At 69.5% G+C, this 55910-nt stretch carries 60 protein-coding genes (1 of these 60 running past the window's edge); 10 read left to right on the forward strand and 50 right to left on the reverse strand.

Going from position 1 to position 55910, the window contains the following annotated elements:
• Nucleotides 1-461: 461 nt before the first annotated feature.
• From MHY30_RS09185 to infC, 21 genes are all read right to left on the reverse strand, one after another.
• Nucleotides 462-1235: a DUF4184 family protein gene (locus MHY30_RS09185; protein WP_239276586.1), complete on the reverse strand. Its 774-nt coding sequence runs from the start codon at nucleotides 1233-1235 to the stop codon at nucleotides 462-464.
• Nucleotides 1235-2548, reverse strand: a complete 1314-nt coding sequence (gene tyrS, locus MHY30_RS09190; protein WP_239276587.1) for a tyrosine--tRNA ligase — start codon at nucleotides 2546-2548, stop codon at nucleotides 1235-1237. Before tyrS ends, MHY30_RS09185 begins: the two co-directional genes overlap by 1 nt.
• A 49-nt stretch (nucleotides 2549-2597) precedes the next feature.
• The gene (locus MHY30_RS09195; protein ID WP_239276588.1) at nucleotides 2598-3311 is read right to left on the reverse strand and encodes a hypothetical protein; all 714 of its coding nucleotides are present in this window, start codon (nucleotides 3309-3311) and stop codon (nucleotides 2598-2600) included.
• On the reverse strand, nucleotides 3308-3955 hold the full coding sequence (locus MHY30_RS09200; protein WP_239276589.1) for a SatD family protein: 648 nt from the start codon (nucleotides 3953-3955) through the stop codon (nucleotides 3308-3310). The genes MHY30_RS09195 and MHY30_RS09200 overlap by 4 nt, the downstream gene beginning before the upstream one ends.
• A 45-nt stretch (nucleotides 3956-4000) precedes the next feature.
• Nucleotides 4001-5434: an argininosuccinate lyase gene (argH, locus tag MHY30_RS09205; protein WP_239276590.1), complete on the reverse strand. Its 1434-nt coding sequence runs from the start codon at nucleotides 5432-5434 to the stop codon at nucleotides 4001-4003.
• 9 nt (nucleotides 5435-5443) lie between these two features.
• Complete coding sequence (locus tag MHY30_RS09210; RefSeq protein ID WP_239276591.1) at nucleotides 5444-6610, reverse strand: heparan-alpha-glucosaminide N-acetyltransferase domain-containing protein; 1167 nt, start codon at nucleotides 6608-6610, stop codon at nucleotides 5444-5446.
• A complete protein-coding gene (gene argF / locus MHY30_RS09215; RefSeq protein WP_239276592.1) occupies nucleotides 6589-7512 on the reverse strand; it encodes an ornithine carbamoyltransferase in 924 nt (307 codons plus the stop codon). Before argF ends, MHY30_RS09210 begins: the two co-directional genes overlap by 22 nt.
• A complete protein-coding gene (locus MHY30_RS09220; protein ID WP_308192655.1) occupies nucleotides 7509-8780 on the reverse strand; it encodes an acetylornithine transaminase in 1272 nt (423 codons plus the stop codon). Before MHY30_RS09220 ends, argF begins: the two co-directional genes overlap by 4 nt.
• Nucleotides 8777-9679 carry an acetylglutamate kinase gene (gene argB / locus MHY30_RS09225; RefSeq protein ID WP_239276593.1) on the reverse strand — a complete coding sequence of 301 codons (903 nt, stop codon included), beginning with the start codon at nucleotides 9677-9679 and terminating at the stop codon, nucleotides 8777-8779. The genes MHY30_RS09220 and argB overlap by 4 nt, the downstream gene beginning before the upstream one ends.
• Nucleotides 9676-10833, reverse strand: a complete 1158-nt coding sequence (gene argJ, locus MHY30_RS09230; RefSeq protein ID WP_239276594.1) for a bifunctional glutamate N-acetyltransferase/amino-acid acetyltransferase ArgJ — start codon at nucleotides 10831-10833, stop codon at nucleotides 9676-9678. The genes argB and argJ overlap by 4 nt, the downstream gene beginning before the upstream one ends.
• Nucleotides 10830-11879, reverse strand: coding sequence for an N-acetyl-gamma-glutamyl-phosphate reductase (gene argC, locus MHY30_RS09235; RefSeq protein ID WP_239276595.1), 1050 nt, complete (start codon nucleotides 11877-11879; stop codon nucleotides 10830-10832). The genes argJ and argC overlap by 4 nt, the downstream gene beginning before the upstream one ends.
• A 411-nt stretch (nucleotides 11880-12290) precedes the next feature.
• The gene (gene pheT, locus MHY30_RS09240; RefSeq protein ID WP_239276596.1) at nucleotides 12291-14822 is read right to left on the reverse strand and encodes a phenylalanine--tRNA ligase subunit beta; all 2532 of its coding nucleotides are present in this window, start codon (nucleotides 14820-14822) and stop codon (nucleotides 12291-12293) included.
• Nucleotides 14822-15862: a phenylalanine--tRNA ligase subunit alpha gene (pheS, locus tag MHY30_RS09245; RefSeq protein WP_239276597.1), complete on the reverse strand. Its 1041-nt coding sequence runs from the start codon at nucleotides 15860-15862 to the stop codon at nucleotides 14822-14824. The genes pheT and pheS overlap by 1 nt, the downstream gene beginning before the upstream one ends.
• Nucleotides 15863-15913: 51 nt before the next feature.
• Nucleotides 15914-16816, reverse strand: a complete 903-nt coding sequence (locus MHY30_RS09250) for an amino acid ABC transporter permease (RefSeq protein ID WP_239276598.1) — start codon at nucleotides 16814-16816, stop codon at nucleotides 15914-15916.
• Entirely contained in the window at nucleotides 16813-17469 is a 657-nt protein-coding gene (locus MHY30_RS09255) for an amino acid ABC transporter permease (RefSeq protein ID WP_239276599.1), read from the reverse strand. The genes MHY30_RS09250 and MHY30_RS09255 overlap by 4 nt, the downstream gene beginning before the upstream one ends.
• Nucleotides 17470-17524: 55 nt before the next feature.
• Nucleotides 17525-18433, reverse strand: coding sequence for a glutamate ABC transporter substrate-binding protein (locus tag MHY30_RS09260; RefSeq protein ID WP_239276600.1), 909 nt, complete (start codon nucleotides 18431-18433; stop codon nucleotides 17525-17527).
• A 99-nt stretch (nucleotides 18434-18532) separates the two neighbouring features.
• On the reverse strand, nucleotides 18533-19294 hold the full coding sequence (locus MHY30_RS09265) for an amino acid ABC transporter ATP-binding protein (RefSeq protein ID WP_239276601.1): 762 nt from the start codon (nucleotides 19292-19294) through the stop codon (nucleotides 18533-18535).
• 77 nt (nucleotides 19295-19371) lie between these two features.
• Entirely contained in the window at nucleotides 19372-20169 is a 798-nt protein-coding gene (locus tag MHY30_RS09270; RefSeq protein WP_239276602.1) for an RNA methyltransferase, read from the reverse strand.
• A 98-nt stretch (nucleotides 20170-20267) separates the two neighbouring features.
• Nucleotides 20268-20651 carry a 50S ribosomal protein L20 gene (gene rplT, locus MHY30_RS09275; RefSeq protein WP_228163023.1) on the reverse strand — a complete coding sequence of 128 codons (384 nt, stop codon included), beginning with the start codon at nucleotides 20649-20651 and terminating at the stop codon, nucleotides 20268-20270.
• 29 nt (nucleotides 20652-20680) lie between these two features.
• Nucleotides 20681-20875, reverse strand: a complete 195-nt coding sequence (gene rpmI / locus MHY30_RS09280; protein ID WP_005048908.1) for a 50S ribosomal protein L35 — start codon at nucleotides 20873-20875, stop codon at nucleotides 20681-20683.
• A 46-nt stretch (nucleotides 20876-20921) separates the two neighbouring features.
• The gene (infC, locus tag MHY30_RS09285; RefSeq protein WP_239276603.1) at nucleotides 20922-21638 is read right to left on the reverse strand and encodes a translation initiation factor IF-3; all 717 of its coding nucleotides are present in this window, start codon (nucleotides 21636-21638) and stop codon (nucleotides 20922-20924) included.
• A gap of 154 nt (nucleotides 21639-21792) precedes the next feature.
• Here infC and MHY30_RS09290 point away from each other — a divergent pair, with 154 nt between their 5' ends.
• Nucleotides 21793-22197: a DUF1844 domain-containing protein gene (locus tag MHY30_RS09290; protein ID WP_239276604.1), complete on the forward strand. Its 405-nt coding sequence runs from the start codon at nucleotides 21793-21795 to the stop codon at nucleotides 22195-22197.
• Nucleotides 22198-22252: 55 nt separating this feature from the next.
• Here the strand turns inward: MHY30_RS09290 and MHY30_RS09295 are convergent, their stop codons facing one another.
• The 6 genes from MHY30_RS09295 to MHY30_RS09320 are packed head-to-tail and all read right to left on the reverse strand — an operon-like array spanning nucleotide 22253 to nucleotide 26527.
• The gene (locus MHY30_RS09295; RefSeq protein WP_239276605.1) at nucleotides 22253-23029 is read right to left on the reverse strand and encodes an SseB family protein; all 777 of its coding nucleotides are present in this window, start codon (nucleotides 23027-23029) and stop codon (nucleotides 22253-22255) included.
• Nucleotides 23013-23759 (reverse strand): bifunctional 1-(5-phosphoribosyl)-5-((5-phosphoribosylamino)methylideneamino)imidazole-4-carboxamide isomerase/phosphoribosylanthranilate isomerase PriA, encoded by a 747-nt coding sequence (gene priA, locus MHY30_RS09300; protein WP_138174392.1) that lies wholly within the window; start codon nucleotides 23757-23759, stop codon nucleotides 23013-23015. Before priA ends, MHY30_RS09295 begins: the two co-directional genes overlap by 17 nt.
• Nucleotides 23760-23805: 46 nt before the next feature.
• On the reverse strand, nucleotides 23806-24453 hold the full coding sequence (gene hisH, locus MHY30_RS09305; RefSeq protein WP_239276606.1) for an imidazole glycerol phosphate synthase subunit HisH: 648 nt from the start codon (nucleotides 24451-24453) through the stop codon (nucleotides 23806-23808).
• Nucleotides 24450-25064: an imidazoleglycerol-phosphate dehydratase HisB gene (hisB, locus tag MHY30_RS09310; protein WP_239276607.1), complete on the reverse strand. Its 615-nt coding sequence runs from the start codon at nucleotides 25062-25064 to the stop codon at nucleotides 24450-24452. Before hisB ends, hisH begins: the two co-directional genes overlap by 4 nt.
• Nucleotides 25061-26155: a histidinol-phosphate transaminase gene (locus MHY30_RS09315; protein ID WP_239276608.1), complete on the reverse strand. Its 1095-nt coding sequence runs from the start codon at nucleotides 26153-26155 to the stop codon at nucleotides 25061-25063. The genes hisB and MHY30_RS09315 overlap by 4 nt, the downstream gene beginning before the upstream one ends.
• 24 nt (nucleotides 26156-26179) lie before the next feature.
• Nucleotides 26180-26527 (reverse strand): LysM peptidoglycan-binding domain-containing protein, encoded by a 348-nt coding sequence (locus MHY30_RS09320; RefSeq protein WP_239276610.1) that lies wholly within the window; start codon nucleotides 26525-26527, stop codon nucleotides 26180-26182.
• Between the two features lie 260 nt (nucleotides 26528-26787).
• Between MHY30_RS09320 and lexA the strand changes: the two genes are divergently transcribed.
• Complete coding sequence (gene lexA / locus MHY30_RS09325; protein WP_239276611.1) at nucleotides 26788-27477, forward strand: transcriptional repressor LexA; 690 nt, start codon at nucleotides 26788-26790, stop codon at nucleotides 27475-27477.
• 94 nt (nucleotides 27478-27571) lie between these two features.
• Complete coding sequence (locus tag MHY30_RS09330; protein ID WP_239276612.1) at nucleotides 27572-29458, forward strand: prolyl oligopeptidase family serine peptidase; 1887 nt, start codon at nucleotides 27572-27574, stop codon at nucleotides 29456-29458.
• 52 nt (nucleotides 29459-29510) lie between these two features.
• Here MHY30_RS09330 and hflX read toward each other — a convergent pair whose 3' ends face one another.
• On the reverse strand, nucleotides 29511-30839 hold the full coding sequence (gene hflX / locus MHY30_RS09335) for a GTPase HflX (RefSeq protein ID WP_374204600.1): 1329 nt from the start codon (nucleotides 30837-30839) through the stop codon (nucleotides 29511-29513).
• Between the two features lie 277 nt (nucleotides 30840-31116).
• Between hflX and MHY30_RS09340 the strand changes: the two genes are divergently transcribed.
• Complete coding sequence (locus MHY30_RS09340; RefSeq protein WP_239276615.1) at nucleotides 31117-31761, forward strand: class I SAM-dependent methyltransferase; 645 nt, start codon at nucleotides 31117-31119, stop codon at nucleotides 31759-31761.
• A gap of 111 nt (nucleotides 31762-31872) precedes the next feature.
• Here MHY30_RS09340 and dapF read toward each other — a convergent pair whose 3' ends face one another.
• The 14 genes from dapF to dapA all read right to left on the reverse strand — a co-directional run bounded on the left by dapF (nucleotide 31873) and on the right by dapA (nucleotide 45873).
• The gene (gene dapF / locus MHY30_RS09345; RefSeq protein WP_239276616.1) at nucleotides 31873-32727 is read right to left on the reverse strand and encodes a diaminopimelate epimerase; all 855 of its coding nucleotides are present in this window, start codon (nucleotides 32725-32727) and stop codon (nucleotides 31873-31875) included.
• A 73-nt stretch (nucleotides 32728-32800) separates the two neighbouring features.
• On the reverse strand, nucleotides 32801-33259 hold the full coding sequence (locus MHY30_RS09350) for a GNAT family acetyltransferase (protein WP_239276618.1): 459 nt from the start codon (nucleotides 33257-33259) through the stop codon (nucleotides 32801-32803).
• Nucleotides 33256-34194 carry a tRNA (adenosine(37)-N6)-dimethylallyltransferase MiaA gene (gene miaA / locus MHY30_RS09355; RefSeq protein ID WP_239276619.1) on the reverse strand — a complete coding sequence of 313 codons (939 nt, stop codon included), beginning with the start codon at nucleotides 34192-34194 and terminating at the stop codon, nucleotides 33256-33258. The genes MHY30_RS09350 and miaA overlap by 4 nt, the downstream gene beginning before the upstream one ends.
• A complete protein-coding gene (miaB, locus tag MHY30_RS09360) occupies nucleotides 34191-35741 on the reverse strand; it encodes a tRNA (N6-isopentenyl adenosine(37)-C2)-methylthiotransferase MiaB (RefSeq protein ID WP_239276620.1) in 1551 nt (516 codons plus the stop codon). The genes miaA and miaB overlap by 4 nt, the downstream gene beginning before the upstream one ends.
• 84 nt (nucleotides 35742-35825) lie before the next feature.
• Nucleotides 35826-36635 carry a regulatory protein RecX gene (locus MHY30_RS09365; protein ID WP_239276622.1) on the reverse strand — a complete coding sequence of 270 codons (810 nt, stop codon included), beginning with the start codon at nucleotides 36633-36635 and terminating at the stop codon, nucleotides 35826-35828.
• The gene (gene recA, locus MHY30_RS09370; RefSeq protein ID WP_239276623.1) at nucleotides 36635-37684 is read right to left on the reverse strand and encodes a recombinase RecA; all 1050 of its coding nucleotides are present in this window, start codon (nucleotides 37682-37684) and stop codon (nucleotides 36635-36637) included. The genes MHY30_RS09365 and recA overlap by 1 nt, the downstream gene beginning before the upstream one ends.
• A gap of 307 nt (nucleotides 37685-37991) precedes the next feature.
• A complete protein-coding gene (locus tag MHY30_RS09375) occupies nucleotides 37992-38216 on the reverse strand; it encodes a DUF3046 domain-containing protein (protein WP_239276624.1) in 225 nt (74 codons plus the stop codon).
• A 9-nt stretch (nucleotides 38217-38225) separates the two neighbouring features.
• A complete protein-coding gene (locus MHY30_RS09380; RefSeq protein WP_138174360.1) occupies nucleotides 38226-38534 on the reverse strand; it encodes a helix-turn-helix domain-containing protein in 309 nt (102 codons plus the stop codon).
• A 164-nt stretch (nucleotides 38535-38698) separates the two neighbouring features.
• Nucleotides 38699-39226 (reverse strand): CinA family protein, encoded by a 528-nt coding sequence (locus MHY30_RS09385; protein ID WP_239276626.1) that lies wholly within the window; start codon nucleotides 39224-39226, stop codon nucleotides 38699-38701.
• Nucleotides 39223-39810, reverse strand: a complete 588-nt coding sequence (pgsA, locus tag MHY30_RS09390; protein ID WP_239276628.1) for a CDP-diacylglycerol--glycerol-3-phosphate 3-phosphatidyltransferase — start codon at nucleotides 39808-39810, stop codon at nucleotides 39223-39225. Before pgsA ends, MHY30_RS09385 begins: the two co-directional genes overlap by 4 nt.
• Nucleotides 39810-42494, reverse strand: a complete 2685-nt coding sequence (locus MHY30_RS09395) for a DNA translocase FtsK (RefSeq protein WP_239276629.1) — start codon at nucleotides 42492-42494, stop codon at nucleotides 39810-39812. The genes pgsA and MHY30_RS09395 overlap by 1 nt, the downstream gene beginning before the upstream one ends.
• A 79-nt stretch (nucleotides 42495-42573) precedes the next feature.
• The gene (locus tag MHY30_RS09400) at nucleotides 42574-43065 is read right to left on the reverse strand and encodes a GNAT family N-acetyltransferase (RefSeq protein WP_239276631.1); all 492 of its coding nucleotides are present in this window, start codon (nucleotides 43063-43065) and stop codon (nucleotides 42574-42576) included.
• A gap of 76 nt (nucleotides 43066-43141) precedes the next feature.
• Entirely contained in the window at nucleotides 43142-44818 is a 1677-nt protein-coding gene (locus tag MHY30_RS09405; RefSeq protein ID WP_239276632.1) for a ribonuclease J, read from the reverse strand.
• Nucleotides 44819-44895: 77 nt separating this feature from the next.
• A complete protein-coding gene (dapA, locus tag MHY30_RS09410) occupies nucleotides 44896-45873 on the reverse strand; it encodes a 4-hydroxy-tetrahydrodipicolinate synthase (RefSeq protein WP_239276633.1) in 978 nt (325 codons plus the stop codon).
• Nucleotides 45874-45981: 108 nt separating this feature from the next.
• On the opposite strand from dapA, the gene MHY30_RS09415 reads away from it, so the two are divergent.
• The gene (locus MHY30_RS09415; protein WP_239276635.1) at nucleotides 45982-46518 is read left to right on the forward strand and encodes an NUDIX hydrolase; all 537 of its coding nucleotides are present in this window, start codon (nucleotides 45982-45984) and stop codon (nucleotides 46516-46518) included.
• A 28-nt stretch (nucleotides 46519-46546) separates the two neighbouring features.
• Here the strand turns inward: MHY30_RS09415 and MHY30_RS09420 are convergent, their stop codons facing one another.
• Genes MHY30_RS09420 through MHY30_RS09430 form a run of 3 tightly spaced genes read right to left on the reverse strand, consistent with a single transcriptional unit; the run spans nucleotide 46547 to nucleotide 48608 of the window.
• Nucleotides 46547-47302, reverse strand: a complete 756-nt coding sequence (locus MHY30_RS09420) for an SDR family oxidoreductase (RefSeq protein ID WP_239276636.1) — start codon at nucleotides 47300-47302, stop codon at nucleotides 46547-46549.
• The gene (locus MHY30_RS09425; protein WP_239276637.1) at nucleotides 47299-47802 is read right to left on the reverse strand and encodes a dihydrofolate reductase; all 504 of its coding nucleotides are present in this window, start codon (nucleotides 47800-47802) and stop codon (nucleotides 47299-47301) included. The genes MHY30_RS09420 and MHY30_RS09425 overlap by 4 nt, the downstream gene beginning before the upstream one ends.
• Nucleotides 47799-48608: a thymidylate synthase gene (locus MHY30_RS09430; protein WP_239276639.1), complete on the reverse strand. Its 810-nt coding sequence runs from the start codon at nucleotides 48606-48608 to the stop codon at nucleotides 47799-47801. Before MHY30_RS09430 ends, MHY30_RS09425 begins: the two co-directional genes overlap by 4 nt.
• A gap of 179 nt (nucleotides 48609-48787) precedes the next feature.
• Here MHY30_RS09430 and MHY30_RS09435 point away from each other — a divergent pair, with 179 nt between their 5' ends.
• From MHY30_RS09435 to MHY30_RS09450, 4 genes are all read left to right on the forward strand, one after another.
• On the forward strand, nucleotides 48788-49225 hold the full coding sequence (locus MHY30_RS09435; RefSeq protein ID WP_239276640.1) for a thioredoxin family protein: 438 nt from the start codon (nucleotides 48788-48790) through the stop codon (nucleotides 49223-49225).
• A complete protein-coding gene (locus MHY30_RS09440) occupies nucleotides 49218-49790 on the forward strand; it encodes a DUF4395 domain-containing protein (protein ID WP_239276641.1) in 573 nt (190 codons plus the stop codon). Before MHY30_RS09435 ends, MHY30_RS09440 begins: the two co-directional genes overlap by 8 nt.
• A 106-nt stretch (nucleotides 49791-49896) precedes the next feature.
• A complete protein-coding gene (locus tag MHY30_RS09445) occupies nucleotides 49897-50322 on the forward strand; it encodes an OsmC family peroxiredoxin (RefSeq protein WP_239276642.1) in 426 nt (141 codons plus the stop codon).
• Entirely contained in the window at nucleotides 50315-51229 is a 915-nt protein-coding gene (locus tag MHY30_RS09450; RefSeq protein WP_239276643.1) for a TIGR01777 family oxidoreductase, read from the forward strand. The genes MHY30_RS09445 and MHY30_RS09450 overlap by 8 nt, the downstream gene beginning before the upstream one ends.
• Nucleotides 51230-51262: 33 nt before the next feature.
• On the opposite strand, the gene MHY30_RS09455 is transcribed toward MHY30_RS09450, so the two are convergent.
• A complete protein-coding gene (locus MHY30_RS09455) occupies nucleotides 51263-51712 on the reverse strand; it encodes a tetratricopeptide repeat protein (RefSeq protein ID WP_239276645.1) in 450 nt (149 codons plus the stop codon).
• A complete protein-coding gene (gene dapB / locus MHY30_RS09460; protein ID WP_239276646.1) occupies nucleotides 51709-52521 on the reverse strand; it encodes a 4-hydroxy-tetrahydrodipicolinate reductase in 813 nt (270 codons plus the stop codon). Before dapB ends, MHY30_RS09455 begins: the two co-directional genes overlap by 4 nt.
• Before the next feature lie 83 nt (nucleotides 52522-52604).
• Between dapB and MHY30_RS09465 the strand changes: the two genes are divergently transcribed.
• On the forward strand, nucleotides 52605-53078 hold the full coding sequence (locus tag MHY30_RS09465) for a GNAT family N-acetyltransferase (protein ID WP_239276648.1): 474 nt from the start codon (nucleotides 52605-52607) through the stop codon (nucleotides 53076-53078).
• 31 nt (nucleotides 53079-53109) lie between these two features.
• Here the strand turns inward: MHY30_RS09465 and MHY30_RS09470 are convergent, their stop codons facing one another.
• The 3 genes from MHY30_RS09470 to MHY30_RS09480 all read right to left on the reverse strand — a co-directional run.
• Complete coding sequence (locus tag MHY30_RS09470; protein WP_239276649.1) at nucleotides 53110-53712, reverse strand: histidine phosphatase family protein; 603 nt, start codon at nucleotides 53710-53712, stop codon at nucleotides 53110-53112.
• 79 nt (nucleotides 53713-53791) lie between these two features.
• Nucleotides 53792-54817, reverse strand: coding sequence for an aldo/keto reductase (locus MHY30_RS09475; RefSeq protein ID WP_239276650.1), 1026 nt, complete (start codon nucleotides 54815-54817; stop codon nucleotides 53792-53794).
• Between the two features lie 225 nt (nucleotides 54818-55042).
• A protein-coding gene (locus tag MHY30_RS09480) for a polyribonucleotide nucleotidyltransferase (protein ID WP_239276652.1) crosses the window boundary here: on the reverse strand, nucleotides 55043-55910 show its final stretch. 1430 nt of this gene lie beyond the right edge of the window; 868 of the gene's 2298 nt are visible here — the last part of the coding sequence; its start codon lies beyond the right edge, outside the window — the gene reads right to left on this strand; the stop codon is at nucleotides 55043-55045.

Raw genomic sequence — 55910 nt, forward strand, 5'->3', positions numbered from 1 at the left:
AACTGACTATCCAGATGCCAACCCCAAAAGGGTTGGACTTTGATCCAAAGGAATTCTCACCAGACCCGAAGGCCCGACGAGGAAAAAATTGGCATTTGACAAGTGCACGCTGTTGAGTTCTCAAGGAACGGACGCACCCACAGAACCAGCCCAAAAGACCGTACCCATGAGGCAACTTCACTACCTTATGGCCACACGAACACGTCCCAAACACAGCGAACCAGAGGTTCAGTCATGGAGGACAAGTGCCGAGTGGCGAATCCCTATCGTAGACCAGGAAGCCGAAGCTCACAAGTTCTGATCGGGGTGGTTCACCGCTTGAGAGGACGCGGGGCCTTCCGGCCGCTCCGCTCTCCCCTGTGGGGCGAACAAGTAATAAGTTACGCGGATCCCACCCATCCGTCCAATCCACCCCACACCCCGGGCGTGTCGCACACCCCCACCCGCGGAAACACGCGGAACTAGCGTCGACGGCGCACCTGAATGACGAGGGCGAGCGCGACGGTGGCGACGGCCCAGGCGGTCGCGACCTTGGTCAGGACTCCGTAGATCACGTGGGTGGGGGTGAAGTCCGCGTCGAACCCGCCACTCACCGCGAGAGCGAGGCCGCTGGCCAGCAGAAGCGCACAGGGCAGCGAGATCCACCACACCACCCGCACGACACCCGGCACGGACCGCACGATCGGCGTCGGCGATCGTCGGACCAGCCACACCACCGCGAACACGAAGATCACCAGCAGCCCGAAGGCGCTCGACGCGTGCTGCAGCCACTTCACCGCCGGGAGCGGTCCCCACGATTGTTCGAGGACAGGAAAGAGTCGGACGCCCGCTCGCCCCTCGTGCGTGAGGAGATCCCAGGCGATGTGCGTGGCCACACCGAGAACGAGGGACACCACAAGCCACACACGGGCGGAGGCTCCCGCCCCAATCGTTTCCCGCAACGCAGCCGAGGCGCCGGCATCCCACTGCTCCGGCAGACGCGCCGCGACGGGGAGCGGGGCGAGCTCGCGCGCCGCGGGGCGGAGGGCACACCGCCACACCAGCAGCAACCCGAAGGCCACGATCGTCGTCACCGGAAGCCACATCGGGTTGTGCGTCATCGTGTAATCGGGAACCATGCCGCGAACGAAGAGAGGCAGGTCGGGGGTCATCGCCCCCACGGCGACGGCCGCCGGCACCAGCCGCGTGCGCACGAAGGGAAGTGCGACGACGGCATGGCTTGGCGTGAAGGGCATCAGCCGAGGAACACTCCGGCGAGCGTCTTCTTGCCCCGCCGGAGGACGGAGACGCCTCCGGGCAGCGACCCTCGCACGACCGTGTCGTCGGCGGTCACCTTGGCGCCGTCGAGGGACACTCCCCCCTGGGCAATCGCTCGCCGGGCTTCGCTCGAACTGCTGACGAGGCCCGTCGCCGTCAGCGCCTCCACCACCGTCGCGCCGGGAGCCACAGCGGCGTGCGGCAGTTCGTCGAGCGCGCTGCGCAGGACCGCGGCATCAAGGGCCGTCAGATCACCCTGCCCGAACAGCGCCTCCGTGGCGGCGATGACGGCCTCGGTGGCCTCAGAGCCGTGGACGGTGGTCACCACCTCGCGCGCCAGCCTCTTCTGCGCGGCCCGCCGGAAGGGTTCCTCGGCAACCCGTCGGGAGTACTCGTCGATCTCTGCCCGCGTGAGGAACGTGAACACCTTCAGCCGGTCGATGACATCGCGGTCGTCGGTGTTGAGCCAGAACTGGTACATCGTCCACGGGCTGCACATCTCGGCATCCAGCCAGATCGCGTTGCCCTCGCTCTTGCCGAACTTCGTCCCGTCGCTGTTCGTGATCAACGGCGTGCCGATGGCATGCACCGAGACGCCCTCGACGCGGCGCACCAGATCGGTGCCGCTGGTGAGGTTGCCCCACTGGTCGCTCCCCCCGGTCTGCAGCACGCACCCGTAGGCGCGGTACAGCTCGAGGTAGTCCATGCCCTGGAGGATCTGGTAGCTGAACTCGGTGTAACTGATGCCCGCCTCGGAGTTCAGGCGCGCGCTGACGGCATCCTTCTTCAGCATCGTGCCGACGCGGAAATGCTTGCCGATCTCGCGGAGGAAGTCGATGGCGCTCAGCGGCGCGGTCCAGTCGAGATTGTTGACCATCCGCGCGGCATTGTCGCCCTCGAAGGTCAGGAACCGCTCCACCTGCGCGCGGAGGCGGTCGACCCACGCCGCCACGGTCTCGGGAGTGTTGAGCGTGCGCTCGGCGGTCGGACGCGGGTCACCGATCAGGCCCGTGGAACCTCCGACGAGGCCGAGCGGCCGATGACCGGCCAGCTGGAGCCGACGCATCGTCAGCAACTGGACCAGGTTCCCGAGGTGCAAGCTCGGCGCCGTCGGGTCGAAGCCGCAGTAGAAGACGATCGGCGGCCCTGACAACAGGTCGCGCAGCTCGTCCTGATCGGTCGAGACGTGAATCAGTCCGCGCCAGACCAGCTCGTCCCACACCGACGCGAACGTCGGATCGTTCACGGGATCGAGGGCACGAACGGAGGCATCGTCGATGGGCGTGGACACCTTCTCAGGCTATCAGCGGCGGCGGGTGAGCCCGGATGCCGAGGGCTGTTCACCCGCCCTGCACTCCCCACCAGACGACGAATGCCGCGGCCAGTGCTGTCACCCAGCTGACGAGACTGCCGATGAGGAAGTACTCGGCTCGATCGCCGCCTTCGCCGTCACGCGAGATCTCGGGAAAGCGGACGATCCCTTTCGCCGCGAGCACCGCGGCCAGAAGCGTGTACGCGCCCGCCAGGGTCAGGGCGAACACGAGGATGCGTTCGAGAGGGCCGATGAGCCGTCCGCCCTTCAGGGTGGTCGGTGCGTCACCCGACGTCGGGAGAACTCGCTCCCCCATCTCGGCCCTCAGAGCGATCCGGACGACGGCGTTACCGGATTCCAGAAGGAACAGCACGCAGCCGGCGACCAGCAGAACGACGTCGAGAGACACCTCCGCGCGGGGGCCGTAGGCGTCCCACACCGCGCCCAGGATGCCCGGTCGCGCGCGTGCCGGCGCGGCGACCACGCATGCGGCGACGGCCGCTCCGAGCAGGCCGACCGGCCAGAGCCCCGTCCGCGCCGAGCCGGCCTCCGGCACCAGCCACGTCCAGATCGCCGCGACGGCGACCGCGAGGATGCCGGCGACGACGGCATCCGCTCCGATCGACAGCGCCACGAGCGCGATGCCCGCCACCGCGAAGGCGACCGCGCGGCGGCGGAGGATCAGGCGACGCACGAGGTCGACCCCGCCGACGGCCAGCAGAAGCAGGCCCGCCGCGATCACGGGGTGGCTCCCGCTCGGAGGGCGAAGAACCCCTCGACCACGGCGGCGGAACCGGCGGATGCCAAGGCCTGAGACACCGCGGATTGCGTGACGCCCTCGTCGGCGGCCAGATCGCGCTGCGATCGACCGACGCATCGCCCGTACGTCAGGCGACGCGTCCGCTCGCTCATCGACGACACCAGCTGATCACGCGCCAGCGCATAGGCGTTCGCGAGAGCGATGCTCTGCCTCGTCGACGCATCGGCGGTCGGGGCGCTCTCGAACCATGTCCGTGCCAGCGGGGCGATCCGCTGCTGCATCGTCTCCACTCGCTCGATCGCTGCTCTCGCCGCCCACCACCCGGGCCCCTCGGGAATCACCCGGTCACCCAGCTCGACCGGTCGGACCTCGCCGACGCCCACCCCGAACCGGCAGTCGACGCCGTCGGGCAGAGCCAGGCGGATGAGCAGGATCGACGCCGCCGCGTCCGCCATGCTGTCGTATTCGGCTTGGAGCTCGTCGCCGACGACGGCCGTCAGCGGCACGATCGCCAAGGGCGCGTCGCGTTCGACGCGGGTGATCGCCGACGCGATGGCGCGCTGCGCTCCCGCACGGTCGTCCAGCTCGCGCGAGCGGACGATATCGGCGATGACGACGGCGACCATGCGATCAGTGTATGACTTATGCGAGTCAAATTATAAGCGTTTAGCTTATTTGAGGCCGACGGCGTGCGCGGCGGACTGAGCACGCGCGATCAGCTCAGATCGCTGCTCGGATACGCGTTCCGGCGCCGTCCCTCCCACACCCGTCCGGCTTCCCACGGAGCCCTGGATCGTCAGGACCTCACGCACCTGAGGAGTCAGCGCCGGATCGATGGATGCCAGCAGCCCGTCATCAGCCTGCTCGAGGCCGATCCCCCGCTCCTCGCACGCCCGGACGAGGGCGCCGGAGATCTCATGAGCATCGCGGAACGGCACCCCCTGGCGCACCAGCCACTCCGCAACATCCGTCGCAAGAGAGAAGCCCTGCGGAGCCAGGTCGGCCATGCGATCGGTGTGGAACTGCAGCGTGGAGATCATGCCCGAGAATGCCGGCAGGACGACCTCGAGGGTGCGCACCGAGTCGAAGACCGGCTCTTTGTCTTCTTGGAGGTCACGGTTGTACGCGAGCGGAAGCCCCTTGAGCGTCGCCAGAAGCCCCGAGAGGTTGCCGATCAAGCGGCCCGCCTTGCCCCGAGCCAACTCGGCGATGTCGGGGTTCTTCTTCTGCGGCATGATGCTCGAACCCGTCGAGTAGGCGTCGTCGAGCGTGACGAACCCGAACTCGCGCGTGTTCCACAGGATGATGTCTTCTGCGAGCCGGGAGAGATCCACACCGATCATGGCCGCGACGAAAGCGAACTCGGCCACCACGTCGCGAGACGCCGTGCCGTCGAGGGAGTTCTCCGCGGGACGCGCGAGACCGAGGCGGTCGGCGACGAGCTGGGGATCGAGTCCGAGCGTCGCCCCGGCGAGCGCACCGCCGCCGTAGGGCGAGACGGACGCGCGCGCAGACCAGTCCCGCAGTCGCTCGATCCCCCGCACGAGCGCCCATCCATAGGCCTGCAGGTGGTGGGCGAGCAGGACGGGCTGCGCGTGCTGCAGATGCGTGCGGCCGGGCATGATGGCCGAGTCATGGGCGGCCGCTTGCGACACCAGCGCGTCGATCAGACGCAGCAGCTCTCGCGTGATGGTGCGCGAATGATCCAGCAGGTACAGGCGCACGAGGGTCGCGATCTGGTCGTTGCGACTGCGTCCGGCCCGGAGCTTGCCGCCGAGAGCGGGACCGACCGTTTCGATGAGGACGCGCTCGAGGGCGCCGTGCACGTCCTCATCACTCGGAGCCGCGACCAGAGTGCCGGCACGCACACGATCGGCCACCTCGTCGAGCCCGACGTGCATGTCGCGCGCCTCGTCGGCGGAGAGGTAGCCCGCCGACTCCAGCGCCGCAGCGTGCGCGTGCGAGCCGGCGATGTCGTACAGCGCGAGGTCCCAGTCGAAGTGCGTCGAGCGACTCAGCGCCGCCAGCTCGGGCGAGGGACCACCCGAGAATCGGGCGCCCCACAAGGCGCCCTCGTTCGTACCCGCGGTGGTGTCGCTGCTCATGGGTCCAGCCTAGCGAGGGCGGCCGACACCACCGGGGCGGTCCGGCCCTCCTCGGGGCGTGGCATCCGAGGGATCGCCCGCGCCCACGACCCGGCGTACGACGCCGTCGATCGCCCGTTCCAGCGGCCCGCGGCCGATCAGCAGCGCCCAGACCGTGCAACCGATGACGAGTCCGAGCGTCAACGGAAGGAACAACCCGGTGTCGCGGACGCCGTAGAGATCGGAGGTGTCGCCGAGCACGATCGCGGCGAACACCGCCCACACCAGAATCTGCACCACGTACGCCGTGAGAGGCAGGGAGCCCACGGCGCGGATCGGGATGACGACCCACCGCAGAGGTGTCCGGCACAGCAGCAGGCTCAGACCGATGACCGCAACCGCGAAGCCCCCGGAGCCGACGACCTCCCACAGTCCGGACGAATGCGCCTCTGCGGTCCACACCGCGGCGAGATACGGGCTCTGCGCGGCGACCGCGGGGCCGCTGACGATCGCGACTCCGTACCCGAAGGTGCACAGCGCGGCGCCTGCGGCAGTCGTGCCCAGCTGCACCGGTAGGCGACGCAAATCGAGCCGGCCGAGGCCCATTCCGGCCAACAGGAACGCGATCCACACCGGAAAGGGGTACGCCCAGCCGACGAGCGCCTGCAGCTCCTCTCCCCCGAGTCCGCTCCAGACCGGCGCTTCGTCGAGCAACGGGAACGTCCACGGCATGACCGCGGCCGCGATCGCCGCCGAGACGAGAAGTCCGCGCGCGCGCATGCCGAGGAACGGCAGAGAAAGAACGAACAGCACCGCGTACGCCGGCAGGATGACGTAGACCGGCACGCCCGTCATCACCAGCAGCACGCCGATGACCCACAGCAAGGCCCCCCGCATCGCAAGACGCGCGGCCGCGCGTGGCCGCGCCCGTCGGGCCAAGGGGACGACGCCGCCGTTCACGAGCGCGATCGACAGGCCGGCCAGCGTGGCGAACAGGATCGACGAGCGACCATTGACCACGTCGAGCCACGTCGCGGGGTCGTCGGCGAGGAACGGGTCGATGGTCACCAGATGCGCGGCCAGCATCCCCAGCACGGCGAGCCCTCGAGCCAGGTCGACGCCCGCAAGCCGCCCGGGACCGTCGAAGCGGTTCCAGGCCCGCCGCGCCCGCGCGATCAGTCCTGTCGCAACAGCCACACCAGCAGCGCCTTCTGGGCGTGCAGCCGGTTCTCGGCCTCGTCCCACACCACGCTCTGTGGGCCGTCGATGACCTCGGCGTCCACTTCGTAGCCACGATCCGCCGGGAGGCAGTGGATGAAGATCGCCTTCTCGTCCGCGCGCGCCATGAGGTCGGTGGTCACCTTGAAACCGCCGAGATCACGGATACGAGCGATCTTCTCCTCTTCCTTGCCCATCGAGACCCACGTGTCGGTGACGACGACGTCCGCACCGGATGCCGCGGCCTCCGGGTCGGTCGTCAACGTCACCGACCCACCCGTCTCCGCCGCAATGCGCTCGGCATCCGCGATGACGTCGGCGCGGGGCGCGTAGTCGGCCGGGGAGGCGACGCGCACGTGCATTCCCGCGGTGACTCCGGCCAGGACGTACGAATGCGCCATGTTGCTCTGGCCGTCACCGAAGAACGACAGCGTGAGACCGGCCAAGTCGCCCTTGTGCTCGCGGATGGTGAGCAGGTCGGCGAGCAACTGGCACGGGTGGAAGTCATCGCTCAGGGCGTTGACGACGGGAACGCGGGTGCCGCGGGCCATCTCTTCGAGACCGGCCTGTGCGTAGGTGCGCCAGACGATCGCGGCGACTTGCCGCTCGAGGACGCGCGCGGTGTCGGACGGGGTCTCTTTACCACCGAGCTGGCTGTTGGCCGTCGAGATGATCAACGGCGAACCGCCGAGATCGGCGATGCCGACCGCGAAAGACACGCGCGTGCGCGTCGACGACTTGTCGAAGATGACGGCCACCGTCTGCGGACCGGCCAACGGCTTCTGCGCCCACCGGTCCTTCTTGAGCTCGAGGGCGAGGTCGAGGATCTCGGCCTGCTCGGCGGGGGTGAGATCGTCGTCGCGCAACAGGTGGCGGGTCATGCGGGCAGTCCCTCGGTCACGGTGGCGGGCTCGTCGATGACGAGCGCATCTGACACGGTAGCCAGAGCCGCGCCGAGCAACGCGAGGAACTCGGCCACCTCGGCATCCCCGATGGTCAGGGGCGGGGCCAGACGGATGGTCTCGTCGTTGGCCGCGTTGACGATGAGACCGTGCTGCTGCGCGGCAGCCACCACAGCCTTCGCCACGGGGTGCGTGAGCTCGACGCCCAGCAGCAGCCCACGGCCGCGGACACCCTGCACGAGCGAGGAACCGAGGGACGCGATGCCCTCGCGCAGCTGCGCTTCCCGGCGGGCAGCGTTGCCGACGAGTCCCGCCGACTCGATCTCCTGCAGCACGGCACCGGCGACCGCCGTCCCCAGAGCGTTGCCCCCGAAGGTCGACCCGTGCGTGCCCGGGAAGAAGAGCTCGCTGGCGGCACCGAAGGTGATGAGAGCACCGATCGGGAACCCACCTCCGATGCCCTTGGCGACGGTGATGGCATCCGGGACGATGCCGGCGTGCTGGAACGCGAACCACTCGCCCGTTCGCCCGGCGCCGGTCTGGATCTCGTCGACGATGAGCAGCGCACCGTGACGTGCCGTGATCTCGCGCGCCGCCTCGAGATAACCCGCGGGAAGCTCGACCACACCCGCCTCGCCCTGGATCGGCTCGACGATGAACGCCGCGACCGTGCCGTCGACGGCGGCCTCGAGCGCCTCGATCGTGGCGTCGATGTGCTCGACCCCGGGAATCATCGGGAGGAAGTCGGCCTGCAGCGCCGGCTTGCCCGTGAGCGCGAGAGCGCCCATCGTCCGACCGTGGAAACCGCCCTTGAGAGCCAGGATGCGAGTGCGTTCCGTGCCGCGCCCGTGGAGACGCGCGAGCTTGAAGGCCGCCTCGTTCGCCTCGGCGCCGGAGTTGGCGAAGTACACGCGCCCGGACTCGCCGGTACCGGCCAGCCGCTTCAGCCGTGCGGCGAGTGCCAGCTGCGGAGGAGTGGCGAAGTAGTTCGAGACGTGCACCAGCGTCGCCGCTTGCGCGGACACCGCCTCGACGAACGTCGGGTGGGCGTGGCCGAGCGCGTCGACGGCGATCCCGGCGAGGAAGTCCAGATACTTCTTGCCGCCGTCGTCCCACACGTACGCGCCCTCGCCGCGCACGAACAGGGCCATCCGGTCGCCGAAGCTGCGCACGAGGTCGCGCCCCGCGTCCTCCTGCCACGCGGGCGCGCGCGTACCGACCGTCTCTTGAGTCGTGTCCGCGTTCACGCGACCACCTCCGTTCCGATTCCCTTGCTGGTGAACAGTTCGACGAGCACCGAGTGCGGTACGCGACCGTCGATGATGGCTGCGGTGGGCACTCCCCCGTCGACGGCGTCGAGGCAGGCCTGCATCTTGGGAATCATCCCCGATTCCAGTCGCGGAACCATCGCGCGCAGCTCCGTCGACGTCAGGTGCGACACGAGCGAGTCACGGTTGGGCCAGTCGGCGTAGAGCCCTGGCACATCGGTGAGGACCACGAGCTTCGCCGCCTTGAGGGCGATCGCGAGCGCCGCCGCCGCGGCATCCGCGTTGACATTCAGCGAGGCACCCGGATGGTCGAGGTCGGGTGCGATGCTCGAGACGATCGGCACGCGCCCGGCAGCGAGATGGTCGAGCACCGGCTGCGGGTCGACGGTGACGACGTCTCCCACGCGCCCCAGGTCGTGCTCGACGCCGTCGACGACGACCCCGCGACGACGCCCGCCGAACAGTCCGGCGTCCTCTCCGCTCAAGCCGGTCGCGAGAGGTCCGTGGGCGTTGACCTTGGCGACCAACTGAGGGTTGATCTGTCCCGTCAGCACCATGCGGACCACCCCGATCGCCTCGGTGGAGGTGACGCGATACCCGCCGCGGAACTCGCTCGGGATGTCGAGCCGGTTGAGCATCGACGAGATCTGCGGCCCGCCACCGTGAACCACGACGGGCTTGACGCCGACGTAGCGCAGGTAGGCGATGTCGGCGGCGAATGCGTCCTGCAGTTCGTCGCTGACCATCGCGTTTCCGCCGTACTTCACCACCACCACCTGGTCGCGGTACTTGCGCACCCACGGCAGCGACTCGACGAGAGTCACCGCCCGTTCGCTTGCGGCGGCTGGATCGGTGTCCTGGATGTCGATATCGCTCATGAGGAGTAGGCGCTGTTCTCGTGGACGTAGTCGTGCGTGAGGTCGTTCGTGCGGATGGTGGCTGTGGCCTCGCCGACGCGCAGGTCGACGACGAGGTCGGTGGCGCGAGGGGACAGGTCGACCTCCTCGCGGGGACGGTCCGGACCGCCCGCGGTGCACACGCGCACGCCGTTCATCCACACGTCGACGTCGTAGGGGTCGAAGGCGGCATCCGTCGTACCGATCGCCGCGAGGACGCGACCCCAGTTCGGGTCATTGCCGAAGATGGCCGCCTTGAAGAGGTTGTTCCGGGCGATCGACCGCCCCACCTCGACGGCGTCATCCTCGGACGCCGCCCCCACGACGCGGATCGTGATGTCGTGGCTCGCGCCCTCGGCGTCGCCCTGCAACTGCGCGGCAAGGTCGTCGCACACCGCGGTCAGCGCGGCGGTGAAGTCGTCGGCATCCACGCGGATGCCGCTGGCGCCGCTGGCCATCAGTGTCACCTGGTCGTTCGTCGACATGCAGCCGTCGGAGTCGAGGCGATCGAAGCTCACCCGCGTCGCGGCACGGAGGGCCGCATCGGCCGCGGCAGCGTCGAGGACCGCGTCGGTGGTGAGGACGACGAGCATCGTCGCCAGGCCGGGCGCGAGCATCCCGGCACCCTTGGCCATTCCGCCGATGCTCCACCCCTCACCGCGGTGCTCGGCGCGCTTCGGGCGGGAATCGGTGGTCATGATCGCCAGCGAAGCGTCGTCACCACCGTCCGCGGAGAGCGCCGCGACACCCTTCTCCACGCCGTCGAGCACCTTGGCGCGGAAGACCTCATCGCCCGTGCCGATCAACCCCGTCGAGCAGACGACGACATCGCCCGCCCCCACGCCGAGGAGTTCCGCCGCACGTTCGGCGGTCTGGTGCGTGGTCTGGAATCCGAACGATCCGGTGAAGCAGTTCGCCCCACCGGAGTTGAGGACGACCGCCTCGACCACGCCGTCGCGGACGACCTGCTCCGACCACAGGATGGGATTCGCCTTCGCGCGGTTGGAGGTGAAGACGGCGGCTCCGACCTTGAGCGGACCACGATTGACCACGACGGCGACATCGCGGGCGCCGGTGGACTTCAGTCCGACGGCGACGCCGGCCGCTTCGAAACCTGCGGGGACGGTCACGCTCACGGGGCGACTCCGTTCATCGGAAGCGCGGTCGTCTCGGGGATGCCCCGCGCGATGTTCATGGACTGCACCGCAGCGCCCGCGGTGCCCTTCACCAGATTGTCGACGGCCGCGACGACCACGACGCGGTTCGCCGCGCGGTCGATCGCCAGCCCGAGGGACGCCACGTTCGCACCCAGCACATCGGCCGTGCGGGGGAACACCCCCGCGGGGAGCAGTTCCACGAAGGGTTCGCCGGCATACGCGCTCTCCCACGCGGCGCGGATCTCGGCATCCGTGGCCCCGTCCCGGATGGGCGCAGACGAGGTCGCGAGGATGCCGCGCGCCATGGGAACGAGCACGGGGGTGAAGGAGATCCGGATGCCGTCGACCGGTGCCCCGGCGGCGGCGAGCGCCTGCCGGATCTCGGGGATATGCCGGTGGGTGCCGCCCACGGCGTACGGATTGGCGGTGCCGAGGATCTCACTCGCGAGAAGGTTGGTCTTCGCTGCCTTGCCCGCACCGCTCGGACCCACCGCGAGCACCGAGACGATGTCGCCCGGGTCGATCACCCCTGCCGCCACACCCGGCGCGAACGAGAGCGACACCGTCGAGGCGTTGCAGCCCGGGGCGGCGATGCGGGTCGCCGCCCGAAGAATGTCGCGCTGCTTCCCTGTCCCCACGGGGAGCTCCGGGACGCCGTAGGCCCACGGCTCGGCGTGGTCTCCACCGTAGAACGCCGCCCAATCCGCGGACGAGACGAGCCGGTGATCTGCGCCCGCGTCGATGACGAGCGGCGCGTCACCCAGCGCCTCGGTGTACGCCGCCGACTGTCCGTGCGGCAGCGCGAGGAACACCACGTCGTGGCCGGCCAGCACCTCCGGAGTGGTCGGCTGCAGCTCGAGGTGAGCGAGCGAGCGCAGGTGCGGCTGGTGAGAGATCAGCGACTGTCCGGCGCTGGAGTGCGCGGTGACGGTGCGGATCTCGACGTCGGGATGGTCGGCGAGCAGGCGAAGGATCTCGCCGCCCGCATAGCCGGAGGCGCCGGAGACGGCGACCGAGAGGGTCATGGATCCACCTTAGGAGTCGGGGCTGTGGCTGGAATCAGCGCGAACCGGGGCGGCGACGCCCGCATGCCCGACCGACGGCGGGTTACGAGGTCGCCGAAACTCGGCGTGCGACCCGACGTCGACGCACGGCAACGGTGCTCACGGAGAGCTCCTCGTTGCGAACGACGATCGACGACATTCCGCGAGAGTATCGGCCCGGCGTGGACGGGAGCAAATCCGACGCGCGGTTGCGCGCGGACGACGCCGGCGCGGCAAGCCTCAAAGTGTTCTTTCAGCCTGTCCCCCATTTGGGGGACAAAGTGGGGGTATGCTGTTCGCACCTGCCCTCATCTCCGGCCACTTCCGACTGCCCCCTCGCCGGCGATGAGGGCAGGCGCATGTCCGTCGACGAGCGCCTGCCCCTGCCTGGACCTACTCGCTTGCGGAGTGCTCGCCGTCGCGCAGCACCGCACCGAATCGCTCGGATGCCACCGCAACGCCGGCCCGCTTGGCATCCGATGCCTCCGCGGCGGTCAGCGTGCGGTCGGGCGCACGGAAGCGCAGCGCGAACGTGAGGCTCTTCGCCCCCTCGTCCACACCGGGTCCGCGATAATCGTCGACGAGTCGGGCTCCTTCGACGAGGGGCGCCGCGCCCTCGAGGAGCGCCGCGCGCACATCGCCCGCCGCCACCCCTACCGGAACCACGACCGACACATCCTGCGTCGCCGCCGGGAATCCCGACAGGGATGCCGCGACCACACGCGCCTCGGCACGCTCGAGGATCGCGTCGAGGTCGAGCTCGGCCACGAGGACTCGTCCCGGCAGGTCGGCCGCGGCGGCGACGGTCGGCAGGAGTTCGCCGACGTAACCGACATCGGCGCCGCCGACGAGCACACGAGCCGTTCGTCCGGGATGCAGCGCCGCGCGCTGCGCCTGCACGAGAGCGACGTCGACACCGGCCGCACCGGCGAGCACGCGGACCGCGTCCACCGCGTCGGCCAGGTCGGCGGCCACGGCCGCCTGCCCCGGCTGCTTGGGCACGAGGTGGCCCGTCAGCAGAACGGCCACGTGCCGACGCTGCGGCGGGATCGAGGCATCCAGGGCCGTCAGCGTGGCGGCATCCGGCCGCACCGCGAGCGGCGGCACCGAGGCCGTGCCGTACTGCACACCGGGCTTCGGGAGGAACACGGTGCCCGTCTCGAACACCGCGAGGTCGACGATGCCGCGGGACACGTTGCGGTGGGCGACCTGGAGCAGACCCGGGACGAGCGAGCGGCGCAGGAAGGGCGCGAGCCCGTCGAGCGGGTTGGCGAGCTTGACGCTCGGCAAAGACTCACCGGAGGGCGAGCCGTGGAGGTTGTTCTGCTCCGCCGTGGTGAAGGGGAACGACGGGGTTTCGACGAATCCTGCGGCGGCCAGCGCGTTGCTCACGCGCCGCCGACCCTGCTGCGCCGACGTGAGCCCTCGGCCCGAGGGCGGAGTGGGGAGCACCGACGGGATGCGGTCGTACCCCTCGATACGCGCCACCTCTTCGGCGAGCGTCCACTTGTCGGTGAGGTCGGGACGCCACGACGGGGCAATGACCGACCAGCCGCTCTCGTTCGTCTCGACCGTGCAGCCGATCAGGCGCAGCGCGTCCTCGACCTCGGAGTCGGTGTAGTCCACGCCGATCAGCCCGGGCACGAAGCCGGCGGGCAGCGTGACCGCCTCGCGCGTATAGGCGTCTGCGAGGGATCCTCCCACCGCGGTGTCGAGGGTGCCTCCGGCGAGCTCGACCATCAGCGAAGCCACCCGCTCCGCCGCGACGAAGGCGACGAGCGGGTCGACCCCCCGCTCGAAACGCCGGGACGCCTCGGACGGCAGCTTGTGCCGACGGGCGGTGCGGGCGATCGAGACCTGGTCGAAGGTCGCCGCCTCGATGAGCACGTTACGCGTCTCCGCGCTCATCTCGGTCGGGCCGCCACCCATGACGCCGGCGAGGCCGATGGGGCCGGACTCGTCGGTGATGAGCAGGTCTTCCTCGTGCAGCGTGCGGAGCTGACCGTCGAGGGTCTCCAGCTTCTCGCCCGACGTCGCGCGCCGCACGGTGATGCCGCCCTGCAGCCGGTCGAGGTCGTAGCCGTGGATGGGCTGCCCGAGCTCGAGCATGACGTAGTTCGTGATGTCAACGAGGACACCGAGGGAGCGGATGCCTGCGAGCGCCAAGCGCGTGATCATCCAGGGCGGCGTCGGGCGCGAGGCATCCACGTCGCGAACGACGCGCACCACGAACTGACGGGCACCGACGCGACCGCGAATCGGCGCCGCGTCGTCGACCGTGATCGGGAAACCCTGGGGCGTACGCTCTCGTGCGGCGTCATGGCCGGCGCCGGGGTCGCGGAAGTCCGCTCCCGTGGCGTGGGCGTACTCGCGCGCCACGCCCCGCAGCGACAGGGCGTAGCCACGGTCAGGCGTGACGTTGATCTCCACGGCGATGTCGTCGAGGCCGAGGAGGGCGATCGCATCGGCTCCCACGGGGGCGTCGATGCCGAGATCGACCAGGCGCAGGATGCCGGAGTGCTCGTTGCCGAGGCCGAGTTCCTTCGCCGAGGCGATCATGCCGTCGGACACGTGTCCGTACGTCTTGCGGGCGGCGATCGGAAACGGGCCGGGCAGCACCGACCCGGGCAGCGTCACGACGACCTTGTCGCCTTCGAAGAAGTTCGCGGCACCGCACACGATGCCGCGGACACCGCCGTGCTCCTCGCCGACGTCGACCTGGCACCACCGGATCGTCTTGCCGTTGGACTGCGGCTCGGGGGTGAATTCCTTCACCTCGCCGACCACGATCGGACCGGTGAGCTCGAAGCGGTGCACGTCCTCCTCTTCGAAGCCGACGGACACCAGGGCCGCCAGGACGTCGTCGGGCGTGGCATCCGCCGGCACGTCGACGTACTCGCGCAACCAGGAGAGCGGGACGCGCATCAGACCACCATTCCGAACTGCTCGCTGAAGCGGACATCGCCCTCGGCCATGTCGCGCATGTCTTGCACATCGCTGCGGAACATGAGCGTGCGCTCGATGCCCATCCCGAAGGCGAAGCCCGAGTACTCCTCGGGGTCGATGCCCGCGGCGCGCAGCACATTGGGATTCACCATTCCGCAGCCGCCCCACTCGATCCAGCGCGCCCCGCCCTTGAACGTGGGATGCCACAGGTCGAGCTCGGCGCTTGGCTCAGTGAAGGGGAAGAAGTTGGCGCGGAACCGCGTCTTGGCCTCGGGCCCGAACAGGACCTTCGCGGCGTGGTCGAGCGTGCCCTTGAGGTGGGCCATCGTGATGCCCTTGTCGACGACGAGACCCTCGAACTGCGTGAAGACCGGGAGGTGCGTCGCGTCGAACTCGTCGGTCCGGTACACACGCCCCGGACACAGGACGTAGATCGGCAGGTCGCGCTCGAGCATCGAGCGCACCTGCACGGGACTCGTGTGCGTGCGCATCACCAGATGGCGGGCGACCGGGTCGACGAAGAAGGTGTCCTGCATCTGCCGCGCCGGGTGGTCGACGTCGAAGTTGAGCGCATCGAAGTTGAACCACTCGTGCTCGAGCTCGGGGCCCTCGGCGATCTCCCATCCCATGCCGACGAAGATGTCGGACACCTGCTCCTGCAGCAGAGAGATCGGATGCCGGGCACCCACACGCGCGCGCTGGGGCAGCGCCGTGACGTCGACGCGCTCGGCCTCCAGCCGCGCCGCGGTCTCGGCCTCGGCCAGCTCGCCCTCGCGGGCGGCGAACGCCTGGTTCACGCGACCGCGTGCCTGCCCCACGAGCTTGCCGAAAGCGGCCTTGTTCTCGGGGGCGACGTTTCGCAATTGGGCGTTGAGCCGCGCCAGCGGCGACTGCTCTCCGGCGTGGGCCGTACGGGCGGCCTTCAGGTCGGCCGTGGTCGCGGCGGCGGCGACGGCCGCGAGAGCGGCATCGACGGCGGAGGCGACGGCCTCAGGGGTGATCTCGGGTGCGTCAGACACGAGACCCGAGTCTACCGACGGGCGAGGACACTCCCCCGCCCGTCGCTCGGCTCAATCCCGTCCGAGTGCGCCGCGCTGAGCGACGATCAGCGCGGTGTCGGTGCCGCCCTGCTGCGCGACCGGAGCAGCCGGAGCCACGCCGGTGACACGGGGCGAGCGACGCAGCCGCTTCTCGACCAGGGTCGCGACGAAGGACAGCAGAAGGCACAGGGCGATGTAGATCGCACCGACCACGATGGTCGCCGGGACAATCGGCGACCCCACCACCGGCTGCGCACCGATGTACTTGGCGTAGAACAGCAGCTCCGGATACGTGATGATGAACCCCAGCGCCGTGTCCTTCAGGGTCACCACGAGTTGCGCGATGATGACGGGCATCATGGCCCGGATGGCCTGCGGCAGAAGGATGAGCCGCATGACCCCGGCCTTGCGGAGACCGATCGCGTAACCGGCCTCGGACTGCCCGCTGGGCAGCGACTCGACACCGGCACGGATGACCTCCGCGAGCACCGAACCGTTGTAGCAGACGAGCGCGATGACGACGGCCCAGTAGGGCTCCATCCGGATGCCGATGACGGGGAACCCGTAGTACAGCAGGAACATGAACACCAGGACCGGGATCGCGCGGAACACCTCGATGACGGCCGTGAAGGGACGACGTACCCACGCGTGGTCGGACAGGCGCCCGATGGCCAGGATGAACCCGAGTGCGAGCGCGCCGACAGCGGCAGCGCCGAAGGCGGCGAGCGTGGCCAGCGTGGCGTCGAGGATGCTTACCCACACGTTCGTGTAGGTGAACGCCGACCACTTCTTCGCGGTGAACTGCCCCGTATCGGCCAAGCGCCACACGAAGAAGCCGATGATCGCCAACACGATCAGGACCGTCAAGACCCCGAGGATCCGATTGCGAACGACCGCCTTGGGACCGGGGACGTCATACAGAACGCTGCTCATCGGGCGACCCTCCATCGGTTCTCGAGCGATCGTTGCAGCCAGGACAGGAGCAGGACGAGCGCTACGAAGATGACCATCACCCACAGGATGACGACGAACGCGTTCTCCCCGCGCTCGCTCAGGTAGTTGCGGACCGAGCCGAGGTTGACGATGGAGAAGCCGGCGGCCACCGTGGTGTTCTTCAGCAGGGCGATGAAGACGCTCATCATCGGGGGGATAACGGAACGGAATGCCTGGGGGAGGACGATGAGGGACATGACCTGACCGAACGTCAGTCCGAGCGCACGCGCGGCCTCCGCTTGTCCGATGGGGACGGTGTTGACGCCGGATCGGATGGCCTCCGCGACGTAGGTGGCCGTGTAGATGCCCAGCGCGCAAATCCCGAGAGTCAGGGAGACGTCACCGGTCAAACGCAGACCGAGGAGCGGGGGCAGCGCGAAAACGAACGCGAAGAACACCAGCGTCAGGGGGGTGTTGCGAATAGCGCTCACGTAGAACGTGCCGACGCCGCGGGCGATCGGCACCGGAGAGACGCGCATCGCGCCCACGATGATGCCGAGGACGAGGGCGAGAGCGCCCCCGGCGAAGAAGAGCACGAGCGTGCCGACGAGCGCTTCGCTCCAGATGTCGAGGTTGTCGGTGATGACACCCATGCGTGGTCCTTGTCTCGGGAGGAGTTCGGGGGCGGCCTCGCCGCCCCCGAACGGGTCACTCGTCGGCGGTGGGCTGCTCGCCCTCGATGCCGGCGGGGGCGAGGTTCTTCTCGAACAGCGCCGTCCACACGTCACCGCCGTCGTTGAACAGGGTGTTGATGTGGTCCTTCAGAACCGTGTCGCCCTTCGGCACGCCGACGCCGTAGCGCTCCTCGCTGAAGGTGTCACCGGCGATCTTGAAGGTTTCCGGCTCCTGCGCGACGTAGCCGGCCAGGATGGCCTGGTCGGTGGTGACCGCGTCGACCGACCCGGCACGAAGCTGCTCGAGGCACTGCGTGTAGGTGTCGTACTCGACGGTGTCGCCGGGGGCGTACTCGTCGCGGATACGCTGCAGCGGCGTCGAGCCGGTCACCGAGCAGACGATCTTGCCCGCGAGGTCGTCAGGGCTCTGGATGCTGTCGTCGTCCGCGGCGACCAGCAGACCCTGACCGGTGATGAGGTAGGGGCCGGCGAAGTCGATCGACTCTTTGCGCTTGTCGGTGATCGAGTAGGTGCCGACGTAGTAGTCGATGTTGCCGTTGACGAGCTCCTGCTCGCGGTTGGCCGACGGGATCGTCTTGTATTCGATCTTCTCGGCATCGAATCCGAGGGAGGCGGCGATCCACTGCGCGATCTCCACGTCGAAGCCCCCACGCTCGTCCGTGATGGGGTCCTTGAATCCGAGACCGGGCTGGTCCTCCTTGACACCGACGACGACCTTGTCAGCGGCGACCATGCGCTCGTACGTGGGGCTGCCGTCGAGGGAGACGTCCGAGGCGACCTCCCACAGCTGCGAGGAGTCCGAGCCGCCCTCGGCACCGTCCGCCCCGGGCGCGGTGCCCGGGCTTCCGCTGTTGCAGGCCGTGAGGGCGAGCAGGCCCGCGGCGACGATGCTCGCGCCGGCGAGCAGACGTGTCTTGCGCATGTGATGTCTCCTTGATTACGTGTGCTGTGCGGAGGGGATACAGAGGGTGCGGCGCGTCGGCCGGGAGTGAGAGCCGCGGAACGTCGTCGTTCCGTGGGGTCAGTGGGTGATGAGCTTCGAGAGGAAGTCCTTGGCCCGATCGGACTCCGGTCGCGTGAAGAACTGCTCCGGCGTCGCCTGCTCGACGATCTGGCCGTCGGCCATGAAGACCACGCGATTCGCGGCCTTGCGCGCGAATCCCATCTCGTGCGTGACGACGATCATCGTCATGCCGTCTTTCGCGAGGCCGACCATGACGTCGAGGACCTCGTTGATCATCTCGGGGTCGAGGGCCGAGGTGGGCTCGTCGAACAGCATGACCTTGGGCTTCATGGCGAGCGCGCGAGCGATGGCCACGCGCTGCTGCTGACCCCCCGAGAGCTGAGCGGGGAGCTTGTCGGCCTGATGGCCGACGCCCACCCGATCCAGGAGTGCGCGCGCTTCTTTCTCGGCATCCGCCTTCTTCATCTTGCGAACCTTGATCGGCCCGAGTGTGACGTTCTCGAGGATCGTGAGGTGGGCGAACAGGTTGAAGGACTGGAAGACCATGCCGACATCGGCGCGCAGCTCGGCAAGCCCCTTCCCCTCTTTCGGCAGCTCTTTGCCGTCGATGGTGATCGAGCCGCTCGTGATCGTCTCGAGGCGGTTGATCGTACGACAGAGAGTCGACTTGCCCGAGCCGGACGGTCCGATGACGACGACGACCTCGCCGCGGTCCACAGAGAGGTCGATGTCCTTCAGCGCCTGGAACTGGCCGTAGTGCTTCTGTACGTCAGACAGGACGACGAGGGGCGCAGAGCCCGCCGGGGGAACGGATGCCATTCCCCCACCCTATGAGACGACCGGGGCGCCAACCACACCGATGCGGGCGCCTTAACCGATCCGTAACAGCGGGTGAATCAGCCCGCTCGCTGGGCGAAGGCCGTTTCGTAGAGGCAGACGCTCGCGGCGGTGGCGAGATTCAGGGACTCGGCGCGGCCGTAAATGGGCAGACGCAGGGCGAGGTCAGCCTGCGACAGCGCGACTTCGTCGAGTCCGCGGGCTTCGTTCCCGAACAGCCAGGCCGTCGGTTCCGACAGCAGTGCACGGGAGGCGACGAAGTCCTCACCCGCGACATCGGCCGCCACGACCCGGAGCCCCGCCTCGTGCACACGCTCGATGACATCGGCCAGCTCGAGGTCTACCGCCACGGGGAGATGGAACAGGGAACCGGTGGTGGAGCGCACCACCTTCGGGTTGTACAGGTCGACCGTGCGCCCGGTCAGGATCACGGCGTCCGCTCCCGCGGCGTCGGCCGCGCGGATGATTGTCCCGAGATTCCCCGGATCGCGCACCTCTTCGCAGATGGCGAGGAGCCGCGGACCGGCGGACAGCACGTCCTTCAGAGCCGTCGGAGACTGCCGCGCCACCGCGACGATCCCCTGTGGCGTGACCGTGTCCGCCATCGCGTCCAGGACCGCCTCGGTCGTGTACTGCAGGTCGACGCCCGCATCGACGGCGGCATCGCGCACATCGGTGTGCTTCTCCAGGGCCGTCGGCGTCGCGTAGAGCTCGAGAACGGTCTCGGGCGCCCACGCCAGCGCCTCGCGCGCGGCCTGCGGCCCTTCCAGAAGGAACAGGCCGGTCTCTTGCCGAGCGGCGCGTTTGCTCAGCTTGGCCACGGCGCGCACCCGGGGCGAACGAGGGTTTTCCAGCACGCCCCCAGTGTATGACGGTGCCGGCATGAGCCCCGGCTCTCGCCGGAGAACGCAGAACGGGCGCCCTCCGAAGAGGACGCCCGTTCGTGGAACGCGGGTTACGCGGACTTGGCAGCGTTGACGTCGCTGGGCAGCGCAGCCTTGGCCGTCGCGACGAGCGAGGCGAAGACGGCGGGCTCGTTCACCGCGAGCTCGGCGAGCATACGACGGTCGACCTGCACACCCGCGAGACCGAGGCCCTGGATGAAGCGGTTGTACGTGAGGCCGTTCTGTCGGCTCGCAGCGTTGATGCGCTGGATCCACAGGCGACGGAAGTCGCCCTTGCGCTTGCGACGGTCGCGGTACGCGTAGACGAGCGAGTGGGTGACCTGCTCCTTCGCCTTGCGGTACAGGCGCGAACGCTGACCCCGGTAACCGGAGGCACGCTCGAGGATGACGCGACGCTTCTTGTGGGCGTTGACGGCCCGCTTGACTCTAGCCATGACTGTTCTTCCTTAAATCTCGCGGACGCTCAGATGCCGAGCAGCTTCTTGGCGACCTTGGCGTCACCGGGCGCGAGGATCTTGTCCGCCGACAGACGACGGGTGCGCTTGGTGGGCTTGCCCTCGAAGTTGTGGCGGAGGTTCGCCTGCTGCTTCTTGATCTTTCCGCTGCCGGTGACCTTGAAGCGCTTCTTGGCACCCGAGTGGGTCTTCTGCTTCGGCATGTCTCTTCCTTCGTTGTGTTTCCCGCCGGGCGGGAGTCGGGGGGCCTTACTCGGCCGGTGCCGAGGTGGGCTGTTCCGCGGGAGCCGAGTCGCCGCGCGCGGCGCTGCGGGCCGCTTCGCGGTTGGCCGCGCGCTGCGCGTTCTGCTCGGTCTTGACCTCGGACTTGTTCTTGTGCGGCGCGATCACCATGACCATGTTGCGACCGTCGATCGTGGGGTTCGACTCGACCGTGCCGAACTCGGCGACGTCCTCGGCGAACTTACGGAGCAGGCGCACACCCTGCTCGGGACGGGACTGCTCACGACCGCGGAACAGGATCATCGCCTTGACCTTGTCGCCCGCCTGGAGGAATCCCTCGGCGCGCTTGAGCTTGGTGATGTAGTCGTGCGCCTCGATCTTCAGACGGAACCGGACCTCTTTCAGGACGGTGTTCGCCTGGTTACGACGCGCTTCCTTGGCCTTCTGAGCGGCTTCGTACTTGAACTTGCCGTAGTCCATGATCTTGACCACGGGCGGCCGCGAGTTCGGCGCGACCTCGACCAGGTCGAGGTCCGCTTCCTGGGCCAGACGTAGCGCAGCTTCGATGCGGACGATGCCGACCTGCTCGCCGTTGGGTCCGACGAGGCGGACTTCCGGGACTCGGATGCGCTCGTTGGTGCGGGGATCGCTGATGCGGAACTCCTCTTGTCTACGGATGGCGGCCGCCGCGATCCTGGCGAATCGCGGGCGAAGAGGAGAACATGCCACCCGGCTCGGTGCCATCAGCACCGGCTTCTGCACCCGAGCAACCCCGTGCGAAACGGAGCGGAGTGCGGGAACCCGGTAGCCTGGAGCGGCAAGCGCGGGTGGGATGTGATCCTCTTTCGTACGGAGCAGAACGCTCCGAAGCCCGCCACAGTCTAGCAGAGAGAACCACGTGGACACGACTTCCCCCGACGACGCCCGAGCCGCACAGGATGCCGAGCGCCTCGCGCGGTGGGAGGAGCAGGAGCGCGTCTCCGCCTCCGCCTCCCGCGACATCGCCGACGTCCCCGCCGTCGAGGTCATCACGACGACCGCCGTGCACCTCATGAGCGCGGCCGCCGTGAAGGTCGGGCTCGCCGACGATCCGCAACGACAGATCGACCTCGACGAGGCTCGCAAACTCATCAACGCCCTCGCCGGACTCATCACCGCCGGGGCGCCCGAGATCAGCGACATGCACGCCCGGTCGCTCCGTGACGGCCTGCGTTCTCTCCAACTCGCCTTCCGCGAGGCATCCGTCATCCCCGACCCCATCGGCAAGGGACCGGGCGAGAAGTGGACGGGTCCCGTCACCTAATCGCTCGCGCGGGGATGCCGACTCCGCGGTCAGTAGTGATGCCGGCCGCGAATGGTCAGATGTCGGTGGGCCGATGGAGCCTGACCGTCAGCGAATCCACCAGGACCGCCACGCGGTCGTCGGCCGCCCACCGGCGCGCGAGCCGCGCCAGGACGGCATCCAGCTCCTCCTGAGCGAGTCCGGCCATGAGCCGGAGGTGCACGACGAGCTCGGGACCGCGCAGACGCCCGGTCGGGTCGCCCGGTTGGACCGCGAGATCGAGAACCGCCAGTTCGCCCGAGATGCTCTCCTGCAGCCCGGTGAACACCGCGGGCGACACGTGCGCCGGCTCCCACGGCTCGCCCTGCGCGATCGCCCACACGGCGGGACGACGGAGGACGAACTCGGTCTCGGAGGCGGGATCGATCACGATCAGCTCCGTGTCCTCAGACGCTGCGGCCACCGCCGTGCGGCGTCCGTCCGCGGGAACAGGACGAGCCTTCGCATCCCACCGCTGCATCGCGTCCACCGAGCTGAAGACGGGGAGCACCTTCCGCCCGTCCGGTGCCGCGACCGTCACGATCGACAGCTCCTGCGTCTTGTCGACCTCGAGGCCGTGCGGCCCGACACCGTGATCGCCCTTCTCCGCCACGAGGGGGATGAGGAGACGCGCGGTGCGGTACGCCTCGACGATCGCCGAGCCATCACGCGTTCCGTCCGCGAACGCCCGGAGCGCAGCAAGCAGCGCGGGATCCGCGGAACCGTCGTCGCCGGAATGAGGGTTCGACTCGAAACGGCGGCCCTCCCAGGGCACACCCGCCGAGTCGGCGCGACCGTCAGTGTCCGGCGACATCCAGCGCCTCAGCGAGCGTGAACTGGCCCGCATACAGGGCCTTGCCCACGATCGCCCCTTCGACGCCCAGCGGCACCAGTTCGCGCAGCGCGACGATGTCGTCGAGGCTCGAAACGCCGCCCGAGGCGACGATCGGCTTCGGTGTGCGCTGGGTGAGCTCGCGCAGCAGCTCCAGGTTGGGGCCGCGCAGAGTGCCGTCCTTCGTGACGTCGGTGACGACGTAACGGCTGCACCCGGCATCCTCGAGTCGCTCCAGCACCGTCCAGAGATCGCCGCCGTCGCGGGTCCAGCCCCGGGCCGCGAGGGTCGTGCCGCGCACGTCGAGCCCGACCGCGATCGCCTCGCCGTAGCGGTTGATGACGTCTGCAGCCCACTCGGGGTTCTCCAGCGCCGCTGTGCCGAGGTTGATACGGCTCGCGCCGCTCTCCAGGGCCGCCTCGAGGGACCGGTCATCGCGGATGCCGCCCGAGAGCTCGACCTGCACGCCCTTCACCTGCTTGATGACCTTGCGCATCACCGCGGTGTTGTTGCCGCGCCCGAAGGCGGCATCCAGGTCGACGAGGTGGATCCAGGCCGCGCCCTGACGAGCGAAGTCCAGAGCGGCATCCACCGGATCGCCGTAACTGGTCTCGGTGCCGGCCTCTCCCTGGGTCAGTCGGACGGCCTTGCCGTCGGCGACATCGACCGCGGGCAGCAGGACAAGCTCGGGTGTGGACGCGAAATCGTTCATGGCTCCTCGTGCCCACCGACGCGTCTCGCCGGCCCCGGGCACGAGGTCACACAGTAGTCGTGCGCAGGCCGTCGATCCAATTCGCGAGAAGCCGGATGCCGGCCTCCCCCGACTTCTCGGGGTGGAACTGGGTCGCCGCGAGCGGACCGTTCTCGACGGCCGCGAGGAACGGCGCACCGTACGTGCACCACGTCAGCACGGGTTCCGGGAAGGGCGGCGTGACCTCGAGTTCCCACTCCTGGGCCGCGTACGAGTGCACGAAGTAGAACCGCTCGTCGCGGATGCCGTCGAACAGGCGCGACCCGTCCCCGGGCGAGACAGTGTTCCAGCCCATGTGGGGCAGAACGGGAGCGGCGAGTTCCGACACCGTTCCCGGCCACTCCCCGAGTCCCTCGGTGTCGGCGCCGCGCTCGACGCCCCGCCCGAACAGCACCTGCATGCCCACGCAGATGCCCAGCACGGGACGGCCACCTGCGAGACGACGGTCGATGATCTCTCCGCCACGACTGGCGTTCAGCGCGCTCATCACGGCGCTGAAGGCGCCCACACCGGGGACCAGGAGACCGTCGGCGTCGAGCAGCAGCGATCGGTCGGAGGTGAGACGCGCATCCGCACCCGCCTCGCTCAGAGAGTTGACCGCGGAGTGGACATTGCCCGAGCCGTAGTCCAGCACGGCGACGAGGGGCTTGCTCACAGCGCGCCCTTCGTGCTCGGGATGCCGTCGACGAACGGGTCGAGCGCCTTCGCCTGGCGGAATGCGCGGGCGAGAGCCTTGTACTCGGCCTCGGCGATGTGGTGCGGGTCGCGACCGCCGAGGACGCGCACGTGCACCGTCAGCCCGGCGTGGATGGAGATCGCCTCGAACGAGTGGCGCACAAGCGAGCCGGTGAAGTGCCCGCCGATCAGGTGATGCTCGAAACCGGCGGGCTCGCCCGTGTGAACGAGATACGGTCGGCCGCTGATGTCGACAACGGCCTGGGCGAGCGCTTCGTCCAGCGGGACGAGCGCGTCGCCGTACCGCGCGATACCGGACTTGTCGCCGAGCGCCTGCCGGATCGCTTGTCCGAGCACGATCGAGGTGTCCTCCACCGTGTGGTGCGCGTCGATGTGCGTGTCGCCGACGGAGGTCACGCGCAGATCGGTGAGGGAGTGCTTCGCGAACGCCGTCAGCATGTGGTCGAAGAACGGCACGCTCGTCGAGATCTCGCTCGCGCCGGTGCCGTCGAGGTCGAGACTGAGCTCGACGCGCGACTCGCTCGTCTCGCGAAGGATCGAGGCGGTGCGGGGCGTGGCGGGGCCGGTCATGCTCGCGATCCTACCGACGCGAGGGCGTCGAGGAACGCCGTCGTCTCGTCGGCCGTCCCCGCCGTGACGCGGAGGTGGTGGGCGATCCCGACGTCGCGGATCAAGACCCCGCGGTCGTAGAGCGCCTTCCATGTGGCCGCGGGGTCGTCGACTCCCCCGAACAGCACGAAGTTCGTCCACGACTCGTGAGCCGTGTACCCGAGGGCTGCCACCGTGGCCGAGATGCGGTCGCGCTGGGCGACGATCTCGTCCACCATCGACAGCATCGTGTCGGCGTGCCCGAGCGCCGCCGTTGCGGCCGCCTGGGTGAGGGTGCTCAGGTGGTACGGGAGACGCACGAGACGGAGCGCATCGATGACCGCGGGATCGGCGGCGAGATAGCCGACGCGGGCACCGGCGAAGGCGAAGGCCTTGCTCATCGTGCGCGAAACCACGAGGCGCGGGCGGCCCGGAAGAAGGGTCACCGCCGACGGCTCGTCGTGCGGGGCGAACTCCTGGTACGCCTCATCCACGATGACGATGCCGTCGGTCACCGCGTAGACGGCCTCGATGACATCGAGGCCGAGAGGGGTTCCCGTGGGGTTGTTGGGCGCACACAGGAACACGATGTCGGGGTTCTCGCGGGATACCTGCTCGGCCGCGAACGCGGGGCTCAGTCCGAAGTCGTGCTCCCGCTCCCCCGCGATCCATTCCGCACCCGTGGCGCGCGTGAGGATCGGATACATCGAGTACGTCGGCGCGAACCCCATGGCCCGACGCCCGGGGCCGCCGAAGGCCTGAAGCAGGTGCTGCAAGACCTCGTTCGATCCGTTCGCCGCCCAGATCTGCTCGCGGACGAGACCGTGGCCCAGATACTCGGCGAAAGCCTCGCGGAGACCGGTGAATTCACGATCGGGGTAGCGATTGACATCGCGCAGGGCCCGGGCGATCGCATCCAGGATGTCGTCGGCGACCTCCGACGGAACGGGATGCGTGTTCTCGTTCACGTTCAGCGCGACGGGGAGCGCGGCTTGCGGGGCTCCATACGGGGTCATCCCCCGCAGATCGTCGCGAAGAGGCAAATCGTCGAGGCGTACGGTCACCTCACCCATCGTAGGCGGCGATGACCCGCGGATTCACCGGCCGGAGGCGTAGGCCGCGGGGAGTGCAATGCGCTGCCCGGCCGCGACCGAGCCGTTCTCCAGAGCATTCAGCCGGGTGATCTCGGCGACGACGTCGCGCGGGTCGGACCCGGGGGCGACGTCTTCCGCAATCGACCACAGCGTCTCCCCGCTCATGACGGTGATCTCGGTGAAGGCACCCGACGCGGCGCCGTTGTCGCTCGACGCCAGCGCAGCGCCCCCGCCGACGACGGCGATCGACAGCACGACCACGATCGGGAGGGCGGCGAGGAAGGCGAACACGCGGCGTCCACGCGTCGTGAGACGCAGACGGGTCGTGGGGGCGATGGCGATGCTGCTCATGGTGTGCTCCTCAGTAGGGAGAGATTCGCACCCCACCCTCGGCCGGGAGGGCGGGAGTGCGAATCTGTATTCCGAATCTATCTTCGATACTGGCGGGGTGTCAACACCGGGTCACTCGGAGGACAATCGAACGCGACACGCGGGAGGCTCCGTCCCGTTCGACCCGTTCACCGGATACGGTTTCGACGAGGAGACCCCATCACGGACCTCCGACATTCGAATTTCCGCCGCATCGATCGCGCGGCGCGAGGGGAGCACAGATGACCGACGCGACGACCGCGGGCGGCCGTGAACGGCCGCAGACCCGGCGGCGGAAGAGCCTCAGCGACAAGCAGTTGGCGATCCTCGAAGTGATCCAGCGCTCGATCGCTCGGCACGGATACCCGCCGAGCATGCGCGAGATCGGCGACGCCGTCGGGCTGAAGTCGCTCTCCAGCGTCACGCACCAGCTGAACCAGCTCGAGCTCAGCGGGTATCTGCGGCGCGATCCCGGGAAGACCCGGGCGATGGAAGTCCTCATCGACTTGCCCGGCACCGCCGCCGAGAATCCCGCCGAGACCGCGCCCGCCGTGGGCGACGCCGCGCTCGTCCCGCTGGTCGGCCGCATCGCCGCGGGCGTCCCGATCACCGCTGACCAACAGGTCGAGGAGATCTTCCCGCTTCCCCGTCAGCTCGTCGGCAAGGGCGAACTGTTCATGCTCAAGGTCGTCGGCGATTCGATGATCGACGCGGCCATCTGCGATGGCGACTGGGTCGTCGTCCGAGCGCAGTCCAGCGCCGAGAACGGCGAGATCGTCGCGGCGATGCTCGACGGTGAGGCGACGGTGAAGACGTTCCGCCGCCGTGACGGCCACACGTGGCTGCTCCCGCGCAACACGGCCTTCGAACCGATCCTGGGCGACGAAGCCGTCGTCCTCGGTCGAGTGGTGGCGGTTCTCCGCACCGTCTGACGATTCTCCGAGATCGGCGAGCCTCGATGGGTGCTCGCCGCGCGCGTCCCGCCTCGGCATCCGGGGTGTCCCCACCCCTCCCTAGGCTGGGGACATGGCAGACACCCTCGCATACGGTTCCTGGCCGTCGCCTCTCTCCCCCGAGCGCCTCGCCGCGGCATCGCCGCGGATCGATGGGGCACGCATCGTCGGCGACGAGGTCTGGTGGGGTGAGTCGGTCCCGAGCGAGGGCGGCCGCGTGGCGGTCCGGCGTCGACGTCGAGACGGCACCGTCGAGATGTTGCTGCCGGCGCCCGCGAACGCCCGCTCGACCGTGCACGAGTACGGCGGTGGCGCCTGGACGACGTCGGACGACGGTGAGCTGTTCTACGTCGAGAAGACCGATCAGCGCGTGTACGCGCTCGTCCCCGGCGGCGAGGCCCGGCCCCTCACCCTGGCCGCGGACGACGTGCGTCATGGCGGCCTGTCGTGGCAGCACGGCGCTCTCCTCGCCGTGCGAGAGGTCCACGGGGCACAGCAGGTGCCCGCACGCTCGATCGTGCGTATCGCGACAGACGGCTCCGGTTCGGACACGCTCGCCGACGGGAGCGACTTCCTCGTGCATCCCGCTCTCTCCCCCGACGGGCGTCGATTGGCGTGGACCGCCTGGGATCACCCCGACATGCCGTGGGACGCGTCGTCCGTTCGCGTCCGCGAGCTGACGACGGGCACGGTCCGCGAGATCGCCGGTGGGTCCCGCCGCGCACCACTGCAACCGGTCTGGATGGCCGACGACGAGATCCTTTTCGCCGATGACCCCGACGGACGATGGAATCTCTTCCGCGAGCGGGTCGGCGACGATGCGCAGGCGGTCGCGCCGGCGGACGCGGACACCGGGGGGCCGATCTGGGTCCTGGGGACGCGCTGGTTCGGCGCGACCGAGGACGGTCGCATCGTGGCCGTGCGCACGAACGGCGGCGACGAGATCATCGAGATCGCCCCGAGCGGCGTGCGTCCCCTCGACGTTCCGGTCGTCGCGGGGGCGTCGATCGAGGACATCCGCGGATCTCGCGCCCTCGTGTCGGGCACGGACGCGTCGGGACGATCGGGACTGTGGGCGGTCAACCTCGACACCCGCGATGTCGAACTCGTCACGGGTGGCGACCATCCCGGAGCCGAATGGATGCCGACGGCTCGCGCGGTCACCGCGAACGGTCCGCACGGCCCGGTCCACGCTTTCGCCTACCCGCCCACGAACCCCGACGTGGTGGCCCCCGAGGGTGAGCAGCCACCGTACGTCGTCCTGGTGCACGGGGGGCCCACCTCGCATGTCGGGCCCGCGCCGTCGGCGAAGACGGCGTTCTTCACGAGCCGCGGTATCGGAGTGCTCGACGTCAACTACGGCGGGTCGACCGGCTACGGGCGCGCCTACCGCGAACGGCTTCTCGGCCAGTGGGGCGTGGTCGACGTCGACGACGTCGCGGCCGCGGCATCCGCTCTCGCCGCCGCGGGCCTCGCCGACCCCGACCGGATCGCGATCGCGGGAGGTTCAGCGGGCGGCTGGACGGTGCTTGCCGCCGTCACCCGCACCGACGTCTTCGCCGCTGGCATCTCACGGTACGGCGTCGGCGACGCCCGCGCACTCGCTGAAGACACGCACGACTTCGAGGCGCGTTACCTCGACGGTCTGATCGGCCCGCTCCCCGACGCCGAGGACGTCTACGTCGCGCGCTCGCCCCTCTCGCATCCCGAGCGCTTCCGCGTTCCGCTGCTGATCTTGCAGGGCGCAGAAGATCATGTCGTCCCGCCCTCCCAGGCGGAGGCGATCCGCGACGCGCTCGCGGCCCACCGCGTGCCGCACGCCTACGTGCTGTACGAGGGCGAAGGGCACGGGTTCCGTCGCGCCGAGACGGTCGTCGACTCGCTGCGGCGGGAGCTGGGCTTCCTGGGTGCGGTGTTCGGGTTCGACGCACCCGGGATCCCGCCGCTCTCGCTCGACTGAACGCCGCCAGACGACGACGCCCCGCCGGTCGGCGGGGCGTCGTCGAGCACGGTCAGGCCGCGAAGGGCGCGAGCTCGGCGGCGAGGCGCGCACCGACGTGGGCGTGCAGGAACGTTCCGTGCTCGCGGTGCTCCTGCGCAACGATCAGGCCGGTCTCGTGCACCGCCGACACGAGGTCACCGCGGTCGTACGGCACGACGGCCTGCACCTCAACCGCTGGCAGTGGGAGCGCCTCCTCGATCGCCGCACGCAGCTCGGAGATGCCCTCTCCGGTGCGCGACGAGACGAACAGCGCCGACGGCGCGAGACCGCGCAGCACGAGACGGTCGTCGGGGCCGAGCAGGTCCGCTTTGTTAAAGACGACGATCTCGTGACCGAAGTCGGCATCCACGTCGCCCATCACGTCGCGCACCGTCGACAGCTGCGCTGCCGGATCGGGATGCGACGCGTCCACGACATGGAGGATGACGTCGGCGTCACCGACCTCCTCGAGCGTGGAACGGAACGCCTCCACGAGCTGGTGCGGCAGATTGCGCACGAAGCCCACGGTGTCGGTCAGCGTGTAGACGCGGCCGTCCGACGTCTCGGAGCGGCGGACGGTGGCATCCAGGGTCGCGAACAGCGCGTTCTCGACGAGGACGCCGGCGCTGGTCAGGCGATTGAGCAGACTCGACTTGCCGGCGTTGGTGTACCCCGCGATAGCGACGGACGGGATCGTGTGGCGCTTGCGCTCGGCTCGCTTGGCTTCACGCGCGGGCGCGAAGTCCCTCAGCTGCTTGCGCAGCTGGGCCATGCGCGTACGGATGCGACGACGGTCGAGTTCGATCTTGGTCTCACCCGGACCGCGAGAGCCCATGCCCGCACCGCCCGCACCGACCTGTCCACCGGCCTGACGTGACATCGAGTCACCCCACCCGCGGAGGCGCGGCAGCAGGTACTCGAGCTGCGCGAGCTCGACCTGCGCCTTGCCCTCGCGGCTCTTGGCGTGCTGGCTGAAGATGTCGAGGATCACCGTCGTGCGGTCGATCACCTTCACCTTGACGACGTCTTCCAACGCTCGCCGCTGGCTCGGCGCCAGCTCGGTGTCGGCGATCACGGTGTCGGCGCCGACCGCCGCGACGATGTCGCGGAGCTCTTCGGCCTTGCCGCGTCCGACGTAGGTCGCGGGGTCGGGGTGCGGCCGACGCTGCAGCACACCGTCGAGCACGACGGCACCCGCCGTCTCTGCGAGGGCCGCGAGTTCGCGGAGCGAGTTCTCGGCATCCGCCTGCTCCCCCTGGGGGTGAACACCGACGAGCACGACGTTCTCGAGCCGCAACTGTCGGTACTCGACCTCGGTGACGTCCTCCAGCTCGGTGGACAGTCCCGGGACGCGGCGCAGAGCCGCTCGCTCCTCGCGGTCCCACTGATCGCCGTCCGTGGATCCCCCGGAGGCGGTGGTGGCATCCTGCAGGGCTTGCGCCGCACCGAAGACCCGGACCCCTCGATGCGCCTCGGTGCGCGAGAGCACGCGGTCGACCGGGTCCACCGGCGACGTGTCCGTGCTTGAGGGTGTGGTCTGTTCGGTCATGTGTTCCTTTCGTCCGCGAGCGATGCCGCGGCATGCTCGCACTTTAGTCGCCCCCACGCCGGGGGCTCCGGTCCGCTACGCTTCCGGCATGGGGAGCGAGCACTATTTCAGCGCGTCGCCATCGAGTCCCGAACAGTTCCGCCGCCTCCGAGTCACGCTTGCCGGGCGCGAGCTCGAGGTCGTGACCGCGGGCGGAGTGTTCAGCCCCGATCGCCTGGATGCCGGAACATCGGTTCTTCTGGCGAACACACCGACCCCGCCCGCCGGCGGGAACTTCCTCGACCTGGGAAGCGGGTGGGGTCCGATCACGTTGAGCCTGGCCCTGGACGCGCCGCACGCGACCGTCTGGGCGGTCGACGTCAACGAGCGGGCGCTCGACCTGGTGAGACAGAACGCGGAACGTCTGGGCCTCGATAACGTCAACGCCGTGCGACCCGAGGATGTTCCCGACGGCATCTCGTTCCGCACCATCCGATCCAACCCGCCCATCCGCGTCGGAAAGAACGAGCTGCACGGGATGCTGGAACACTGGATCCCCCGGCTCGCCGAACGCTCCGACGGCTGGTTCGTCGTGCAGCGCAACCTCGGCTCGGACTCTCTGCAACGGTGGCTGGCCGCCACCTTCACGACGGGGTTCTCCGTCCACCGTGCCGCGACCGGACGGGGTTACCGGGTCCTGCGCGTCCGTCGCCACGGATCACCACCGAGCGAGCCGATCGACGTCATCGCCTGAGCGGGCACCCCCGCTTTCACCTCAGGGGGTTCACCCGCAGGTGCCGACGCCCCGCGGGGTCATGTACGGCTGAGTGCCCACGCGCTCTCGCGCGACCGCGCCGCGCCTGCTTCACGCGAGAGCGACCTCGCCCGTGAAGACGAGGGATGCCGGGCCCGAGAGGTAAACGCGTCCGTCGGCGATGCGCACCCCGAGGGTTCCGCCCGTCGTGTCGACCGCCCACACGTCCGGAGCCGCCGAACCCGCCCAGTGCCGGACCGCCAGAGCGGCGGCGGCCACACCCGTGCCGCAGCTGAGCGTCTCACCGACGCCGCGCTCGAACACGCGCATGCGGATGGCGCCGACGCCGTCGCGGACGAGCGGATCGGCGGGGACCACGAACTCGACGTTGGCGCCGTGCGCCGGCACCGGGTCGAGCACGGGCTGGTACGCGAGATCGAGGTCTTCCAGCTCGGCGTCCGACGACAGCGCGACGACGACGTGCGGATTCCCCACATCGATCCCGACGCCCGGTCTCGGCACGGGCAGACCCTTCGCGCGCACGAGCACGTCACCGTTCTCGATGCGGTACTCCCCCAGGTCGACTTCGAAGCCTCGTTCGCTGCGCGTGAGCGTCTTGACGCCCGCGCGCGTACCGATCCGCAGGCCGCGGGAGATGTCGGCGAGCCCGGTGTCGGTCAGGTAGCGGGCGAACACCCGCGTCCCGTTGCCGCACATCTCCGCCTTCGAGCCGTCGGCGTTTCGATAGTCCATGAACCACTCCGCACCCGACGCGGCCGCCTCCGCCCCCTCGGGGATCGCCGCCGAACGCACGACACGGAGAAGGCCGTCGGCGCCGATCCCGAAGTGCCGATCGCACAGGATCGCCACCTGATCGCCGGAGAGGTCGAGCTCGCCGTCAGGATCCGAAACCACGACGAAGTCGTTGCCCGTGCCGTGGCCCTTGGTGAACGCGAGAGTCGCCATGGCATTCAGTCTAGGGACCGCCGCGACGCACGCGCGGCGCCCCCGCTGCGGGTGAGGGACGGCTCCTGGCCGGTCAGCGTCCCGTCGGCGGCTCGACCGCACAACCCGGACCGTCGACGATCAGCCGCCGCCCCGTGGCCCATGTGTCGAACGGTTCGTACCCCAGCGCCTCGTAGAACCCTCGCGCCGCGGCATTGTCGGGCCGCACCATCAACTGCACCTTCGGGCAGCCGAGTGCCTCGAGCAGCCGTTCGGCCTCGGCGACGAGCGCGCGGCCGATGCCTCGCCCCCGGTGCGTCTCGGCCGAGGCGAGGTAGTACAGCCACCCGCGGTGGCCGTCGTACCCGGCCATGACGGTTCCGACGAGGTCGTCGCCGTCGACCGCGACGAGGAACAGCTCGGGCTGCACGGTGAGCTTCCGGCGGATGTCGGCGCGGGGGTCGTTCCAGGGCCGCGTCAGGCCCGCGGACTCCCACAGCGCGACGACGGTGTCTTCGTCCCGGAGGTCGAAGGGACGGATGTGCACGCTCATGTCTCCCCCTCGTCCAGGAGCGCGTCGGCGCGCTCGGTCCGCGCGTCGACCCAGCGCACCCCGTCGTACCGGCGGAACCACGACACTTGGCGTCGCGCGTAACGCCGAGTGAGAGCCTGGGTTTCGGCGACCGCTTCCGCCCGCGTCATCTCGCCTCGCAGTTGCGCCAGTGCCTGCGCGTACCCGATCGCGCGCGCCGCCGTGACTCCGCGCTCGATGCCCTCGGCGCGCAAGGTGGCGACCTCGTCGACCAGCCCGCGCTCCCACATCTGCTCGACCCGCTCATCCAGCAGCGGAACCAGGACGTCGCGTTCGAGGGCGGTGCCGAGGATCGAGGTCCGCGGATGCCACAGCTCGGGCGCCGCGGGAAGGACGCCCCCGTGGGTCTTCTCGCCCTGGGCGAGCACCTCCAGGGCCCGCACGACACGGCGCCCGTTGCGGGGGTCGATCCGCTCCGCGGCCCGCGGGTCGGCCGCACGCAGCCGCTCGAACAGCGCACCGGGCCCCCGACGCTCGAGCTCCGCCTCCAGCTCGGCGCGGAGTGCGGCGTCGCGTGGCGGGAAGCGGAAGTCCCACAGCACGCTCGAGACGTACAGCCCGGAACCGCCCACGAGGATCGCATCGGCGCCGCGATCGTGCGCCTCGATGATCGCTTCGCGGGCGGCACGCTGGTACCAGGCGACGGCCGCTTCCTCGGTCACGGCGAGAGCGTCGAACAGGTGATGCGGGATGCCACGACGCTCCGAGACCGGGAGCTTCGCGGTGCCGATATCCATGCCGCGATACAGCTGCATGGCATCCGCGTTGACGATCTCCACCGCGCGGCCACGGTGACGCAGGGTCTCGGCCAGCGACAGGGAAAGACCGGTCTTCCCCGTCCCCGTCGCCCCGACGATCGCCCAGAGCCGGCGAGGGGCAGCGGCGTCGCCGGTCACCCGCCGATGCGCAGCGTCGGGAGACCGAGGGAGACGGCGCGGCTTCCTGCGACGTCCGTCGCGGGTGCGGGCACACCGCAGGATTCGGCCTGCGACCGATCCCACGCGTCGCCGGCACGGGTCCGGCGGATCTGCAACGGCGAGTCGGCGGGAGCGTCGGCCAGCAGATAGAAGGGCGCCGCGCGGGTCACTTCGACCGTGACGACATCGCCGGGGCGCGGAGTGGCGGACCCGGACGGTGCCTCGAAGTGGACGAGGCGGTTGTCTTCGGCCCGACCCGTGAGGCGTCGGGTCGCGGCATCCTTCTTGCCTTCCCCGGCCGAGACGAGGACGTCCAGCGCCCGGCCGACCTGCTTCTGGTTCTCTTCGAGGGAGATGCGCTCCTGCAGCGCGGTGAGACGCTCGTAGCGCTCTTGAACCACGGCCTTCGGGACCTGGTCCTCCATCGTCGCGGCCGGCGTGCCCTCGCGGATGGAGTACTGGAACGTGAACGCGCTGGCGAACCGGGACGCTTCGACGACCCGCATCGTCTCTTCGAAGTCGGCATCGGTCTCGCCGGGGAACCCGACGATGATGTCCGTGGTGATGGCCGCGTGAGGAATGCGGTCACGCACGCGCTCGAGGATGCCGAGGAAGCGGTCACTACGGTAGGAGCGGCGCATCGCCTTCAGGACACGGTCGGACCCCGACTGCAGCGGCATGTGAAGCTGCGGCATCACCGAGGGGGTCTCGGCCATGGCGGCGATGACATCGTCGGTGAAGGCGGCGGGATGCGGGCTCGTGAAGCGGATGCGTTCCAGCCCGTCGATCTCGCCCGCGGCGCGGAGCAGCTTTCCGAAGGCAAGGCGGTCGCCGAACTCGACGCCGTACGAATTGACGTTCTGCCCGAGCAGCGTGACCTCGATGGCACCGTCGTCGACGAGGAGCCGAATCTCGTTCAGGATGTCACCGGGTCGGCGGTCCTTCTCCTTGCCGCGAAGGCTCGGCACGATGCAGAACGTGCAGGTGTTGTTGCATCCGACCGAGATCGACACCCACCCGCTGTGCACGGAGTCGCGTTTGGTGGGCAGCGTGGAGGGGAAGATCTCGAGCGCTTCGAGGATCTCGAGCTCGGCCTCGCCGTTGTGGCGGGCTCGTTCGAGCATTCCCGGCAGCGAACCCATGTTGTGGGTCCCGAAGACGACGTCGACCCACGGCGCCTTCTGCTGCACCGCGTCCTTGTCCATCTGCGCGAGGCATCCGCCCACGGCGATCTGCATGCCGTCGTGTGCGTCCTTGCGGGACTTCAGGTGTCCGAGGGTGCCGTAGAGCTTGCCCGCGGCGTTGTCTCGAACGGCGCACGTGTTGATCACGACGACATCGGCGTCGGTGCCCGCTTCTGCGCGGACATAGCCGGCGCTCTCGAGCGAGCCCGACAGGCGCTCCGAGTCGTGGACGTTCATCTGGCACCCGAACGTCCGCACCTCGTAGGTGCGTGCCCGCCCGTCGGCCGTGAGGGCGGCTGCGGAGGGCGCGATGAGCGTCGGTGTGGATACGGGGGTCGTCATGATGCGTGCCATTCTAAGCGCCGCCCGCGCAGGTGACGGGGCAGACCGCGGACGCCGAAGAGGTCGGCGGCCGCGCGGCGCACGTCAGTCGTCGGGCGTGAAGCGGACGGTCGAGGGCGCTGTGGGTCGCGAGGGCGGAGTCCGCCGAATTCCCGCCTCGGAGAGTGCCTGTCGGGCGGCGTCGAGAGACACCGATGACGGGTATCCGCGTCGGGCCAACTGCCCCGCGAGACGTCGGAGACTGGCGTCGTAATCCTTCCCGCCGACGCCGCGCGCCTTCGACCGAGCGAACTCGAGCGCACGCTCGGCATCGTCGTCGGGGAGCTCGGCGAGGGCGGCGTCGACCACCTCGCGAGGGATACCCCGCTTGCGCAAGGTCTGCGCGACGGCCCTGCGTCCCTGCCCGCGACGCTCGGTCGCCGACAGTGCGAGCTGCTCGGCGAATGCCTCGTCGTCGAGGTAACCGAGGTCGACGAACTTCTCCACGACCTCGTCGACAACGGAGGCCTCTATGCCCTCGACGCTGTTCAGCGCCGTACGAGCCTCGGCCAGCGAGAGAGAGCGTCCGCGAAGCTTTCGGAGCAGGAGCGCCTCTGCACGATCGCGAACGTCGTCCGGCGATTCGGCCGCCGCCACATCGTCGAATGCCGCCCCCGGGCGGGCCCACGAGGAACCGGCATCCGCTGCAGATCGCGGCACCTTCTCGTCCAGCGAAGCGCCGGACGACGGCGCTTCGCGGTGCACGCGCGGACCGAACAACGGAATCACCGGCGCGAGGGTGTCGTCGCCGGTCACCGCGCCTGCGGCGGTCGGAACAGTCGCGCCACCCGAGCCGTCCAGGCCGCGCTCCGACACGTCGGAGTCACGGCCCGGACGGCGCGTTTCGTCGATCATCAGGCGGGACGTCGGGCGGCCAGCTCGTCCGTGGTCGGTGCCGAAGCGGCAGGGGCACCGATGCCGAGCTTGCCCTTGATCTTCGACTCGATCTCGGCCGCGACGTCGGGGTTCTTGATGAGGAAGTTACGTGCGTTCTCTTTGCCCTGGCCCAGCTGTTCGCCATCGTAGGTGTACCACGCGCCCGACTTCTTCACGATGCCGTGCTCGACACCGAAGTCGATGAGGCTGCCTTCGCGCGAGATGCCGACACCGTAGAGGATGTCGAACTCCGCCTGCTTGAACGGCGGGGCCATCTTGTTCTTGACGACCTTCACGCGCGTGCGGTTACCCACCGCCTCGGTGCCGTCCTTCAGGGTCTCGATGCGGCGGATGTCGAGGCGGACCGACGCGTAGAACTTCAGCGCCTTTCCACCCGCGGTGGTCTCGGGGGATCCGAAGAACACGCCGATCTTCTCTCGCAACTGGTTGATGAAGATGGCGGTGGTCTTCGTGGTGTTCAGACCACCGGTGAGCTTGCGCAACGCCTGCGACATCAGTCGCGCCTGCAGACCCACGTGCGAATCGCCCATCTCGCCCTTGATCTCGGCCTCGGGCACGAGAGCGGCCACCGAGTCGATCACGACGAGATCGATGGCTCCGGAACGGATCAGCATGTCGGCGATCTCGAGCGCCTGCTCACCCGTATCGGGCTGCGACACCAGCAGCGCGTCGATGTCGACGCCGAGCTTCTTGGCGTACTCGGGGTCGAGCGCGTGCTCGGCGTCGATGAACGCCGCGATGCCGCCGGCGCGCTGCGCGTTCGCGATCGCGTGCAGGGTCAGCGTGGTCTTTCCCGACGACTCGGGCCCGTAGATCTCGATGATGCGGCCACGAGGAAGGCCGCCGATGCCGAGGGCCACGTCGAGGGCGACGGAGCCGGTGGAGATGGTCTCGATCGGCGCGCGCTCGTCACTGCCCAGTCGCATGACCGAGCCCTTTCCGAACTGCCGGTCGATCTGGGCGAGGGCCGACTCGAGGGCCTTCTCGCGCTCTGCGGGTGAGGGCATGACGTCTTCTTTCTTCTCGCGTTCCGTCGCCTATAGGCTGTCGCGCTCCCCACCGACGATGGGGATGCCCGACAAGGCGTTCAGAGTGTCGTTCGACGTCGTCCACGTTAGAGAGGGCCTCCGACATCAGCGCAGGAATGCCCGCCTTCGGTGGACGAAAGCGTCCGAAACTCCGATGTGAAGGAGCCTACGCTCGAATCGAACGAAGATTCGATGACACGCCGGTGAATCGACCTCGACTACCGAATCCTCGCCCTGGGGAGATTTCAACGCTCCCTGGCCGACCGACCCCCACCGGCATCACGGTTCAGCGACGACGAGGATCCAGCCGGCCGACCCCGTAGCGACGCTCGGCCGGCACGTCGGTCTCCTCGCAAAGTGCGAGCCACACGTCGCGCGGATCAACGCCGGCGGCCAATGCGTCGACGCTCGTCCTTCCCCCGACGGACGATAGGACGAGATCGGTCAGGAGAGAGCCCCCACGCGGGCCGAACTCGTCGGCCACCGCGCGATCGAATTCGCTACGACGCATCCCGCGACGTCAGTGCAGCGACAACTCGGGCTCGACCGCTGCCACCAGGTCATCGGGAACCACATCCGGGAAGGTCTGCAGGCCTTCCAGCACGGAGAGCCGATCGCCGACCTCGCGCATGATGGTCGAGATGGGGACGTCGAGGGCCTCGGCGACTGACGCGAGGATCTCGCTCGACGCTTCCTTCTGGCCACGTTCGACTTCGCTCAGGTACCCCAGAGCGACACTGGCGCGGCTGGCAACCTGGCGAAGGGTGCGCCCCTTCTGCTGGCGGAGCTCACGCAGGACCTCGCCGATCTCTTGACGGACCAGGATCATGTGAACCCCTCCTCACTGCCGATTCCCCCGCTGCCCGGGTGGTCAACGGTACAACACCTTTCCGGTCACCCTAATGCCGCGCGCTGGGCACTGGATGGGAATCGCTGACAACAACGGGCTTGTGCCATGATTTGTTCCCCCGCTCGCCGCCTATCGAGAAGTCGTCAGAGCGCGGCGAGAGCCCGCCGAAGGGCGATGTGCGTCGCCTCGCGCCGCACCCGGTCACGGTCGCCGGAAATCACCAGCGAATCGACCCGCGTGCCGAGGGGCGTTGACACGGCGATATGCACCGTTCCTACCGGCTGCCCGTCCTGCATCTCTGGACCGGCGACGCCGGTCGTGGCGATGCCGACGTCGGCCGGGCTTCCGTCCCGGCCCAGGACGTCACGGACGCCTCGTGCCATCTGTCGCGCCACGCGCGGGTGTACCGCGCCGTGGGCCTCCAGAAGAGCGGGGTCAACGCCGAGGACGCTGCGCTTGAGGTCGGTGGCATACGCCACGATCCCGCCCCTGACGGCACGCGAGGCTCCCGCCACGTCGACGAGAGACGAGACCACCATTCCGCCGGTGAGGGACTCCGCGACCGCCACCGTCCAGCCGAGTTCGACGAGGCGGTCCAGCAGCACGGCCGCCGTCTCGCGGGGTTCTCGCACGAGTGTCTCGTCGAGGTCGTCGGGGACGCCGTCGATCATCGGCGGTTCCGCTTCGCCCGGGCGCCTCGCACCTCGGACACCACGTAGTCGATACCCGAGGCGATCGTGAGAACGACCGCGATCGTCATGGTCACCGTTCCCGCCCACCACACGGTGGACTGCCACACCGCGGCATCCGACAACGAGGCGAAGGGGAGGAGCGCGATGGAAAGCGCGACGGCTTGCGCCACTGTCTTGAGTTTGCCCATCCACGCGGCGGCGAGGACGTGGTCGCTGACGACCATGAAGCGGTAGACGGTGATACCGATCTCGCGGATGAGCACCACGACGGTGACCCACCACGGCAGTTCGCCCAGGATCGACAGGCCGACGAACGCCACCCCGGTCAGGGCCTTGTCGGCGATCGGGTCGAGAAGCTTGCCGAGGTCGCTCACGATCTCATAGCGCCGTGCGATGTACCCGTCGACGCCGTCCGTGGCGATCGCCACGATGAACAGGATCGCCGCGGCCCAGCGGAGCCCTCCCCCGGTACCGCCGTCGACCAGCAGCATCCAGAGGAAGATCGGGGCGCACAGAATGCGCACGATGGTGATGGCGTTGGGCAGCTGCGGGTGAACGGCCATCAGTCGCGCCCCGTCAGCTGCCAGGCGTCTTCCGATCCCTCATCGTCCTCGACGGTCGGGATGCCATCGAACTGCGCTTCGACCGGATCCCCGCCGTACGGGTCGTCGTCGGCGCCGGCGGGAGGCTCCTCGCCGCGCAACCGGGCGAGCACCGCGGGCAGCTGTTCGTTCGTCACGAGCACGTCGCGGGCCTTCGAACCCTCGGACGGACCGACGATCTCGCGCGACTCGAGCAGGTCCATGAGGCGCCCCGCCTTGGCGAACCCGACTCGGAGTTTGCGCTGCAGCATCGACGTCGAACCGAACTGCGTCGAGACCACGAGCTCGGCCGCGGCCAGCAGGAGCTCGAGGTCGTCACCGATGTCGGCGTCGATCTCTTTCTTCTCGGCGGCCGCCTGGACGTCGGCCCGGTACTCGGGCCGCGCCTGCTGGGTGACGTGGGCGACGACGCGCTCGATCTCCTGTTCGCTGACCCACGCCCCCTGGACACGGACCGCTTTGGACGCACCCATGGGGAGGAAAAGCCCGTCTCCCTGGCCGATGAGCCGGTCGGCACCGGGCTGGTCGAGGATGACGCGCGAGTCCGTCACGCTGGTGACGGCGAATGCGAGACGAGAAGGCACGTTCGCCTTGATGAGGCCCGTGACCACGTCGACGGACGGACGCTGGGTCGCGAGCACCAGGTGGATGCCGCTCGCGCGAGCCAGCTGCGTGATGCGCACGATCGAGTCCTCGACGTCGCGCGGGGCGACCATCATGAGGTCGGCGAGCTCATCGACCACCACGAGCAGGTACGGGTAGGGCTTGAGCACCCTCTCGCTTCCGGCGGGCAGCTGGATCTCACCGGCCACGACCGCCTTGTTGAAATCGTCGATGTGACGGAAGCCGAACGACGCGAGGTCGTCGTAGCGCATGTCCATCTCTTTCACGACCCACTGCAACGCCTCGGCGGCCTTCTTGGGATTCGTGATGATGGGCGTGATGAGGTGCGGCACGCCCGCATACGAGGTGAGCTCGACGCGCTTGGGGTCGATCAACACCATCCGCACATCGGACGGCTTCGCCCGCATGAGCAGGCTCGTGATCATGGAGTTGACGAAGCTCGACTTCCCGGAGCCGGTGGAGCCGGCCACCAGGAGGTGGGGCATCTTCGCGAGGTTCGCCACGACGAACCCGCCGCCCACGTCTTTGCCCACACCGATCGTCATGGGGTGGGTCGAGGATGCCGCGGCATCCGACCGCAGGATGTCGCCGAGCGTGACGATCTCCCGATCGGTGTTCGGGATCTCGACGCCGATCGCGCTCTTCCCCGGGATCGGGGCGAGGATGCGCACTTCGTTGGAGGCGACCGCGTACGCGATGTTGTTTGTCAGCGCCGTGATGCGCTCGACCTTCACCCCGGGTCCGACCTCGATCTCGTACTGGGTCACCGTCGGGCCGCGGGAGAATCCCGTGACCCGCGCATCGACCTTGAACTGCTCCATGACGCTCTCGATGGCGCGCACGACCGCGTCGTTGGCTGCGGACCGCTCCTTCGGGGGCGTCCCGGCGGCGAGGGCGGTGACCGAGGGCAGGCGGTAGTTGGCGGACGGCGGGACGCCGGCGTTGTCGCCTCCGAGCCCCGATATGCCCGGGAGATCATCGTCGGTGTCGACGTTCGGGGAATCGTCCTGCAGGCCGCGTCCCGTGGTGACCCCCGCCAGCGCGGAGGGGTCGATGACCTCGGTCATGGCGTCGGGCGCCGGCGGCAACGGCGGGCGCGCGGGCGGAGCGGCGGGGGCCGCGGGAGACACGACCGGCGACTCGAAGCCGCCCTGAGGCGCCCCCGGTGTGAGCAGCGTCGTCAAATCGTCGGATCCGAGGTCGCCATCCGCGTCCTCTTCGCGTCCGGACTTGTTCCGCCGCCACCACGGCAACGACTTCTCGGCGGGCGTCTCGTCGTCGGCGTCGACGGGGAGGACCGCGGTCGTCGCGTCTTTCTCGACTCGCTCGGCACCGAACATCCACGCGTAGAGATCGCCCAGGCGCTGGCCGATGCGATTCGGCGGGGTCTTCGTGAGGATCAGGACACTAAGGATCGTCAGCACCGACAGAGCGATGTACGCACCGACATCGGTGAGGACGAGAGCAAGCGGCTCACCGATCAACCAGCCCCCCAGCCCGCCGGACAGGCTCAGCGTCGGCAGGCCCTCGCTGGGCGCCGGCCGCCCCCCGGCGACGTGACAGAACCCGGCCATCGAGATGACGAAGAGCGCGAAACCGATGCCGATGCGCCCGTTGTCGTGGACGGAGGACGGATGCCGGAACAGCCACCCCGCCAGGAGCAGGAGCAGCACCGGGAAGACGAAGGCCACTCGACCGATCGCGCCTCCGAAGCTGTAGGCGCTGATGGTGGCGGCGACGTCGGTGCCGATGAAGAACCACTCGACCACCGCGCCCAGCACGGCGAGGACGACGAGGAAGAAGGGGAACCCGTCACGCCGCTGGTCGCGCTCGAGGGTCTCGGGACCGAAGACGCGGAACATCCCCCCGACCCCGTGGGCCAGCCCGGTCCAGGCGCGGACGGCGACCGGCGGCTTCTCGGGCTCGTCGACGTACCGCTTGGGCGCGGGCGCGGACGCTTTCGATCGCGCCTGTCCCTTCGCGGGTGCGCGACCGCCGGACGTGGACGTACTGCGGGGCATTCCTCCACGGTAGGCGGGGTGTCCGACATTCGCGCGGACCGACGCGGGGTTCGAGACAGGACCGATACGCGGCAGCGGTTCAGCGCAGCGTCTTGACCATCACGTCGCGCCCCTGGCCGGCCCGTGTGACCGCAAAGCCCTCGCTCCGGTAGAAGGTCCGGGCGAAGTTGTCCCTCTCGACGCTCAGACTGATCCGGGAGTAGCCCTGGTCGCGGGCGTGGGCGACCAGGCGCTGCAGCAGCGCGCGCCCCACGCCGTGCGCCCGCCACACCGGCCGCACCCCGATGATGAGCTCGGGAACGCCGGTTCCCACCCACCCGAAGCCCGGCTCGCCCCGCGGAAAGAGGCGGTACCAGGCCGCGCCGATCGCCTCACCGGCGGGTGACTGAGCGACGAATCCGGCGTCGCCCGGTCGTTGCCACCCCGCGACGTAGCGCTGATGGTCGGGGTTGCTGAGCACCTCGTATCGCGGCCGGGCGCTCCCGGCGCGCCAGTTGGCGGCCTCGACCGTCATGTCGGCCAGGAACACGCCGTCGGACGGGAGTGCCGCGCGGATCGGGATGGCGGGCATGCCCGCATGATACCGATGCCGACGAGGGCACCGCGGCCGGTCCCCCCTTCCGCCGCGGCGAGAGAGGGGACGGACCTCACGCTTCGATGACGAGGGGCACGATCATGGGCCGGCGTCGCAGCGACTGGTTGACCCAGCGGCCGATCGTGCGGCGGACGACCTGGGACAACGCGTGGGTGTCGCGCACACCCGACTGCGCCGCCTCGGCGAGCGCCGCGGCGATCTTGGGCTTGACGCTTTCGAACACCGCGGAGTCCTCCGCGAACCCGCGCGCGTGCACCTCGGGACCCGAGATGATCTTGCCCGTCTGCCGGTCCACGACGACGATCACCGAGATGAAGCCCTCTTCGCCGAGGATCCGACGGTCCTTGAGGTCGGCGTCGGTGATCTCGCCCACCGACGATCCGTCGACGTAGACGAAGCCGAGGTCGAGCTGTCCGACGACCTCGGCGCGCCCGTCGCGCAGGTCGACGACCGTGCCGTTCTCGCCGAGGATCGTGTTCTCCGCGGGGATGCCCGTCTCCTGCGCGAGCTTGGCGTTGGCCATCAGGTGGCGGTACTCGCCGTGCACGGGGAGCACGTTCTTGGGCTGGAGGATGTTGTAGCAGTACAACAGCTCGCCCGCCGCGGCGTGCCCCGAGACGTGCACCTTCGCGTTGCCCTTGTGGACCACCGTGGCGCCGAGCTTGGTGAGCCCGTCGATCACGCGGTAGACGGCGTTCTCGTTGCCGGGGATGAGGCTGGATGCCAGGATCACCGTGTCGCCCTCGCCCGGCTCGATCGCGTGGTCGAGGTTGGCCATACGGCTGAGCACCGCCATCGGCTCGCCCTGCGAACCGGTCGACATGTAGACGATCCGATCGTCGGGCAGGTCGCGCGCCTTCTTGTAGTCGATGAGGACGCCCTCGGGCACGTTCAGGTAGCCGAGGTCCGCCGCGATGCCCATGTTGCGCACCATGCTGCGTCCCAGCAGCGCCACGCGCCGTCCGTGCGCGTGCGCGGCGTCGAGGACCTGCTGGACGCGGTGGACGTGGCTGGAGAAGCTGGCGACGACGACGCGGCGCGGAGCTCTGGCGATCACCTGATCGAGCACGGGGCCGATGGCGCGTTCGGTGGGCGTGAAGCCGGGGACGTCGGCGTTGGTGGAGTCGACGAGGAAGAGGTCGACGCCTTCCTCCCCCAGGCGGGCGAACGCACGAAGATCCGTGATGCGACCGTCGAGCGGGAGCTGGTCCATCTTGAAGTCGCCCGTGGCCAGCACGAGCCCCGCGGGCGTGCGGATCGCCACCGCCAAGGCATCCGGGATCGAGTGGTTCACCGCGATGAACTCGAGGTCGAAGGGGCCGACCTGCTCGCGCTGCCCCTCCTTCACGGTGAGGGTGTACGGGCGGATGCGGTGCTCCTTGAGCTTCGCCTCGATGAGGGCGAGCGTGAGCCCGGAGCCGATGAGGGGGATGTCCGACTTGAGCTTCAGCAGGTACGGCACGGCGCCGATGTGGTCCTCGTGACCGTGGGTCAGGACGACGCCGACGATGTCGTCGAGGCGGTGCCGGATGGGCTCGAAGTCGGGCAGGATCAGGTCGACACCGGGCTGGTGCTCTTCGGGGAAGAGGACGCCGCAGTCGACGACGAGGAGTTTGCCCTCGTACTCGAAGACGGTCATGTTGCGTCCGACCTCGCCGAGGCCGCCGAGCGGGACGACCCGCAGCGTGCCCGGGGCGAGTGCGGGGGGATCGTAGACGGTCGTGGGCATTCGGTGCCTCCTCGGATGCCGCCGCGCGGCATCCCTTCGTGTGGCGTCCCAGGCCGCGGTTCGGCGGACGCCGATGCTTATCTGGTGGTGCCGTGCACCTTGGGCAGTGCGCCGCCGGCGGCCGCGTTGCGGTCGGGGCGGAAGTTGGAGAAGTCCGCGCCGGGCACGTCGCGCACGAGAGCGAGCTCGTCCTCGATGGCGGCGGCTTCCCATTCCTCGGGTCCGACCAGGGGCAGGCGCACGCGCGGGCTGCCGATGCGGCCCAGGCCGTGCAGGATGTACTTCGCCGCGACCGTGCCCGGCACGTGCGTCATGACCGCACGCACGAGCGGCTCCAGACGCTGGTGCGCGGCGGTCGCCGTGGCCAGGTCGCCCCGGTTCACGGCATCCACGATCGTCCGGTACGGCGCCGCGGCGATGTTGGCGGTGACCCCGATGAGGCCGGATGCGCCGATCGACAGGTGCGGCAGGACATTGGCGTCGTCGCCCGAGAAGTACATCAGGTCGGTCTGATTGAGCACGCGGCTGACCTCGCTGAAGTCGCCCTTGGCATCCTTCACGGCGAGGATGTTCGGGTGCTTGGCCAGGCGCAGGATCGTCTCGTACTTGATCTCCACGCCCGTGCGTCCCGGGATGTCGTAGAGGATCACCGGGAGGTCGGTCGCGTCGGCGACGAGACGGAAGTGCGTCAGGATGCCGGCCTGCGTGGGCTTGTTGTAGTACGGCGTGACGATCATGATGCCGTCGGCGCCGGCCTTCTCGCTGGCCTTGTAGAGCTCGATCGCGTGCGCGGTCTCGTTGGAGCCGCCACCCGTGATGATCTTCGCGCGTCCGGCGGCGACGTCTTTGCCGACCTCGACGAGGCGGAGCTTCTCGGGGTCGGTGAGAGTCGAGGTCTCGCCCGTGGTCCCGGTGACGACGACACCGTCGGCGCCCGCGCTGACGACGTCGTCGATGTGCTTTTCGACGGCGGGCCAATCGACCTCGCCGTCGGCCGTCATCGGGGTGACGAGCGCGACGAGCACCTGACCGAAGGGGTTGCCGGAGTGCGTCATGGTCTCAGGTTATCGGTTCGACCTGCCCGCGCCCCGGTCGAGCCCGTGCGTGGAGACGTTCCTCGCGCGACCGACGGCGACGGATCGTCCGCGCCCTAGGCTGACCGCATGGCCTGGACCACCCGCTCATCGCGCACCGTCTACGAGAACCGCTGGATCCGGGTACACGAAGATGAGGTCACCGGGCCGGACGGCGAGGGCATCTACGGCGTCGTCCAGATGCAGCAGCCGGCTGTCTTCGTCATCGCTCTCGACGACCGCGAGCGCGTGTGCCTGGTCGAGCTGGAGCGCTACACCACGGGGCGTTCGCTCGAGGTACCGGCAGGCGGCAGCGACGGCGAGGACCCCCTCGTCGCGGCGCAGAGGGAACTGCACGAGGAGACGGGCGTGACGGCGGCACGGTGGGAGCACCTCGGCCGGATGAACGCGCTCAACGGCATCGCGGTCGCTCCGGAGCACGTGTTCCTCGCGCGCGACCTGCGCATCACGGATGCCGCGGTGTCCCAGCGGGAAGAGGGCATCGAGGCGGTCCGCTGGGTGCCGTTCGCCGATGCGCTCGACCTCGTAGCCGACGGGACGATCTCGGACGGCGAGACGATCGCGGCCCTGGCATTCGCCGGCATCCGGTTGCACCGCTTCCGCTGAGGCCCGTTCGCCGTGCGGGCCGCCGACCTCACCGGCCTCGCGCCGCGGCGCGGACGACGACACGGTCGGGCAGGACGCGGGATGCCAGGACGAGCAGCTTGTACCGCAGCGACGGCACGGACACCGCACGTCCGCGCGCTGCGTCGCGCAGGCCTTCACGCACGACAGCGCCGGCGTCGAGCCACATGCCCGGCGGGACGCCCTCCTGTCCCGGCGGGAGACCGAGGCGTTCGTGGAAGTTCGTGTGCACGAAGCCGGGGCACACGGCGGTGACGGTGACACCGCGCGGACCGTAGGCCGCATTCGCCCACCGGCTGAAGGAGATGAGCCAGCCCTTGGCCGCGCCGTACGTGCCGCGCGGGATGAAGCCCGCCACCGACGCGACGTTCACGATGCGTCCACCGCCTCGCCCGAGCATCACCGGGATGGCCGCGTGGGTGAGGCGGAGCGCGACCTCCACGTGGAGACGGAGGTGGCGCACCTCGTCGGTGACGGCGTTCTTCTCGAAGGCGAGATCGAGACCGAAACCGGCGTTGTTGACCAGGATGTCCACACCGGCGGCCAGGCGGGCCTCGACCGCGGCGAGGTCGTTGTCGTCGAGGAGGTCGGCGCGGAGGATCTCGACGTGCCCGCGCGACCGGGAGCGGATCTCATCGGCCACCCGGGACAACGCGTCGTGGTCGCGGCCGACGAGCACGACACCCGCGCCGCGGTGGGCGAGCTGCCGCGCGAACTCCGCGCCCAGACCGGAGCTGGCGCCCGTGATGAGCGCCGTGCGCGTCATGGGCGCCCCGCCGGGACGTAGGTCTCGAAGCGATACCGGATGCCGGTCCGCGAGAGGTGCCAGCCCTCCTCGGGGTCGGCCCCCGTGCGGGCCCATCCGTCCAGCGCGGGGGCGAACGTGTCGCCATCGACGTCGAGATCCAGTCTGGTGACCTCGAGCACATCGGCGCGCGGGATGGCGTCGGCGTAGAGCCGGCCGCCGCCGATCACCCACACGTCGGCGGTGGTCGACAGATCCAGCGCAGCCGCGAGAGAGCCGGCGCGCTCCGCTCCGTCGTCCGACCAGTCGTCCGACCGCGAGACCACGATGTTGCGGCGTCCCGGGAGAGGACGGAATCGCGGCGGGAGCGACTCCCACGTCCGACGACCCATGATGACGTCGGACTCCCCCGTCACGCGGCGGAAGTGCGCCAGGTCTTCGGGCATGTGCCAGGGCATCCCCCCGCGGGCGCCGATGACGCCTCGATGCGCCTGCGCCCAGACGAGACCGACCCGCGTCATACGGCGACAGCCGCGCGGATCGCCGGGTGGTGCTGATAGCCCTCGAGAACGATGTCGTCGTAGGTGTACTCGAAGATCGACTCGGGCGTCCGCGCGAACCGGAGGGTCGGCGCGGGGTACGGATCGCGCGAGAGCTGTTCGATCACCTGGGCGCGGTGGTTGTCGTACACGTGGCAGTCCCCGCCCGTCCAGACGAACTCCCCCGGCTCGAGTCCGGTCTGCTGCGCGACCATGAGCGTGAGCAGCGCGTAGGACGCGATGTTGAACGGCACGCCGAGGAACATGTCGGCGCTGCGCTGGTACAGCTGGCAGGAGAGCTTGCCGTCGGCGACGTAGAACTGGAACAGCGCGTGGCACGGCGCGAGCGCCATGTCGGGGATAGCGGCCGGATTCCACGCGGAGACGATCAGACGCCTCGAATCGGGGTCGCGGCGGATCTGCTCGATCACCTGCGCGATCTGATCGATCTCGCCCCCGTCGGCCGTCGGCCACGACCGCCACTGCACGCCGTACACGGGGCCGAGTTCCCCCTCGGCATCCGCCCACTCGTCCCAGATCGTCACACCGTTTTGCTGCAGCCAGCCCACGTTGGACTCGCCGCGGAGGAACCAGAGCAGCTCGTACACGATCGACTTCATGTGCACTCGCTTGGTCGTGATGAGCGGGAAGCCGTCGGCGAGGTCGAATCGGATCTGCCGTCCGAACACGCTCGTCGTGCCGGTCCCGGTGCGATCGGACTTGTGCACGCCCGTCTCGAGGACGTCGCGGAGAAGGTCTTCATACGGCGTGGGGATGTCGGCGGTCACGGCTGTCACGATACTCGGGCCCTCCCCGGCTCGGGGCGTGCACGTCGACAGCCGGGATGCCGTGGAGCGTTTGAGGAGAAGGGTTCCGCCTGGGCGTCCGCTGGACAAACCCCGGGCGAAAGCGTCATTCTGCGACGCATGGGCCCTCGCCCGCGGTGCGCGCGTTAGCGTTGTCGGTCGTGGACCTGACTTTCGCTCTTCTCGCGACCGCCGCGCTCATCGTCGCGGCCGTGGGCGCCGGTATCGTCCTCCGCCGCTCGCAGGGCCGAGCTCGCACGGTGGACTCCACCGAGATCGTCGACCCGCGCCGCCTGGGCGCCGACGCCCTCGGCGAGCAGGCGACCCTGCTGCAGTTCAGCACCGAGATGTGCTCGCGCTGCCCGGGCGTCCACCGCATGCTGTCGGAGATCGCGGGCGATCGCGACGGCGTCCGCCACCTCGACGTCGACCTCACCCACCGCCCCGACATCGCGCAGCACTTCCGCGTGCTGCAGACGCCGACCACCCTCGTCCTCGACCGCCACGGTGCGATCCGGACGCGTTTCGGCGGTACGCCGGGACGTGCCGTCGTCGAGCTCGAACTGAGCCGCCTGCAGGAGGAGTCCGCCCGTGCCTGAGACACCGCGCATCGACGTCCGGGGGCCGCGGTTCGCGGCATCCATCACCGCCGTCCTCCTGCTCGTGGCGACCTTCCTGTCGCTCATCGGCATCTCCACCGCCCGCGCCGACGTCGGGTGGTTCGCCTACCAACCGCTCTCGGGCGAGAGGTACGCCCCCGACACCTGGGCGGTGTCGGTCGCACCGCTGGTCGCCCGCATCGCCGACCCCGGCTTCCTCCTACTCCTGGTCGTGGCCGTTCTCTTCGCGTGGGGCGTGGGCTCGCCCCGCACCGCGCCGTGGGGCGTCCTGTTCCGTCGCGTCGTCCAGCCGCGCCTCGCGCCGCCCGCCGAGTTCGAGGACCCGCGCCCACCGCGGTTCGCCCAGGGCGTCGGTCTGTTCGTCACGGTCGTCGGGCTCGTCCTTCACCTTGCGGGTGTGCCGTGGGCTCTGCCGATCGCGGCGGCGATGGCTTTCGTCGCAGCGTTCCTGAACGCCGCGTTCGGACTGTGCCTCGGATGCCAGCTCTACCTCGTTCTGCAGCGCGCGGGGCTCATCGGCCGACGCCGGCCCTCGCCCGCCTGACGCCGCGCTCGGTCTCACCTGTCAAGACCTCCGAACGCGCGGATGCGCGGACTACGCTGGCGATCGCCGCAGCCGCATGGGGCTGCGCGGAAACCCGGAGGTTCGTATGACCGTCACGAGCGAAGCCAGCACCGCCTGGAAGGGCAGCCTGTTCGAGGGGTCCGGAGAGGTCACTTTCACCTCGTCGGGAATCGGCACGTTCGACGTGAACTGGAAGGCGCGGAGCGAAGGCTCCAGCTCGGTGACCACGCCCGAGGAGCTGCTCGCCGGCGCCCACTCGTCGTGCTTCAGCATGGCGCTGTCCAATGCCCTCGCTGACAACGGCACCCCGCCCGAGTCGATCGACGCGACCGCCTCGGTGACCTTCAAGCCCGGAACCGGCATCACGGGCAGCCACCTGAACGTCAACGCCGTCGTCCCCGGCATCGACGCCGCGACGTTCGAGAAGATCGCCAACGATGCCAAGGCGAACTGCCCCGTCTCGCAGGCCCTCGCCGGCATCGACATCACGCTCGAGGCCACGCTTGCCTGAGTCCTCGGCCCGACGCGTCGTCCTCGCCGGCGCGTCGGGCCTGATCGGGTCCGCCCTCGCTGATTCCCTGCGCGCGGACGGCGTGGAGGTCGTCTCCCTCGTCCGTCGAGAGCCGACCGGCGCGCACGAAGTCCAGTGGCTCGAGGACGCCTCTCCGCTCGACCCGGGTGTTCTCGCGGGCGCGGACGCGGTCGTCTGCTTGAACGGGGCCACGATCGGCCGGTTCCCGTGGACCGCGTCGTACAAGAGCACGCTGCTGTGGTCGCGGATCACCCCGACGCGCACGCTCGCCACCGCCATCCGCGAGCTGGGAGACGACGCTCCGGCACTCGTGAACGCCTCCGCGACCGGCTACTACGGTTCTCAGCCCGGCGCCGTCCTCACCGAGGACGCGCGGCGCGGCGAGGGCTTCCTCGCCGACATCTGCGGCGAATGGGAGAACGCGGCACGAGCCGCCGGACCGCGCGCCCGCGTGGCGATGCTGAGGACGGCGCCCCTCATCCACGAGCGCGGTGTCCTCAAGCCCCTGCTTCTGTTGACCAAACTGGGCGTGTCCGGCCCCATCGGCCGGGGGACGCAGGTCTGGCCCTGGATCACGCTCGACGACGAGGTGCGAGCCATCCGCCACGTCATCGACTCCGATCTGGACGGAGCGGTCAACCTGTGCGGTCCGACCCGCGCGACGGCGAATGACCTCGGCTTCGCGCTGGCGCGCCGCATGAACCGTCCCTACGCCCTGCGGGCACCGGTCTGGGGGATGAAGCTCGCGCTCGGCCGCGACGCGACCGAAGCGCTGCTGACATCCGACGCCGACGTGCGGCCGGCCGTGCTGGAGAACAGCGGCTTCACGTTCACGCACACGACGGTCGAGGACGCCGTGGCCTCCGCCGTACCGGCCACGCGATAGCGCCGCGACCCGTCTAGCCGGACGGCGGACCGCTCAGCGCTTGCGGTCGGCCGCGTCGAGCGAAATGGCTTTGCGGACCGCTTGGCGGGCGCGGCGGCGGTCCCCCGCGGCGTCGTACGCCAACCCCAGCCGATACCAGGCGCGCCAGTCGCCGGGGTGAGCCTCGACGTCGGCGCGGTAGGCGGGGAAGAGCAGATCGGCGTCGTCGCGCGTCGCCCTCCCGCTCGGCCGCACCTCGATCTCCTCGTGCGGCAGCGCGCCCTCGGCATCCAGCGTCTCGCCGAGCTTCTGCGCGCGGACGCCGAACCACAGTTCACGGCCGATCGCCCATAGCGCCAGGAGCGGCAGCACGAGGAGGGCGACGCCCATCGCGACGCCGACGCCGTCGCCACTGGTCAGAAGCACGATCGCACGCTGACCGGCCAGAACGACATAGAGCAACAGCAACGCCGTCATGACGGCGACGGCGACACGCGTCCTCATGCGCTGGTGACGCCGGCGACCTGACCCGACACGTCTTGATCCGCGACCGGCGCTTCCGGACGCGCGGGGCGCGTGCGCACCCCGATGTCGATGAAGCTGTCGAGTCCGATCACCACGCCGCGGGCCTCACGAGCGGCCGCCATCGCGATCCGGATGCCGGGAGCGTAGGCCGTCGCCGGATCGATGGTGTCGTGCACGATCGTCAGCGACTCCCCCGCCCCCGAGAGGACGGTCTCCTGCCGGGCGATGACACCGGGCCGCCGCAGCGAATGGATCGGAACCGAGGCGACCTGCTGACCGCGGGCGCGTTGATCCACGTGCGGCGACTGCACCGGCCCCACCTTCTCGCGGGCAGCGGCGATGAGTTCGGCCGTCCGCACCGCGGTTCCGCTGGGGGAATCGACCTTCGTCTCGCGATGGGCCTCGACGATCTCGATCGAGGGGAAGAAAGGGGCCGCGGCGGCCGCGAGCGCACTGCCCACGACGGACCCGAGCGAGAAGTTCGGGATGAACACGACACCGGTGCCGCTGGCATCCACGAGCGGTCGCACGAGGGCGATGCGCTCATTCGACCAGCCGGAGGTTCCCACGAGCACGTTGATGCCGCGCTCGATGGCCGCACGCACCACGTCGATCGAGACCGCGGGGGTGGACGCGTCGATCACCAGGTCGGCGCCGTCGAGCTCGGCGAGGTCTGAGCCCGAGCCGAGCACCGCCGAGACCTCGTACCCCTCTTCGGCCTCGACGACGTCACGGATGACTCCGCCGAGCTTCCCGGTTCCGCCCACGATGGCAACGCGTGTGGTCATGCTGCCAGCCTAAGTGGCGGCACGGTGAGCGGGCCGGTCCTGTCCACAGACGCGCCGAGCCGGCCCTCGCCTAGCATCGGAGGGTGGTCTCGATTCGCACCTCCCCCGTCGATGCTCCGGACGCCCACGCACTGCTCGTGGAGTACTTCGCCCTCCGCGCCTCGATCTTCCCCGGTGGTCCCGGCGCCTACCGGACGGTCTTCCCGCTCCCCGCGACGTTCGTCGAGCCCGCCGGTGTCTTCGTCGTCCTCGACGACGACGAGGGACGGCCCGTCGGGTGCGGCGGAATCCGACGCATCGCCGATGGACCGGACGGCCCCCGCGATGAGGTGAAGCACCTCTTCGTCCGCGACACCGGCCGCGGGCGCGGGTGGGGACGCCTCATCCTCGAGGATCTCGAGCGCCGTGCGCGCGAGCGCGGCGCCGCCGAACTCGTGCTCGACACCCATCACACCCTGGATGCCGCCGGAGGGCTTTACGCACGATCGGGCTTCCACGCGATCCCCGCGTACAACGACAACACGAACGCGACACGCTGGTACGGCAAGTCGCTGTGAGTCGCGCGGTCGTCGAAGCGCCGCGCGCGTTCTAGACCGGCAGCGGGTCGACCAGCCCGGTGCGCAGCTCGACCGGCAGGTGCGACAGGTCGTTGTGCGACAGCAGAGTCCAAGGTCGGCCCTTCTTCTGCGCGATGACGGTCAGGCCGCAGTAGGCCTGGTTGATCGTCATCCACCGCCAGTCGGGGGCCTGCAGCACTTCGCGGACGAACCACGCGATCACGAAGTTGTGCGTGATGAGGAGCTCATGCACCTCCCCCGTCTTCCGAGCGAGGAACTCCGCGGTCGCGTCGGCCATCTGCGCGCGCCCCGCCTCCACCTCCGCCTCGGTCACGGCGCCGAAGAACGGCTCGTACGCGGCCGGGGTCTCGGGCGTCATCCCCGTCGGCACGCAGTCGAAGAGCAGAGCGGATGCCTCGGGCGACACCGACGGCAGGCGTTCGGCGACCGCACGGGCCGTCTGCGCGGCGCGCTCGAGAGGCGAGTGCCACACGGCATCCAACGGCAGCCCGGACAGGCGGTCGGCCAGCAGCCCGGCCTGACGCTGACCGCGCGGAGACAGTGGCCCGTCGGTGAGTCCGTGCTCGGCATCCTGGTGCTCGCCATGGCGCACCAGGTAGATGTAGTGCGTCACGTCAACTCACCTCGTCGTCAGTGTGCGGGCCCCCCGCAAAACACTTCCAGCCTACGTCACACCCCCGACACGCGGCCGGTCAGTCCGCGGCGCGGGCGATGTCCGACAAGTGTGCCCGGCTCAGACGCACGCCGACCGCGCGCATGCATTCCACGACGTGGCGCGGCGCGAAAGCGTTCACGATCGGAGCCGTGACCACTTTCTGCGCGAGCAACCAGGCCACCGCGACAGCGGCATCCGGAATCCCCAGCTCTTCGCCGATCGCGTCGAGCGCCCGCAGCACCCGCGAGCCGCGGCGATTCAGATTCGCGGCCAGCTGCGAGCCGCGCACCGAGCTCGTCTGCTGCCCGCGCGTCCGAGTCTCGCCCGCGAGGAAGCCGTGCGCGAGGGGGTGCGAGGGTGTCACCGCGATGCCCTGCGCGGAGGCGATGAGGCGAAGGTCGCCGTCGAACTCGTCGCGCCGCAGGACGTTGTAGGGCACGTCGAGCACCGTGACCCGCGGGTAGCCGGCCGAGGAGAGGATGCGCGCTTCCACCAGCTGCGCCGCGGTGTAGCCGTGGGCCCCGATCGCGCGCACCTTGCCGCTGTCGACGAGCCACTCGCACGTGGCGAGGGTGTCTTCGAGCACCGCCGGATCACCGCGCACGGAGTCCAGCGACAGCACGTCGATGCGATCGGTGCCCAGGCGACTCAGCGACCCCTCGACGGCCCGAACGAGGTTGACGGCACCGAGTCCGGGGTTGTCGGGGTGTCGCCCCACCCGCACCGTCAGGACGGTGTCCTCGCGCGTCCGGCGCGATTGCATCCAGGAACCGATGATGTACTCGCTGCGACCGGCGGCGTAGCTGTCGGCGGTGTGGACGGCGTTCCCGCCGAGCTCGACGTAGGTGTCGAGGATGTCGTGACTCACCTTCGCGTCGACGTTCCACCCGAACTCGCCCCCGCCCAGGAACAGCGGGAAGACATCGAAGCCCGTCTCACCGAGGGGAACGCGCACGTGGGAGCCGAGGCCGGGCCCCTGAAGAGTCACCGGTGCGGACGGGTGCGGCACACGATTCCGACGCAGGGGCGGCGGCGCCGTCTCGTCGACGCCCGAGCCGCTCATCGGCTTCTCCTCGTGCGCCGGAGACCGGACGCCGGCGGCGCCCGCTTCGCCCCCCGACGCGTATTTCGAGGGTAGGGCCTGGCCGGCCGGTGGCTGCCGATTCTCCCGGCTCGGCGGTAAACATTGCATAACGCTTGGTGTCACGCGCATCGCACGCACGCGGAGCGGCAGAATGCACGGATGCCCGCCCCGCACGAAGCGGGACGGGCATCCGGTGACGCGGGATCAGCCCTCGGCGGGAGCCTCGGGGCCTTCGCTGGCGGCCGCGGAGCTCTGCGTGTCGGCAGGCTCCGGGGTGGTGGCTGCCTCGTCGAGCACGGGCTCGAGCGACAGCTTGCCGCGGTCGTCGATCTTGGTGATGCGCACCAGGATCTTGCGGCCGACCGACAGGACGTCTTCGACGTTCTCGACGCGCTTGCCGCCGGCGAGCTTGCGGACCTCGCTGACGTGCAGCAGGCCGTCCTTGCCGGGCAGGAGCGAGATGAACGCGCCGAACGTCGCGATCTTCACGACCGTACCCAGGAACTGCTCGCCGACCTCGGGGTTGGTCGGGTTCGCGATCGCGTTGACCTGCGCACGGGCAGCCTCGGCCGAGGGGCCGTCGGTCGCGCCGATGTAGACGGTGCCGTCCTCCTCGATGGAGATGTCGGCGCCGGTCTCGTCCTGGATCGCGTTGATCGTCTTGCCCTTGGGGCCGATCAGCTCACCGATCTTGTCGACCGGGATCTGCACGCTGATGACGCGGGGCGCGGTGGGCGCCATCTCGTCGGGCGCGTCGATCGCCGCGTTGAGCACACCGAGGATCGTGAGGCGCGCCTCGCGGGCCTGCTGCAGCGCCGCGGTGAGCACCGACGACGGGATGCCGTCGAGCTTGGTGTCGAGCTGGATCGCCGTGACGAACTCGCTCGTACCCGCGACCTTGAAGTCCATGTCGCCGAGGGCGTCTTCGGCGCCGAGGATGTCGGTCAGCGCGGCGTAGCGCGTCTGACCGTCGACCTCGTCGGAGACCAGACCCATCGCGATGCCGGCGACGGGGGCGCGCAGCGGCACACCCGCGTTCAGCAGCGAGAGGGTCGAGGCGCAGACCGAACCC

It is taken from the genome of Microbacterium sp. ACRRU, from assembly GCF_022346945.1.
In the GTDB taxonomy this organism is placed as follows: domain Bacteria; phylum Actinomycetota; class Actinomycetes; order Actinomycetales; family Microbacteriaceae; genus Microbacterium; species Microbacterium mcarthurae.

Coding starts and splice junctions, on each gene's coding strand:
- MHY30_RS09380 (WP_138174360.1), bottom strand. CDS start 38,534: ATGATCCTGGTCCGTCAAGAGATCGGCGAGGTCCTGCGTGAGCTCCGC.
- dapF (WP_239276616.1), bottom strand. CDS start 32,727: ATGGCGACTCTCGCGTTCACCAAGGGCCACGGCACGGGCAACGACTTC.
- priA (WP_138174392.1), bottom strand. CDS start 23,759: ATGAACGATTTCGCGTCCACACCCGAGCTTGTCCTGCTGCCCGCGGTC.
- dapA (WP_239276633.1), bottom strand. CDS start 45,873: ATGACGCACTCCGGCAACCCCTTCGGTCAGGTGCTCGTCGCGCTCGTC.
- MHY30_RS09330 (WP_239276612.1), top strand. CDS start 27,572: ATGGCAGACACCCTCGCATACGGTTCCTGGCCGTCGCCTCTCTCCCCC.
- MHY30_RS09315 (WP_239276608.1), bottom strand. CDS start 26,155: ATGGGTGAGGTGACCGTACGCCTCGACGATTTGCCTCTTCGCGACGAT.
- MHY30_RS09340 (WP_239276615.1), top strand. CDS start 31,117: ATGGGGAGCGAGCACTATTTCAGCGCGTCGCCATCGAGTCCCGAACAG.
- MHY30_RS09265 (WP_239276601.1), bottom strand. CDS start 19,294: ATGGCATCCGTTCCCCCGGCGGGCTCTGCGCCCCTCGTCGTCCTGTCT.
- MHY30_RS09420 (WP_239276636.1), bottom strand. CDS start 47,302: ATGACGCGCACGGCGCTCATCACGGGCGCCAGCTCCGGTCTGGGCGCG.
- MHY30_RS09185 (WP_239276586.1), bottom strand. CDS start 1,235: ATGCCCTTCACGCCAAGCCATGCCGTCGTCGCACTTCCCTTCGTGCGC.
- rpmI (WP_005048908.1), bottom strand. CDS start 20,875: ATGCCGAAGCAGAAGACCCACTCGGGTGCCAAGAAGCGCTTCAAGGTC.
- MHY30_RS09350 (WP_239276618.1), bottom strand. CDS start 33,259: ATGAGCGTGCACATCCGTCCCTTCGACCTCCGGGACGAAGACACCGTC.
- MHY30_RS09400 (WP_239276631.1), bottom strand. CDS start 43,065: ATGCCCGCCATCCCGATCCGCGCGGCACTCCCGTCCGACGGCGTGTTC.
- MHY30_RS09405 (WP_239276632.1), bottom strand. CDS start 44,818: ATGCCCACGACCGTCTACGATCCCCCCGCACTCGCCCCGGGCACGCTG.
- infC (WP_239276603.1), bottom strand. CDS start 21,638: ATGGCACCGAGCCGGGTGGCATGTTCTCCTCTTCGCCCGCGATTCGCC.
- MHY30_RS09260 (WP_239276600.1), bottom strand. CDS start 18,433: ATGCGCAAGACACGTCTGCTCGCCGGCGCGAGCATCGTCGCCGCGGGC.
- MHY30_RS09295 (WP_239276605.1), bottom strand. CDS start 23,029: ATGTCGCCGGACACTGACGGTCGCGCCGACTCGGCGGGTGTGCCCTGG.
- MHY30_RS09445 (WP_239276642.1), top strand. CDS start 49,897: ATGACCGTCACGAGCGAAGCCAGCACCGCCTGGAAGGGCAGCCTGTTC.
- MHY30_RS09395 (WP_239276629.1), bottom strand. CDS start 42,494: ATGCCCCGCAGTACGTCCACGTCCGGCGGTCGCGCACCCGCGAAGGGA.
- hisB (WP_239276607.1), bottom strand. CDS start 25,064: ATGACCGGCCCCGCCACGCCCCGCACCGCCTCGATCCTTCGCGAGACG.
- argB (WP_239276593.1), bottom strand. CDS start 9,679: ATGAGCGATATCGACATCCAGGACACCGATCCAGCCGCCGCAAGCGAA.
- MHY30_RS09385 (WP_239276626.1), bottom strand. CDS start 39,226: ATGATCGACGGCGTCCCCGACGACCTCGACGAGACACTCGTGCGAGAA.
- MHY30_RS09200 (WP_239276589.1), bottom strand. CDS start 3,955: ATGGTCGCCGTCGTCATCGCCGATATCGTCCGCTCGCGCGAGCTGGAC.
- recA (WP_239276623.1), bottom strand. CDS start 37,684: ATGCCCTCACCCGCAGAGCGCGAGAAGGCCCTCGAGTCGGCCCTCGCC.
- MHY30_RS09455 (WP_239276645.1), bottom strand. CDS start 51,712: ATGAGGACGCGTGTCGCCGTCGCCGTCATGACGGCGTTGCTGTTGCTC.
- pgsA (WP_239276628.1), bottom strand. CDS start 39,810: ATGGCCGTTCACCCGCAGCTGCCCAACGCCATCACCATCGTGCGCATT.
- dapB (WP_239276646.1), bottom strand. CDS start 52,521: ATGACCACACGCGTTGCCATCGTGGGCGGAACCGGGAAGCTCGGCGGA.
- MHY30_RS09365 (WP_239276622.1), bottom strand. CDS start 36,635: ATGATCGACGAAACGCGCCGTCCGGGCCGTGACTCCGACGTGTCGGAG.
- MHY30_RS09255 (WP_239276599.1), bottom strand. CDS start 17,469: ATGGGTGTCATCACCGACAACCTCGACATCTGGAGCGAAGCGCTCGTC.
- MHY30_RS09415 (WP_239276635.1), top strand. CDS start 45,982: ATGGCCTGGACCACCCGCTCATCGCGCACCGTCTACGAGAACCGCTGG.
- pheT (WP_239276596.1), bottom strand. CDS start 14,822: ATGCGCGTCCCGCTCTCCTGGTTGCGCGAGTACGTCGACGTGCCGGCG.
- lexA (WP_239276611.1), top strand. CDS start 26,788: ATGACCGACGCGACGACCGCGGGCGGCCGTGAACGGCCGCAGACCCGG.
- rplT (WP_228163023.1), bottom strand. CDS start 20,651: ATGGCTAGAGTCAAGCGGGCCGTCAACGCCCACAAGAAGCGTCGCGTC.
- argF (WP_239276592.1), bottom strand. CDS start 7,512: ATGACCCGCCACCTGTTGCGCGACGACGATCTCACCCCCGCCGAGCAG.
- miaB (WP_239276620.1), bottom strand. CDS start 35,741: ATGACGACCCCCGTATCCACACCGACGCTCATCGCGCCCTCCGCAGCC.
- MHY30_RS09475 (WP_239276650.1), bottom strand. CDS start 54,817: ATGAGCGGCTCGGGCGTCGACGAGACGGCGCCGCCGCCCCTGCGTCGG.
- MHY30_RS09320 (WP_239276610.1), bottom strand. CDS start 26,527: ATGAGCAGCATCGCCATCGCCCCCACGACCCGTCTGCGTCTCACGACG.
- MHY30_RS09375 (WP_239276624.1), bottom strand. CDS start 38,216: ATGCGTCGTAGCGAATTCGATCGCGCGGTGGCCGACGAGTTCGGCCCG.
- argH (WP_239276590.1), bottom strand. CDS start 5,434: ATGAGCAGCGACACCACCGCGGGTACGAACGAGGGCGCCTTGTGGGGC.
- MHY30_RS09250 (WP_239276598.1), bottom strand. CDS start 16,816: ATGAGCAGCGTTCTGTATGACGTCCCCGGTCCCAAGGCGGTCGTTCGC.
- argC (WP_239276595.1), bottom strand. CDS start 11,879: ATGACCCTCTCGGTCGCCGTCTCCGGCGCCTCCGGCTATGCGGGCGGC.
- MHY30_RS09425 (WP_239276637.1), bottom strand. CDS start 47,802: ATGACGCGGGTCGGTCTCGTCTGGGCGCAGGCGCATCGAGGCGTCATC.